A 57,671-nucleotide genomic window follows, 5' to 3' on the forward strand; every position below is an offset into this window, starting at 1 on the left:
CGTGTGCACCCCGTGGTACGAGCCGTTCGGCATCGTGCCGCTGGAGGCGATGGCCTGCGGAGTCCCGGTCGTGGCGGCGGCCGTCGGCGGGCTGTGCGACTCGGTCGTCGACGGCCGCACGGGGCTGCTCGTCCCGCCGCGTGACGTGCGGGGCCTGACGGCGGCCCTGCGGCGGCTCGCGGAAACCCCCGGGCTGGCCGAGGAGTTGGGGCGCGCGGGAGCCGCGCGAGCCAAGGCGAAGTACGGCTGGCCGCGCATCGCCAGGCAGACGGCCCAGATCTACCGCGAAGTCGTCGACCACGACCGGGCCGCCCGACGCGCGGTGGTGAGCGGATGACGACCCGAAGGAACCGCCGCACCGCTCCCCTGGGAGGGGCGGGCCGCCATGCGCTCACCGCGTACGAATGGGCGGCGTCACCGAACGGTTCGGGCGACGGGCAGCCGCGCGTGCTGCGCGCCGAACTGCTGGCCCGGCGGCACGTGGGCGAACTGATGACCGCACTGCGCGACCCCACCGGCGATCCGGCGCGCGCTGCCCGGTGGGGCGAGATATTGGCTCCTGAACTCCGCGCTGGGGCCCGGCTGTTGGTGGCGGGCAACGGGGGCAGCGCGGCGGAGGCCCAACATCTGACGGCAGAGTTGGTGGGCCGGTACCGCGACGAGCGGCAGCCGCTGTCGGCGCTGGCGCTGCACGCGGAGACGTCAAGTGTGACGGCGATCGTGAACGACTACGGTCCCGACGAGGTGTTCGCCCGGCAGATCGAGGCACACGGCCGTTCGGGTGACACCGTCCTGTTGCTGTCGACCAGCGGCACGAGCGCGAACGTCCTCGCGGCGGCGCGCCGGGCGCACGCCCTGGACCTGCGGGTGTGGGCGCTGACCGGCCGCGCGCCGAATCCGTTGGCGGAGCTGGCGGACGACGCGCTGCGCGTGGCCGCGCGAAGTACCAGCACGGTCCAGGAGGTTCATCTCATGGCGGTGCATCTTCTGTGCGAAGGGATCGACGCGACTCTGCGCGCGGATGCGAAGGCGGGCTCAGGCCGCGGCAGAGACGGCCGGGGTTCGGACCGTACGGGCGACCGGCATCGTTCGGACGAGCACCGGCGCGCCCGGCGTTCGGGGCGATCCGCACCGGCGCGGGGGGTGACGTGATGGCGACGGCCCCCGATTCCGTGGTCGTGGTCGGCGACGTCCTGCTCGACCGCGACCTCGACGGCACGGTCACCCGCTTGTGCCCCGACGCCCCGGTGCCGGTGCTGGACGACCCGACCGAATACCCCCGCCCCGGCGGCGCCGGGCTGGCCGCACTGTTGGCCGCCTGGGACGGCTTCGACGTGACGCTGGTGACCGCGCTGGGCAAGGGCCCGGTGGCCGAACGGCTCCGCGCGCTGCTGGCGCCGCACGTGCGCCTGGTCGAGCTGCCGCGCGACGGGGAACCCGCCGAGAAGACCCGTCTGCTCGCGGACGGGCGTGCGTTGCTGCGCGTGGACCGCCCGGGTCGCGGAGCGGTCGGCCCGGCAAGCAGTGGGGTGCGCGCGGCGTTCGCGCAGGCGGCGGCGATCCTCGTGTCCGACTACGGCGGCGGTGTGACCGGCACCCCGGCGGTGCGGGACGCGATCGCCCTGCGGGCGGGTCGTGTGCCGGTGGTGTGGGACCCGCATCCGCGCGGCTCCGAACCGGTGCCGGGGACGAGGGTCGTGACGCCCAATCTCGGCGAGGCCGCCAAAGCCGCGGGGGTGTCTCCCCCGTCCCGGGGACCGGGACTGCTGCGCGAGGTCGCACGGCTGGCCGGGGAGCTGCGCGAGCGGTGGGACGCGGGCGCGGTGTGCGTGACGCTCGGCGCGGGCGGCGCGGTGCTGTCGCGCGGCGCCGAGCCGTTCACCGTCCCGGCGCCTCCGGTGCGCACCGGCGATCCGTGCGGTGCCGGCGACCGGTTCGCGGCCTCGGTGTGCGGCCTGCTCGCGGCGGGCCGGACCATGCCCGAAGCCGTCGAGGGAGCGGTGCACGCCGCGGCGGATTTCCTTGCGGCAGGCGGCGTTTCGCGTGTCGGGCACCTGCTCGCCGAAGCCTGTGCAGCCGACGGGCCCCCGAGCGCGGCAGCACACGGGACCCGTCCCGCATCGGCCCGCCGACGCGGCCACGCCGACCCCGGCACCGCCGATTCGGCGAAGAGCGCGGGCCGCTCCCCCCGCAAGCCGGTGCGGTTCGACGCGGTGGCTCCGCGGGACCCGGCGCCCGGAAACAGCGGCAGAGACTCTCCCGGCCGACCGAGCACGCCGATTGCGGTGGGCACGGCCGGTCGCGGCCCGAACGCGGGGCGCCGTGCCGAGACGACCGCCTCCGTCGCTGCCGGGCCGACGGTCGACGCGTTGGAGCTCGTCCGCCGCGCCCGGGCGCGGGGCGGCACCATCGTCGCGACCGGCGGGTGCTTCGACCTGCTGCACGCGGGTCACATCCGTACGCTCCAGGCGGCCCGCGCACTGGGCGACTTCCTCGTGGTGTGCCTGAACTCGGACGCGTCGGTGCGGGCGCTCAAAGGCCCCCCGCGCCCGTTCCACTCGGCCGAGGACCGCGCCGAGGTGTTGCGGGCACTGGCCTGCGTGGACGCGGTCGCCGTCTTCGAGGAGGAGACCCCCGAACGCCTGATCGGCACCTTGCGCCCCCACGTGTGGGTCAAGGGCGGCGACTACGCGGCGGAGGCCCTGCCGGAGGCCGCACTCGTCGCCTCGCTCGGCGGGCAGGTGGTCACGGTGCCGTATCTCGCGGGCCGCTCGACGACGCGGATCGCGCGGGTTGCGGCGGACGGCGGCTGACGTGCCGCACGACGGGCCCGGCTCGGGAGACAGGTCGGGCAGCGACGCCGGGCGGTCCGGGGCCGGGCGCGCCGCCCGGTCGGACGACGCTGCCGGCACCGCCGCCCAACCCGCCCGGGCACACGACGCGCCCCGACCGTCCCGGCCCGTCGTGTTGGTGTCGCGGCCGCTCGGCCTCGGCGACTTCCTGACCGGCGTTCCCGCCTATCGGGCGCTGCGCGCGGCCTTTCCCGACCACGAGGTCGTGCTCGCCGCGAACGCGGCGTTCCGGGCGCTGGTCCCCCTGACGGGCGCGATCGACCGGTTGCTGCCGACGACGGAGTACGCCCCGGTGGCGTGGACCGGCCCGCGTCCGGACGTGGCCGTCGACCTGCACGGCCGGGGGCCGCAGAGCCATGACCGGCTCGCGGCGCTGCGACCGCGTCGGCTGATCGCCTTCGGCGGGCCGACCGGCGGGGGCTACGCCGGCCCGGTATGGCGGCAGGACGAGCACGAACGAGCGCGCTGGTGCCGCCTGTTGACGGAGTCGGGGATTCCCGCGGATCCGGACGACCTCGCGTTGCGGAGGCCTCCTGCGGGCAGTGCCTGGGACGCATGGGCCGGCGCGACGGTGGTCCACCCGGGAGCGGCGTCCGCGTCGCGCCGCTGGCCGACCGTACGGTTCGCCGGGCTGGTCGCGGAGCTGTCGGCGCGGGGGCATCGGGTCGTGGTCACCGGTGGCCCCGGCGAGTCGGCGCTGGTGGACGACGTGGCGGCGGCCGGCGCGCGCCGGGCGGAGACCGCCGCGCTCACCGACCTCGCCGCACTCGTGGCAGTGGCGAGGGTCGTCGTCTGCGGCGACACGGGTGTGGCGCATCTGGCCTCGGCGTACGACCGTCCGTCAGTGCTGTTGTTCGGCCCTACACCGCCCGCCGAGTGGGGTCCGCCCGCGCGGCCCCACAACAGGGTGCTGTGGCCGGCGCCGCCGGGCTACCGGGGAGACCCGCACGGCGACCGCGTCGACCCCGTCCTCGGCGCGATCCACGTGGACGCGGTTGTGGACGCGGTGGACGAAGTGCTCGCTTGCCCTGCGGCCCGGGGGTCACACGGCCCGACCGCCTGAGGGACGCACCCGTCGGGGCAGGAGGGCGCCGCGGCGCGGAACGGCGCAGGCCTGGTTGCCGGTACGGGGCCCCCGCCGGCCTGATGTTCGGCGTCACCGGCGGAAAGCTCGTCGACCGCTTCCCGCGCAAGGCCATCCCCGCGCCGAACCGGGCGGCACTCGGCTGCGTCGCGTTCGGCACGGCGACACTGATAGTGCCCGGGCTGCCCGGCGTGGGGATCTCCGGTCAACCGGGCATGCCGGGAGACCGGACGGGGCCTGCCGCGTCCGTTGGCGAGCCTCCGCCCCGAGCGGCTGCCTCACGCCATCGCCGGCGCCGGTTCGGCGACGCGGCGGCGGGCGGTCAGTTGCAGGCCGGCGGCGGTCGCGGCGGCGATGAACAGGCCGCCGGCGACGAGGCAGCCCCGGGCGCCCGCGGTTTCCATCAGCAGGCCGAGGAAGGGCGGCCCGATGAGTCCCCACCCCGTGCTCAGCGTGCTCCACACACCGAGGACACGGCCGCGCATGTGCTCGGGCGGGTCCGTCTGGAGGACCGTCGTGGCCGCGGTGTCCGCGACCGACTCCACGACGGACATGGGCACGATCAACACCGCGAGCAGCAGCAGGGTGGGCGCGAGTCCCGCGGTCGCCTGCAACAGGCCTCCGGCGCCGGCGAGTACGGCGACCAGGCGTACGGACGGTCGGCGCAGCCTGCCCGCGAGCACAGCGCCGAGCACTCCGCCGACCGCGAGGACCGTCGAGACGAGTCCGTACTCGGCTGCTCCCCCGGCGAGCGGTCCGGTGACCAGCACCGCGAGCGTCAGCGCGTAGTTGCGGCCGAGGACAGCGCTGACCGCGCAGACGGCGGCGAGCGCGACCAGGTGCGGCTGCCGCATGAAGTACGCGACACCCTCGCGTCCGGTTCCGCTCGGTCGCTTCGTAGGTGCCGAACGATCACCGTCCTGCTGCGGCGACACGGCGGCGATCCGCGAACGGCCGCGGATCGGTCGCAGGAAGAGGATCACCGCGGTGACGAATACGAACGACACGCCGTTGGCGGCGAACACCGACGCGATGCCGAGGAACCCGACCATGACCCCGGCCGAGGCGGCTCCGATCAGGCGCCCCACGCTGTGCACGACGGATCCGAGCGCGATCGCGGACGGCACGTCCTCCTCGGGCACCAGGTCGTTCCCCAGCAGCGCGCAGGCGGGGGCGTCGACGGTCGCGATGAGGCCGGTGACGGCCGCGAGGACCAGCAGCGCGGGCACGTTGAGCAGCCCTAGCACGATCAGCGCCGCCGTGCCGAACGCGACGCAGCCGAGTGCCGCCTGGCTCAGCGCGGCGATGGTCTTGCGCGGGAAGCGGTCGACGAGCTTTCCGCCGGTGACGCCGAACATCAGGCCGGCGGCGGCCTGCACCGACAGCGAGAGTCCGGTCACCGCGGCCGACCCGGTGATCTGGAAGACCAACAGATTCTGGACGGTCAGTTGCATCCACGTGCCGATGTTCGACACGGCGTTGGCGAGGGACCACCACCGCATGTCCCGGTGCCTCAGGCAGCGCCACGGCGACCGGTCGCCACGTGCCTCGCGGCGGCTGCGGGCGCCCGGCTCGACAAGGGCGTCGGCGGGGGGTCGGGGCGCCGGAAGGTCGGCGCGCGCGGGCACGTCGGGGAGTGAAACAGGCACAACTGGGCTTTCGCTGGCGTCGAGGAGCATGCGTACGACGCGGGCGCAGCCCGGTGGTGGAGTCCCGACCGGCCGTTGCGCCCCGGTCGGGATGCCCTGGTCTGTGATCGATCCGTGCGGCTCGACGCTGAGGCACGGCGGGGCGGGAAACGCCCTCGAAGAGTCTCACAGACGCGGGAGAAAAGTCGGCGCCACGAGGAAGCCGCCGGACACCTTACAAGCCAATAAACATGAGCAAAACGGACACATGGATGGGCTACGTGTTACTCAAATCACTCAAAACGCCCATGGCTCGACGTTTGAATAGCGGTTCCCCCCATCCCACTGCTTCGGCCCGGTCTGGATCCACCCGGCTCCGGAGCTCGCCCACCGGGCCGCCGACCCCGCTCACGCGGGCGGGCTCGGCGTGCGAGGGCACGTCGCCGGGCACACTCTCCGGGCCCGGAACCGCCCGCGGAGCACGTTTCCGCGCGGTCCGCCGAGGTAGCTGTTGCCGGCGGGCCGGGCCACGCAGGACGGGAGTCTCCGACATGAGCCGACACGGCACCTCCCCGGGCTTCGACACCGACGTTCTCGTCGTGGGCGCCGGACCGACCGGTCTCGCGCTGGGCACGGCGCTGGCGCGGGAGGGGCGTCGCGTCGTGGTCGTGGACAAAGAGGAGCGGACGCGGGACACATCGCGCGCGGTCGTGGTGCACGCGCGGACACTGGAGGTCCTCGACTGGCTGGGCGTGGCCGCGCGCCTGGTCGATCTCGGGATCAGGGTGCGGCGGTTCACGGTCCGCGACCGGGACCGGGTCCTCATGCCGATCATGTTCGACCGCGTCCCGTCCGCCTATCCGTACGCCCTGATGGTCCCGCAACACGTGACCGAGGCGGTCCTCACCGACCGCCTGGCCGCGTCCGGTGTCGAGGTGCTGCGGCCCTGGGAGCTGGCGTCGGTCACGCAGGACGACGACGGGGTGCTCGCGCGGTGCACGGCCGGGCGGACGATCCGCGCGTCGTTCGTCGTCGGGTGCGACGGCATGCACAGCACGGTCCGCGAGGAGGCCGGCATCGCGCTGGAAGGCGGCAAGTACGCCGAGGAGTTCGTGCTGGCCGACATCAAGGTCTCCGGCGGCGTGCCGAGGAGTCAGGCAGTCCTCTACCTCTCCCCCGCCGGCCTGCTCTTCGTGGCCCCGCTGCCGGCGGGCCTCCACCGTGTCGTCGGCAGCGCGTCGGACGCGCCGGGTGCCATCGACCGGGACTTCGTCCAACACCTGCTCGACGCGCGCGGCCCGCGCCGCGACCGCGCACGGGTCGAACGGGTCGACCGGAGCTCGCGCTTCCACATCCACCACCGGCTCGCCGCCCGGTACCACCAGGGCCGCCTCGTCGTGGCCGGCGACGCCGCGCACGTGCACAGCCCGGCGGGCGGACAGGGCATGAACGTCGGCATCGTCGACGCCGCCGCCCTCGCCGCCGTCCTCGACGCGATCCTGGACGGAGCTCCGCTCGGGCTCCTCGACGAGTACGAGGCCGCCCGGCGCCCGGTCGCCCGCCAGGTGATCGCGCTGACCGACCGCCTGACGAGGCTCGCGGTGGTCGACCCCCGCCTCCGCACGACCCGGAACGCCCTCATCGGGGCTGCCGCGCATGTGCCGATCATCCCGCGCCGCCTGGCCCGCCGACTGTCCGGCGTGGTCTACCGCGACACGCTCGCCACCGAGACCACGCCGGTCGGCGGCCCGGTGCGGTAGTGACCGCAGCGGGGTCTCGATCGGTCAAAGACCGAGCGGGGCCGGGAGGGCAGGAGGTCGCGCGGTAGCCCCCTCCGCGGGTCTGCCCGGGTCTCGCCGCGATCGTCGTGACCTACGAAATCCCTTTTTGGCCAAGGGTTTTCGTTTGCAACCAGGGGCTGTGCCGGCAGCCCGACGGCGGTAGCGTGGCCGTCGGCGATGGGGCGCACCGACGGGGGGCGGCATGGACCGCGAGCTTGTACGTGTGCCGCTGGAGGACGGCGGCGCGATCCTCTTCGAAACGGTCCAGTACGCGCACGACTTCGATGGGCCGGTGCGCGCGGGCCGGGTGGGTGACGCGGTGCGCGACCTGCCGCAGACCCTCCAGCAGGCGCTCGCACCGGTGGGGCAGACCGCGCGGGCCGTGCTCGCCCAGCTCCGCCGGGCCGAACCGGCGGAAGTGGAGATCGAGTTCGGCATCGACCTGTCCGCCTCGGCGGGTGTCGTCGTCACGAAGGCCGAGACGGCGTTCCACATCAAGGTCCGGGTGCTCTGGAACCGCGAGGCGGATCCCGCCCCCGACACGACGCCTGCCGGCGCCTGACCGTTCTTTCGAACAACGCCGCCGCGTGCCCCCATCGGATGAGGTGCCGACCGGGGAGTGCGCCGGAACGGCGTGGCACAGTAACGGAGTTCGTTCTTTCCTCAGCCCGTCGGACGGGCCAGCCCGGACTGGTAGGCGATGACCACCAACTGGGCCCGGTCCCGGGCGCTCAGTTTCGTCATCGCACGCTGGATGTGCGTGCGGACGGTCAGAGGGCTGACGACGAGCTCGTCCGCGATGTCTCTGTTGGACTTGCCTTCGGCGGCCATCGCCATGACTTCGCGTTCCCGGGTGGTCAAGGCGTCCAAGGCGACGGGCGCGGGTGCGGGGGCTTGCGGGGCCGCGATGAATTGGGCGATCAGCGCGCGCGTCGCCGTCGGCGACAGGAGCGCTTCCCCGGACGCGACCGTGCGGATGCCGTCCAGCAGAGCGTCCGCGGTGACGTCCTTGCCGAGGAAGCCGCTGGCACCCGCGCGCAGGGCCTGGGCGACATACTCGTCGGTCTCGAACGTGGTGAGGATGAGGACGCGGACGCCGGCGAGTTCCGGGTCCGCGCAGATGGCGGTGGTCGCCGCGAGACCGTCTGTGCCCGGCATGCGGATGTCCATGAGGACGATGTCGGGCCGGTGCGTACGCGTGAGTTCGACGGCCTGCCTTCCCTCGGCGGCCTCGCCGACCACCTCCATGTCGTCGCACGAGTCGATCAGGATGCGGAACGTGGTGCGCAGCAGAGCCTGGTCGTCGGCGAGCAGCACGCGGATGGGCATCGGGTCGGTGTTCCTTCCAACGGTCATGCGTTGACGGGGAGTTCGGCCACCACAGTGAAGCCGCCTTCCGGTCGGCGGTGCGTACGGAGGGTGCCGCCGACGGATTGGGCGCGTTCGTGCATGCCCATGACGCCGAATCCTCCGCCGGAGGCGGACGGGCCCGGGGGCGGCACGGTGGGTCCCGCGTCGTTGCGCACGGTGATGGTAACGAGGTTGCTGCGGTACGCGAGACGCACCTGCGCGCGGTCGACTCCCGCGTGCTTGGCGACGTTGGTGAGCGCCTCCTGCACGATCCGGAACGCGGTCAGGTCCACACCGGGCGAGAGCCGCCTCGCCTCACCCTCTACGGTGACCTCGACATCGAGTCCCGCGGTGCCGAACGCGGCGACCAGTTCGGGCAGTCGCGCCAGCCCGGGAGACGGCTCCAGGGGAGCCGCGGGGTCGTCGTGGCGGCGCAACAGGCCGACGGTGGCTTTGAGTTCGCGCAGCGCCGACGACGTGGTGCCGGCCAGGTCGTCCAGGATCTGCGCGGCCTGCTCAGGGCGGTTGCGCACGAGGTGGGCGGCCGTACCGGCCTGCGCGTTGGCGAGGGCGAGGTGGTGGGCGACCACGTCGTGGAGTTCGCGGGCGATGCGCACGCGTTCTGCCGCGACGCGGTTGCGGGCTTCCTCCTCGCGGGTGCGCTCGGCGTGTTCGGCGCGTGCGCGCACCGCTTCGAGGTAGGCGCGCCGTGTCTTGACCATCGCGCCGGTGAGTGCGGGGACCACGAGCCAGAACACGGGGCCCATCGTCTTGAGCGCCCACGGGTGGCCGTACTTGTCGGACAGCACGGCCGTGACGACGATCAGCGCGATGACTCCCGCGCAGTAGCCCTGCGTCGTGGTGCGGGACGCACGGACGGCCAGTTGGTACAGCGCGACCATGACCGGGGCCAGAAGCAAGGGGGTGATCAGATAGCCGACGCCGCCGGCGGCGCTGGCGCAGACCGCGGTGACCGCGACCACGGTGCGCGGATACCGGTGACGCCACAGCAGGGCGAGGCAGGCGACGGCCGCGGTGAGATACCCCGGGAACCAGTCCAACTCGCCGTACGAATCGCTCGCAACCTGGCTCGCGGGCCCGGCCGCAGCGAACAGCAGCATCAGGAACACCGCTTCGGTGCCCTTGGGGTGTCGCTGGACGTACCGCCGCCAAGTGGTGAGCATCGGTTCTCCGGTCGAAGTGGTCAGGCCCATTGTCGAGGACGCGGGCACGTGATCGGCGCGGGCGGCCGGTGTTCGGCCGGGCCGCCCGCGCGTGGGCCGGTCTCGCCGCCGGTCGGCCGGGTCAGACGTGTACCGGGTCGCGCTCGTCGCCGGAGCCGGACCCGGCCGCGCTGGGAGCGTGGTGGTTCAGCGCCTCGCCCTCGACGTCGACGCGCGGGACGACCCGGTCCAGCCATCGCGGCAGCCACCAGGCGCGGGCGCCGAGAAGGGCCAAGACAGCGGGGACGATCGCCATGCGCACGACGAAGGCGTCGAACAGGACCGCGATCGCGAGTGCGAACCCGATCATCTTGACCATGGACTCCTCGGCGGAGACGAAGCCGGAGAAGACCGCCATCATGATGAGCGCCGCCGCCGCGACGACTCGGGCGCTGGACCGGAAGCCGGTCACGACGGCCTGCCGGGGGGCTTCCCCCCGGACATACGCCTCGCGCATCCGGGAGACCAGGAACACCTCGTAATCCATGGCCAGCCCGAAGACGATGCCGACGAGGAAGATCGGCATCATGCTCATGACCGGCCCGGTCTGCTGGACGCCGAGGAACTCGGCGAACCAGCCCCACTGGAAGACGGCGACGACCGCGCCGAGCGAGGCGAGCACCGACAGCAGGAAGCCGAGGGCGGCCTTGAGGGGGACGAGCACGGATCGGAAGACCAGCAGCAGGAGCAGGAACGCGAGGCCGACCACGACCACGAGGTAGGGAACCAGCGCGTTCTGCATCTTCTGCGCGATGTCGATGTTCATCGCGGTGGTTCCGGTGACCTTGTAGGTTGCTCCCGTGGCCGCCTCGGTCGCGCCGCGTTCACCGCGGATGGCGTGGACGAGGTCCTTGGTCCGCTCGCTCGTGGGCGCGGTGGACGGTGTGACGGTGAGCACCGCGGTGTCGCCGGCGGTGTTGAACCTGGGTGCGGAGACGGTCACAACGCCCTCCGTGCGGGCGATCGTGCCGGAGATCGAGGACACCGCGGCCTGCGGGTCGGCGGCCGGGCGCGCGTCGACGACGACGGTCAGGGGGCCGTTGAAGCCGGGGCCGAAGCCGTCGGCGAGGGCGTCGTACGCGCGGCGCTCGGTGGTCGCGGTGGACTTGGCCTCGTCGCCCGGCATGCCCAGTTGCAGGTCCATGGCGGGCACGGCCAACGCGCCCAGGCCCGCGACGGCGACCAGCAGCACCGGGAGCGGGCGCCGCAACACGAACCGGGCCCACCGCGTTCCGGCGTTGTCCTTCCGCCGCGCAGGCTTGGCCCCCTTGCGTTCACTGCGCGCGAGCACCGCGCGCGGCCAGAATCCGAGCAGTGCCGGGACCAGTGTCAAGGCGATGAGCACGGCGACCACGACCGCGCCGGCGGCGGCCAGGCCCATCTTCGTCAGCATCGGGACGCCGACGACGGAAAGCCCGGCGAGGGCAATGACGACGGTGAGGCCGGCGAAGACCACGGCGGATCCGGCGGTTCCGACGGCGAGTCCGGCGGCTTCCTGGGCCGCATGCCCCTTGGCGCGTTCCTCGCGGTAGCGGGCGACGACGAAGACCGCGTAGTCGATGCCGACCGCGAGTCCGAGCATGGAGGCGAGCGTGCCGGTCGTTCCGGAGAGTCCGAAGGTACTGCCGAGCGCGATGATCGCGGCCATGCTGATGCCCACCCCGAGCACGGCGGTGAGCAGCGGGAGCCCGGCGGCGGCGAGCGATCCGAAGGTGATCACCAGCACCGCGGCGGCGATGAGCACGCCGATCGCCTCGGCGGCTCCGCCGGCGCCCGGGTTCTCCGCGATCGCGGAGCCGCCGGCCTCGACGGTCAGGCCCGCGTGCCGTGCCTGGTCGATGGCGTTCTCCAGGTCGGCCTTGCTCGTGTCGGTGAGGTCCTCCGCCTTGACCTGGTAGGTGACGGTGGCGTACGCCGTCCGCCCGTCCTGGCTCACCGCTCCGGCCTGGTCTCCGAACGGGCCGACGGCGCGCGCGACTTGGGGATCGTCCGCGATGTCGGCGACCGCCTGCTCGACGACCGTGCGGTGCGGGGCCGCGGTCACCTGCTGCCCGTCCGGCGCACGGAAGACGACGCGGGCGGTCGCGCCGTCGGCCTCGGTGCCGGGGAACCGCTCGTTCATCAGGTCGTACGCCTGCCCGGCTTCGATACCGGGCATCGACGACCCGTCGTCGGAGGCTTCGGACGAAGTGGCCGCGCCGAAGGCGACGGCGGCCAGCACCGCAAGCCACAGCAGGACGACGTAGAGCCGCCGGCGGAATGCCGCGCGGCCCAGTCGGTACAGGAAGGTCGCCATGGCGAAGAACCCCACATCTGATCTCGGCTGATCTCAGGAGGTCTTCAGGCTCTCCGGAACGCCCCTGTCCCGTCGTCGTGCAAGTGCCGTCACTCGGCGTACTGAAAATGCAGTACGCGCGGCCGTGCGTCGGTCCGATGCGGTCGGCCGGGTGGCTTCGGCCCACACCTCGATGTTGAATTGCCCCAGTTTGGTCTGGGACCGACGGGTCACGGCAGTCTCGGCACCCCGCGGCGTACGCGCACCATATGACTGCCAGATACCGAATGTTAAGAATGTCTACATGCCAGACGTTTTCCGGCGGTCCTCGCGGCGGGGCTCCCACGCGGCGCCTCGGGATCGGCGACAGGCTCCGACCGAGCGCCCCGAGCGCCCCGGGCGGAGCCGCGCGAGCCGTTGGGTCCGCCGTCTGGTTCCACGCAGCGTCGCCGGACAGGTGCTGTTGCTCCAGACACTCGTGGTCCTGCTTCTCGCGGCGGCCGCGGCCGTGGCACTGGTCCTCCAGACCGAGCGCGACAGCACCCGCGACGCCCGGAACCGGTCGACGGCTGCCGCGGAGACGTTCGCGCTCTCCCCGCTCACGGCGCAGGCGCTGACCGGCCCTGATCCGACGGCGGTACTCCAGCCGTGGGCCGAGGCGGCCCGCACGGCCGCCAATGTGGAGTTCATCGTCGTTGTCGACATGAACGGCACCTTCGTCACGCATCCCCTGGCCGAAGCGATCGGGGCCCCGGCACCGCCCCAGGTCAGGGACCTCATCAGCAGCGGCGAGTCGAAGACCACGATCATCGAGACACCCGAAAGCCGTGTCGTGAACGCCGCAGCACCGGTCCGGGCTCCTGACGGGCGAATCGTCGGCACGGTGCTTTCCGGTATCACCGCCGATTCGGTCGGCAACACGGTGGACCGCCAGATGCCCGTCATCCTGGGTGGCACGGCCGGCGCTCTCGCCGTGACGGCGTTGGGCACGGCCTTGGTGAACCGCCGCCTGCGGCGGCAGACGCACGGACTTGGTCCTGCCGAGATGACGCGGATGTACGAGCACCACGACGCGGTGCTGCACGCCGTGCGCGAAGGCGTGCTGATCGTCGCGGCCGACGGGCGCCTGCTGCTGGTCAACGACGAGGCCCGCCGGCTGCTGGACCTGCCCGCCGACGCCGAGTCGCACACGGTCCGCGACGTCGGGCTGTCCCCTGAGCTGACGGAGCTTCTGGCCTCGGAGCGACCGGCGAACGACGAGGTGTACGCCTCCGGGGACCGCCTCGTGTCGGTGAACAAACGTGCGACCGCGCCCGACGGCCGGCCGGCCGGCCATGTGGTGACGCTGCGGGACACCACCGAACTGCGGGCCCTGGCCGGCCGCGTCGACGTCGCCCGCGAGCGCTTGGGGCTGCTGTACGAGGCGGGTGTGCGCATCGGCACCACCTTGGACGTCGCACGGACCGCCGAGGAACTGGCCGACGTCGCCGTGCCCAGGTTCGCCGACCTGGCGACCGTCGACCTGCTCGACCCCGTCTTCCGGGGCGAGGAGGCGTCCGGCGGCCGTCTGCGGCGGGCCGCCGTCCGCAGCGTCCGCGCCGATCCGCCGGTGCTCGGGGCCGGGCAGGCGACAGAGGACGAGTCGGACTCCCCCGACACGGTTGCCGCGACAGGCCGGGCCGTGCTGCACGCCGACCTGGGCAGCGGCCGGGCCTGGGCGCGCGATCCGAAGCATGCCGACAGGCTCGCCGCGTACGGCATCCACTCGCTCGTGAGCGTCCCGCTGCGCGCCCGCGGCATCACGTTGGGGACGGCGAACTTCTGGCGTGCGGAGACCTCCCAGCCGTTCGACGAGGACGACCTCGCGATCGCCGAGGAGCTCGCCGCGCGCGCCGCGCTGTCGATCGACAACGCCCGCCGCTACACGCGCGAGCACACCGTCGCGGTGACCTTGCAGCGCAGCCTGCTGCCGCACGAGCTGCCGGCCCAGAACGCGCTGGATGTCGCGTACCGCTATCTGCCCGCGCACGCCGGGGTCGGCGGCGACTGGTTCGATGTGATCCCGCTGTCCGGAGCGCGGGTGGCCCTCATCGTCGGCGACGTCGTCGGCCACGGGCTGCACGCCGCCGCAACGATGGGCAGGCTGCGCACGGCCGCGCACAACTTCTCGACCCTGGACCTGTCGCCCGACGAACTGCTTGGCCGCATGGACGAGTTGGTGGCCCGCAGCGACCTGGAGCTCACCGACGACAGCGCGGCCATCACCGGGGCGACGTGCCTGTACGCGATCTACGACCCGGTCACCGGCCGGCTGGCCGTGGCACGGGCCGGCCACATGAATCCGGCCCTCGTGCTGCCGGACGGCCGAGTGGAGTTCCCCGACATCCCGGTGTCGCCGCCCCTGGGCCTGGCCGGCAGCCTGCCGATCGAGACCGCGGAGATGAACGTGCCCGAAGGCTCCCGCCTCGTGATGTTCACCGACGGGCTGGTGGAGCACCGTCGGCGCGACCTGGACGCGGGACTGCGGCGCCTGCACTCCTCGCTGGCCGCCGCGCACGAACTCACCCCGGACCAGATGTGCAGCGCGGTCCTGGACGACATGCTGCCCGCGCGTCCCATCGACGACGTCGCCCTCCTGATCGCCGGCACGCGGCGCCTCGACCCCGACCACGTCGCGGTGTGGACCGTGCGCCAGACTCCGGACGCCGTGGCGCCAGTACGGGCGGCCTGCGCCCGGCAGTTGGGCGCGTGGGGCTTCGAGGAGTTCGCGTTCAACACCGAGCTGATCCTCAGCGAGCTGATCACCAACGCGATCCGGTACGGCAGGCAGCCGATCCGGGTTCGCCTGCTCCTCGACCGCACGCTGACCTGCGAGGTCTCCGACGGCAGCAGCACCGCCCCCCACCTGCGGCGGGCCACGGCCACGGACGAGGGCGGACGCGGCCTGTTCCTCGTCGCCCAGTTCGCCGCCCGCTGGGGAACCCGGTACACCCCCGAGGGCAAGGTCATCTGGGCCGAACAGGACCTCGACATGCCCACGGCCCCCGTGGAGGCCCCGACCGAGGACGCCCTCCTCGACCAGTGGGACGACGCGGCCATGTGACACGGGCGGGCGGTCACGACGACAGATGGCGCTCGATCCAGTCGGCCGCGCGGGCTCGGAAGAGCCTTCGGTTGGCCGCGCGCTGGAAGTCGTGGCCTTCCTCGCGCAGCACCAGCAGTTCGGCGGGGATGCCGCGGTCGCGGGCGGCGCGCACGGCCTGCCGGGACTCGTCGGCCGGAACGTTGGTGTCGTGTTCCCCGTGGACGGCCAGGAACGGAACGCGCAGGGCGTCGAACCTCGTCAACGGGGACAACGCGTGCAGGAGTTCGCGGTCGTGTTCGGGATGGCCGTATTTGACGGCGGCCGATTCGGCGATCCACGGCTCGGTGCCGGCGAAGAACGTCGCGAACGACGACATCCCGCACACGGTGACGCCGGTCCGGAACACCTCCGGGTGCCAGACGAGCGACGCCAGGGTGAGGTAACCGCCGTACGAGTGACCCATGACGGCGAGCCCCGCCGGGTCCGCGAGGCCGCGCAGCACCACGTGGGCCGCGCAGTCCGCGACGTCGTCGATCGCGGCGAACCGGCCCGCGCCGAGGTCGGCGTCCACGAAGGACTTCCCGAAACCGGAGGAGCCGCGCACGTTGGGCGCGAAGACGTCGATGCCGCGCGCGAGCAGTTCGTGGTACATCGACGCGTAGACCGGGCGCTCCTGGGACTCGGGGCCGCCGTGCAGGTGGACGACGCACGGCCCGGGTCGGTCGTCGGCGCGTTCCGGCGCGCGGTGGTACCAGCCGCTCAGCGCGAGGCCGTCGCGGGCGGACAGTTCCAGGAGTTCGGGGCGGACGGGGCGGCTGCCGGGGCCGGCGAGCGCGTCGTCGCGTGCGGACCAGCCGGTGCGCACCGCCGTGCCTGCCGCCTGCACGCGCCAGACTCCCGGCGAACGCTGGGACCCGGACAGCCCGACCAGGTACGCACCCGGACCAGCCTCGGCGAGCCGGGTGACCACTTCGTGCGGCAACGACACCGGCAGCGGGGACGGCAGCGGGGACGGGCTCGGGGCCGCGGTGGGAGGCGGCACGTCGGGCTCGTCGCGGAGGACCGCGGGCCGGGCGGGCAGGCCGCCGTCGGGGGTGCGCAGTTCAAACCGCCTTGCTGCGGGCGCCTCTTCGCGTGGCGGGACCGCATCCGATGGCTCCGACCGGAGGGTGGCGAGCTCGAACTCGCTGCATCCGCGCACGTTCCACACCAGCGCGGCGGGGTTCTCGCCGTGCGGGACGTGGAGCAGTTCCAGTCCGGCCCCCTCACGGGCGATCACCGGCGTGAATTCCGCGCACGAGCCGTCCGGGCGCAGCCGCGCGGCGCACAGTGCGGCGAACTCCCGGTCGGCGTCGCTGCGCAGCCACACCACGCCGCCGTTGTCGGTGAAGCCGCCGATCCACGGGTCGCCGTCGGCGACGGGGAACACGCTCCTGGTCTCGCGCGACGCGGTCTCCAGCACGACGGCCTCGCGGCGCCCGCGCGGGCCGCGCCGGACGAGCGCGAGACGGCCGTCGGGTGTGAGGTCGCAGACGCGCAGCGACGAGGCGTGTGCCTCGGTGGTCAGCAGCGCGGCTGCGGCCAGGCCGTCCGGGTCGACGAGGTACGCGGTCAACCGGCGGCGCAGCGGATAGCCTTCGGCGCCGACGCCCTCGCGGGGCCAGGTGCGCGGGAGGCCGTCGACGACGGTATCCGGAGGCATCCGCCCGGTCGCACGCGCTCGCGCGGGGGGCGTGTCCTCGGTGTCGTTTCCCGTGGTGCCGCCGTTCCTGCCGGTCCCGCTGCGCGCGGCGATGCCGCCGTGGTTGCCCGCGCCGCTTTCGGTGACCGTGAGGGCCACCGCGCTGCCGTCCCTCGCCCATGCGCCCAGGTGGGCGGATTGGCCCGGGTCGGCACCCGCCAGAATGCGGCGGCCGGTTCCGTCGGGGCGTACGCACAGGACCCTGGTGTGCTCGCTGCCTCCGGGCGCGGTGGTGTACGCGATCCACCGGCCGTCGGGCGACCACGAGACCTCGCGCACCGGATCCGGTCCGGTGTCCAGCGCGCGGGGTGCCGTGTCGTCGGCGGACGCGGTCCACAGTTGCGGCACGCCTTCGCGGTCGCAGATGAAGGCGACGTGCGCGCCGGACGGCGACGCGGTCGGGTGCAGGCAGCTGTGTGCCGCGACGCGCGGCGCACGGGTGCCGTGGCCGGCCGCGTCGGGCAGCGGTGCCGCAACCGGCCCCGCGGGGGCGGGGGCGCCGGTCACCTGATCCGGTGCTCTTGCAGCCATATCTCCAACAAAGCCACTTGCCACAGGGCGTTCGCCCCTCGCTTGGTGCGGTGGGTGTCCGGTGCCGCCAACAGCGCGTCGACGCACTCGCGGCGGAACACCCCGCGGCGGCGGGCCTCGGGGGCCGCAAGGGCTTCGCGCACGCGTTCGAGGACGGGGCCGGCCATGTGCCGGATAGCGGGCACCGGGAAGTAGCCCTTGGGCCGGTCGACGACCTCGCGGGGCAGGACCACGCGTCCGGCGTCCTTGAGCACGCCCTTGCCGCCCTGTGTGAGCTTGAGTTCGGGCGGGCACGCGGCGGCGAGTTCGACCAGTTCGTGGTCCAGGAACGGGACCCGCGCCTCCAGACCCCAGTCGGACGTCATGTTGTCGACGCGCTTGACCGGGTCGTCGACCATCATCACGTGGGTGTCCAGGCGCAGCGCGGCGTCGAGGGCGGTGTCGGCGCCTGGCTCGGACATGTGCGTGTCGACCAGGTCGGCGGACGGGTCGTGGGCGGGCAACATATCGGGTTCGACGATCCGCGCGAGGTCGGCGTGCGGTCGGTCGAAGTAGACGTCGGCGTAGGCCGCGGGGGCTTCGGCGCGCGGTGCGCTGGCGAAGTCCGGATACCAGTGGTAGCCGGCGAAGACCTCGTCGGCGCCCTGGCCGCTCTGGACGACCTTGACGTGTTTGGCGACCTGCTCGGACAGCAGATGGAACGCGACGACGTCGTGGCTGGTCATCGGCTCGCTCATGGCCGCCACCGCGCGGTCGAGGGCGAGCGGGAGCCGGTCGGACGGCACGAGGATCTGGTGGTGGTCGGTGGCGAAGTGCCGGGCGACGAGGTTGGAGTACGCGAACTCGTCGCCCACTTCGCCGCCCTCGGTCTCGAACCCGACGCTGAACGTCGCCAGGTCCTCGTGCTGCTCCTCGGCGAGCAGCGCCACGATGAGGCTGGAGTCGAGGCCGCCGGACAGCAGGACGCCCACCGGCACGTCCGCGACCGCGCGGCGCCGCACGGAGGCGCGCAGGGCGGCGAGGACCGCGTCGCGCCAGTCGGCGGCGTCCATGTCCGCGTGTTCGGGGCGGCGGGTGTACTCGGGCTGCCAGTAGCGGTGGTCGGTGTGGCTGCCGTCGGGCTCGATGACGCGCACGGTGGCGGGGGGAAGTTTGCGTACGCCGCACAGGATCGTGCGCGGCGCGGCCACGGTCGCGTGGAGGGACAGGTATTGGTGCAGGGCGACGGGGTCGAGGGACGTGTCGACGCCGCCGCCCGCGAGCAGTGCCGGCAGGGACGAGGCGAAGCGGAGTCGGCCGGGCTGGTCGGCGAGGTAGAGCGGTTTGACGCCGAGCCGGTCGCGGCCCAGGACGACGCGTCCCTCGGCGTGCTCGACCATGACGAACGCGAACATGCCGTACAGCCGTTCGACGCAGGAGACGCCCCACTCGCGGTAGGCCGCCATGAGCACTTCTGTGTCGGACGTCGAGAAGAAGCGGTGCCCTCGGGACCGCAGGGTGGCGCGCAGCTCACGGTAGTTGTATATGCAGCCGTTGAAGACGGCGGTGAGGCCGGTGTGCGGGTCGGTCATCGGCTGTGTGCCGCGCTCCGACAGGTCGATGACTTCGAGGCGGCGGTGTCCGAGCGCGACCGCGCCCTGGGACCATACGCCCCGGCCGTCCGGTCCGCGCGCCGCGAGGCGGTCGGTCATGCGTTCGACCGCTGCGACGTCGGGCCGGTGCCCGTCGAAGCGAACCTCTCCGCTCAAGCCACACATGGTGGAACTCCTTCTTGGTTCGCGGCGGTCACGACGGAGGCGCGTACCGCCCGTCTGGTTCGCCACGGACGCCGGCGCACGGAAGTCGGGCCGGGACGGCGAAAACCGTGGAAGCGGCGGTGCCCTGACGGGCTGCCGCCGTGCGAGGACGCTGCCCGGATCGGCGGCATCTACTCGGAGCGGTTTCCCTGCACAGCTGCCGACACCAGGCGTGACCTGCCCCTTTGCCGTTGCGGTGCGGTAGCTGGGGCCTGCCGGCTCGGGTGGGGGGCGACCTTGTGCGCCGGCGTTGCCGGCGCGTGGCGGCTCGGCCGGCGAAAGGTTTCGCCACGTCCTCGTCAGGCGCAAGACGAGCCGTGTAGCCCGGCGTGTCCTGGGCAGCGCCGAAGGTGGACCCGAAACCAAAGGAGGTGCCCGTGCTCGGCCTGGAATTTCGGCGCGTACCCGGATCGGGACTGCTGGCGGCCGGTGTCACGACCGGGTTGCGCGGCGCGGTCGGCCTGGCCGAGGCGGCCGTCGGTCGGGGCAGGCGCGGTATCTGGTCGCGGCCGGGACGCTGCCACATCGAGGTCTACGGCGTACACGGCCCCGACGGCGGACGCCTCGCGCGCCGGATCGAACGTGCGTTGGAAGAGCACCCGGATGTCGCGTGGGCCCGGGTCAACGCGCCGAGTGCCCGGGTGATCGTCGCGCTGGAGTCAGCGGACACGCGGCGCGGCGAACTCGTCGACATTGTCGCGCGCGCCGAGGCGGAGGTCGGCGGCGAGGCACCGCCGGGCGCGGAGTGCGCCCACATGGTCGGCGAGCCGACCGACGAGTGGGGTGAGATTGCGCACCACCCGTGCGAGGGGCCCGGCACGCGGCGTTCCGTGGCCGCGTTCGCCGCGGACGGCGTGGGACTGTGGCTGTCGCTGGTCAACCGCATCGCGCCGTGGGCGCCGCTGCCGCGCGAAGTCGCCGCGACGGCCGCCGCGTTCCAGTTCCACCCGAAACTGCGCCGGTGGGCCACCGAGTCGCTGCCGCTGCACCCGGACACCGCACGGTCGGCGATGCCGATCGTGGGGGCGCTGCTCCAGGGCGTCGCGACGGGCGGCGAAGGGCTCGTCCTCGACGTGGTGCAGCGGGCCGCGGCGTGGCGTGAGGCTCGCGCGCATCGTGCGACGTGGACGGACGCCGAGGAGCGGCTCATCCTCGGGGCCGAGCACGCCGCAGCCGAGGCCGTCGTCACCGAACGCCCGCGCCCTGTCCCCCACAACGCCACCGACCGGTACGCGGAGCGCGCGCTGGGCTTCTCGTCCGCCGCCGGGCTGCTGGCGGCACCGCTCGCCGGTGTGCGTCGCGGTGCGGCGGTCGCGCTCACGGGCGTGGCCAAGGCGCCGGAGTCGGGACGCGAGGGGTTCGCGACATCGCTCGGCCGACTCCTCGCGCTGCGCGGGGTGATCGTGATGGACCGCGGCGTGTTGCGGCGGCTCGGGCACGTCGACACGGTCGTGATCGACGCCGCCGTGCTGCGCGGGCGCCGCGCCGAACTCGTGGACGTGGCGGCCCTGTCCGGCGCGCGGCCGGAGGAGGTCGCCGAACGGGCGTTCCGGATGTTCGACCCCGAGGCGGTCACCGAGACGCGCTCGGAGGACGGTTGGACACTCGGCCCGTTGGACGCGCTGGACCTGCGCGGCCGTACCGGCAGGCAGGCCGCCGCCCGCCTGCGCAAGGGCCACGCCGAGGACGTTCTGGGCCTCGCCGAGGGACAGCGCCTCCAGGCTGTGGTCGGCCTGGCCCGCCGCATGGCACCGGGTGCGGAGGCGATCGCGGCTGCGGCCCGGCGTTCCGGCGCGAAGATCGTCGTCGCGGCACACGATCCGGGCGACGAGGCCGCGACGGTGGCCGGGTCCGGGGCTGCGCACGGCACCGCGGGCGGAGCGGGCGGAGCGGGCGGAGCGGGCGGAGCGGGCGGAGCGGGCAGCGCAGGCGGCGCGGGCGGCGACGTTCGCCCGGGAATCCCGCCGCAAAAGGCCTCCGCCGGGGCCGGCAACGGCTCTTCCCGCGCGCATCCCTCCTCCCCCGATGACCCGCCGCCGGCCTGGGCGGACCGTGTCGTCCCCGGCGGACACCGCATCGTGTCGTCGATCCGCGCGCTCCAGGCGGACGGCGCCGTGGTGCTCGTCGTCTCCGGTCGGCGCCGTGCTCTGGGCGCGGCGGACTGCGGGGTGGGCGTGCACGATGACGGGGACCCCCCGCCGTGGGGCGCGCATCTGCTGGTCGGCTCCGACCTGGTCGGCGCGGCGCTGCTGGTGGACGCGGTCGGGGCCGCCGCCCGGGTGGACCACGACAGCGTGTTCCTGGCCGCCGGCGGCACCGGCGTGGGAGCCGTCGCCGCGCTTCAGGCGCCGCCCGCACGGGCCGCCGCGCGCGGCGCGCAGGCCGGCACCGCCTCGGCGGCGATGGCGTTCTGCCTCGGGGCGTGGCGGGCGCGGCAGTTGTCGGCGCAGCCGGCCGACACCCCGGCCGACGGCACCCCGTGGCATCTGATGCCGGTGGACGCGGTGATGTCGCGGCTGCGGACGTCCGCCGAAGGCCTCGGCGCGGAAGATGCGTCCGCCCGCGCCCGGGCCGCCGGGGAGCAGGACACCGACACCGACCCTCGGCCCGGACTGTGGTCGTCCTTCCTCGACGAACTCGCCAATCCGCTCACTCCCGTGCTCGCCGCCGGCGCGGCGTTGGCCGCCGCGGTCGGGTCCGGGACCGACGCGGCGCTCGTCGGTGCGATCACCGGCACGTCGGCTCTGGTCGGCGCGGTGCAGCGGGTGCGTACGGATCGGGCACTGGCCGAGTTGTTCGCGCGTTCCGCGGTGGGCGCCCGCGTGCGCCGGGACGGCGGCGAATCCGTCGTGACCGCAGGTGACTTGGTACGCGGTGACGTGATCCTCCTCGGACCGGGGGACGTCGTCCCCGCAGACGCGCGCCTGATGGAGGCCGACGGCTTGGAGATGGACGAGTCGTCCCTGACCGGCGAGTCGCTGCCCTCGCCCAAGGACCCCGCGCCGGTCATCGCCGCGCAGCTCGCCGACCGCCGGTCGATGGTGTACGAGGGCACCACGGTGGCCGCCGGCCGCGCCGTCGCGGTCGTCGTCGCCACCGGTGCGGGCACCGAGATCGGGCGCAGCCTGTCGACGGCCCGCCACGCCCCGCCCAGGGCCGGGGTGGAGGCGCGCCTGTCGTCGCTGACGAAGAACGGCATCCCGATCGCGCTCGGTTCCGCGGGCGCGGTCGTGGGCGCGGGGCTCCTGCACGGCCGGCCGTTGTCGACGACGCTCGGTGCCGCGGTCAACCTCGCGGTCGCGTCGGTGCCCGAGGGCCTGCCGTTCCTGGTCGGCGCGGCGCAACTGGCGGCGGCGCGAAGGCTGGCGGACGAAGGAGCGCTGGTGCGCAGGCCGCGCACGATCGAGGCTCTCGGGCGCGTGGACGTGCTGTGCTTCGACAAGACCGGCACGCTCACCGAAGGCGATCTGCGGCTCGCGGTCGTCTCGGACGGCGAGCGCTCTGCGCCGGTCGAGGAGATCGACGACGAACTCCGTGCGGTGCTGGGCGCGGCGATGCGCGCCACGCCGTCGGCGCGCTCGTCGGAGAAGCCCGCGCATCACACGGACCGGGCGGTGATCGAGGGGGCACGCCGCGCGCGGGCGACGTCGAAGTCGGGTGCCGGCGGCTGGCGTCGGTCCGACGCGCTGCCGTTCGAGCCGTCGCGGGCGTACCACGCGACCACCGGGCGCGTTCCCGGTGGCGGCAGGCTCCTGAGTGTCAAGGGCGCGCCCGAGACGGTGTTGGAGCGTTGTTCGCGGCGGCGTACGGCCGAGGGCGACGCCGCGCTCGACGCCCGTGCTCGGAAGCAAATGACCGCTGCCGCGGAGGAGTTGGCAGGCGCCGGGCGCCGCGTTCTGGCGATCGCCGAACGCACCATCAAGGCAGGCGAGTTGGACGACGACGCGGTGACCGACCTGACGTTCGTCGGGTTCGTCGGCTTGTCCGATCCCGTACGCGGGGGTGCGTCGGACGCCGTCGCGCGGCTGCGCGAGGCCGGCGTGCAGATCGTCATGCTGACCGGCGACCACCCGGCCACCGCGGACGCGATCTCCGCCACGATCAGCGAAGACGACGAGAAGCAAAAGCTGTGCACGGGCGCGGAGTTGGATGAACTCGACGACGACGCGCTGGACCGTCTGCTGCCGGAGGTCGACGTCATCGCGCGGTGCAGCCCGCGCCACAAGGTGCGCATCATCGAGGCGTACCAGCGCCTCGGCCGCGTGGTGGCGATGACGGGCGACGGCGCGAACGACGCTCCGGCGATCAGGCTCGCGGACGTCGGGATCGCCCTGGGTCGGCGCGGCACCCCGGCGGCGTCCGCGGCGGCCGATCTGATCGTGGGCGACGACCGGCTGGAGACCATCATCGCGGCGCTGGTCGAGGGCCGGGCGATGTGGTCGTCGGTGCGTACGGCGCTGGCGATCCTGGTCGGCGGGAACTTCGGTGAGATCGGATTCAGCGTGCTGGCCGCGGCGTTGACCGGCAGCTCGCCCCTGACGGCACGTCAGATCCTCTTGGTGAACCTGTTGACCGACCTCGCCCCGGCAGTCGCGATCGCGATGCGCGAACCCCGCGCGGACGCGATCGAACACCTCCTGCGCGAAGGGCCCGACAAGTCGCTGGGCACCGCGCTGACCCACGAGATGCTGCTGCGCGCCGCGACCACCACACTGGGCGCCGGATTGGCGTGGGGCGCCGCGCGACTGACCGGACGCCGGCGCCGCGCCGGCACGGTCGCCCTCGCCGCGCTGGTCGGCACGCAGCTCGGGCAGACGCTCACCACGGGATCGCTGGACCGCAACGTCCTTGTGGCGGGGGTGGGTTCGGCACTGCTGCTGGCGGCGGTGATCCAGACGCCGGGCGTCAGCAATTTCTTCGGCTGCACGCCGCTCGGCCCGGTGGGCTGGTCGATCGCGCTGTCCGCGACGACGACCGCGACACTGGCCAACGCGGCACTGACACCGATCATCCGACGCCTCGCCACCGGCGCCGACGAGAACGGAGACGCGGAAGCCGACGCACCGACCGAGTGACGTCCGTGCGGTCACCCCTCAGCGGCACTGACGCCGATCACCGACGTCTCGCCACCGGCGCCGGCGAGAGGGGAGCGCGGAAGCCGGCGTCCGCGCGAGTCACCCCTCAATCAGCGGTGCGGTGCGCGGCCCGTGTTCGCCCCCGACGCGACCGGGCCCGCGACCGGTTCTGGGACCGGCCCGCGGGCCCGGTGGCGTCGGCGTGCGCTCAACGCGTGACGACGTGCCGTTCGTCGGGAACGCAGTGCGTCATCGTGAGGCCGTTGACGTCCCGCGGCGGGTTGGCGCCCAGGTTCTCCAGCCGCTTGCGGTCCTCGTCCGTCAGCGTCTGGCCGGACAGGGGCTCCAGATGCGCGACGTCGGCCGCGCCGATGCCCAGCCCCGCCCCGACGCGCAGGCCCAGGTCGTTCTCGACCAGCAGGAAGTGCCAGACCATGCGCTCCTGCACGGCCCGGTCGCACTGCGAGAGCATGGTGGTGAGGTTGGCGACCAGGTCGTCGCGCTCCCAGTCCTCCATCAGCAGGTAGCGCTGCCCGGCCTGCATGTAGTCGTTGGTGCGGGGGATCCGCCTGCGCGTGAGCCGGCCGCGGATCTCCGGGCCCTGCTCGTCGGTCGTCGGGTGTTGCGCCTCGCGCAGGCCGCCGGTGATGGACGGCTCGTAGTTGACCTCGGGGTTGTCCCCCGCCTGGTCGACGTAGTGGGCCATGAAGCCGTCGCGCTGGTTGGTGCGCACCCGCGCGTTCTTGGCCTGGTTGACCGGGAGCTGTAGATAGTTGGGGCCGACCCGGTAGCGCTGCGTGTCGCTGTAGGAGAACGTCCGGCCGACGAGCATCTTGTCGTCGGAGAAGTCGAGCCCGTCGACCAGGACGCCCGTGCCGAACGCGATCTGCTCGTTCTCGGCGAAGTAGTTGTCCACCGTGCGGTCGAGCACCATGCGGCCGACCGGCTTGGGCGGGAAATCCTGTTCGGGCCAGGTCTTGGTGTCGTCGAGGGGGTCGAAGTCCAGCTCCGGGTGCTCGTGGTCGTCCATCATCTGGACGAGCAGCTCCCACTCGGGGTGATCGCCGCGCCGGATGGCCTCGTACAGGTCCTTCGTGGCGTGGCCGAGCTCGTCGGCCTGCACGTTGGCCGCGTCGCGCTCGGTCATGCTGCGCACGCCCTGTTTGGGCATCCAGTGGTACTTCACCAGCATCGTGCGGCCCTCGGCGTTCACCCACTTGTAGGTGTTGACGCCGAAGCCCTGCATGTGCCGGTAGTCGGCCGGGATGCCGCGCGGGCTGAAGAGGTTCACGAGCATGTGCATGCTCTCCGGCGTCTGCGACATGAAGTCGAAGATCCGCGCGGGCTTCTGCTCGTGGGAGACCGGGTCGGGCTTCAGGGCGTGGATCACGTCGGGGAACTTGACCGCGTCACGGATGAAGAAGACCCCCAGGTTGTTGCCCACCAGGTCCCAGTTGCCGTCCTCGGTGTAGAACTTCACCGCGAACCCGCGCGGGTCGCGCGCCGCCTCGGAGGAGTCGCGCCCGCCGATGACCGTCGAGAACCGCACGGCCACGTCCGTGCGCTTGCCGCGCTCCTGGAAGAGCTTGGCCCGCGTGTAGCGGCTGATCGGCTCGTCGCCCCAGGTCCCGTACGCCTCGAAGTAGCCGTACGTCGTGACACCGCGCGCGTGGACGACACGCTCGGGGATGCGCTCGCGGTCGAAGTGGCTGATCTTCTCCAGGAAGTGGTAGTTCTCCAGAGTCGCCGGGCCGCGAGCGCCGACCGTGCGCTGGTTCTGGTTGTCGTGGATCGGGTGTCCCTGCCGGTCGGTGAGTTCCGAGCGCCCGTCGCCGGCGGGCGATCCCATGCTCGATACGTCAGTCACGGCCATCGGCTCCTTCGGGGGTTTCCCCGAGCCGGGCAGGCGCTCGCGGCTCGGGGAGGCGTACAGCGGACCCGGGCATGAGTACCCAAACCGTGAATTCTCACCCCATACATGATGGACAGCTTGAAAGGCTGTCTTTCCCCACGGCGTGTCGCGGAGGCTGGAGGGCCGGGCCGCGCGGCTCAGGGCAGCAGGTCCAGTCCCTCCGCCGGGCGGGTGGGTGCGGGTGTCGGGCGGGGGCCGAAGACTCGGCGCAGGGCGGGTTCGGTGAAGCGGGCGGTGACGGGGCCGGCGATGACGAGGAGCAGGACGTACGCGGTGGCCAGCGGGCCGAGGCGCGAATCCGTGCCGTCGGCGACGGCGAGGCCGGCGATGACGATGGAGAACTCGCCGCGGGCGACGAGCGCGCCCCCGGCCCGGTAGCTGCCTGGCTTGGCGATCCCGGCGCGTCGGGCGGCCCAGTAGCCGGTGGCGATCTTGGTGACGGCGGTGACGACGGCGAGCGCGAGGGCCGGCAGCAGGACGGGCGGCAGGTCCGCGGGGTCGGTGGACAGGCCGAAGAAGACGAAGAAGACGGCGGCGAAGAGGTCGCGGAGCGGGGCGAGGAGTTGCTGGGCGTGTTCGGCGACCTCGTCCGAGATGGCGATGCCAACGAGGAACGCGCCGACCGCCGCGGAGACTTGGAGCTGGTTGGCGAGCCCGGCCACCAGGACTGTGAGCCCGAGTACCCCGAGCAGCAGGAACTCGGGCTCGTCGCTGGCGAGGGCCCTGGAGACGGTGCCGCCGTGCCGCAGCGCGACGGCGAGGACCACCGCGATCGCGGTGAGTGCGATGAGCACGGTCACGCTGCCGCCCAGGAAGCCGACCCCGGCGAGCAGCGCGGTGAGGATGGGCAGGTAGACCGCCATCGCGAGGTCTTCGATGACCAGGACGCTCAGCACCGTCGGCGTTTCCCGGTTGCCCAGGCGCCCGAGGTCGCCGAGGACCTTGGCGATGACGCCGGACGACGAGATCCAGGTGACACCGGCGAGCGCGATGCAGCCGACGAGTTCGAAGCCGAGCAGGAGCCCGGCGACGAACCCGGGGATGGCGTTGAGGACGAAGTCGAGCGCGCCGGCGGGGGCTCCGGACCGGAGGTTGGAGACGAGTTCGCCGGCGTTGTATTCCAGCCCGAGCATCAGCAGCAGCAGGATCACGCCGATCTCGGCACCGGCCGACACGAAGTCGTCGCTGGCCGAAAGGGACACGAGCCCGCCGTGACCGAACGCGAGACCGGCGAGGAGGTAGACGGGGATCGGGGACATCCCCATCCGTGCGGCGAGTCGGCCGAGCAGGCTGAGGCCCAGGAGCATGGCGCCGAGCTGGATGAGGAGGGCGGTGGTGTCGTGCATCGGTCGGCGCGGCTCCGGTTCCGGTGGGTTCCCGCAAGTTCCGGTGCGGTTCCGGTCGGGTACGGGGTCGGCTACTCGCCGGTCAGGAGCTCGGCCAGGGCGGCGGCCTCGGCTTGCGTGAGGCGTACGCCGGGGCCGCAGGCGTCTGGGTCGTCGATCTCGAAGATCGCGAGGCTGCGCCGACCGTCGCGGGCGGCCACGACGCTCAGGGCGCGTCCGCCGGCGGTCTTCAGGATGAACTGGGTGCCGATGCCCGGGAGGGGTGTCGAGGTGATCGGGACCTGGTTGGTCATGGCTGCGGCTCCGGCGGGTCGGGTGGCTGATCCTGGGTCAGGGTAATGCGCTTATCGGCGACCGGGGAGCTCCCGGTGCGACCCCGGCGGAGCACTCTCGAACACACGTTCGCACACGCTCTCGCCCTGTGCTCCCCGGTGCTGCGCCGGCTGACCGCGCTTGTGTCCCCTTGCCGCGGCGGCGGCCCGGTGTCGCGATCCGTACGGTGTGTGCCCGGGGCCGAGGGGTATGCGATTCGGGTGGGGGGACGCCCGTTCGTGCGAGGAGGTTGTTGTGACCCATCCGCCGAGTCCGCCGGCTCCCCCGGGTCCGCCCGGGCCGTTTCCGCCCGACCCGTTCCCGCCGGGTCCGAAGCCGAATCCGGAGCCGGGCCCGGAGCCTGACCCCCTGCCCGACCCCTTCCCGGACCCGCTCCCGCCCGATCCCGGGCCCGAGCCGAAGCCGGAACCGGTGCCCCCGGGCTGAGACGCCGCCGGCCCGACGGCCCGGCGTCGCCCTCGCGCGGTGTCGGGCCGTTCGCGCGTCCGGGCCGTCAGCGGATGGGGACGCCGCTGACGGCCCGGGCGATGACGAGGCGCTGGATCTCGCTGGTGCCTTCGAACACGGTGTAGACGGCGCTGTCGCGATGCATGCGTTCGACGGGGTATTCGCGGGTGAAGCCGTTGCCGCCGAGGATCTGCATGGCCTGGGCGGTGACCCATTTCGCGGTCTCGCCGGCGTACAGCTTCGACATCGACCCCTCGGCGGCGCCGAACGCCTGTCCGGTCGCGGCCATCCACGACGCGCGCCAGACGAGGAGGCGGGCGGCGTCGATGCGGGTGCGCATGTCGGCAAGGGTGAACGCGATGCCCTGGTTGTCGATGATGGGCCGGCCGAACTGCTCGCGTGTGGTCGCGTAGTCGAGCGCGTACTCGTAGGCGGCGCGGGCGATGCCGACGGCTTGCGCGCCGACGGCCGGCCGGGAGGACTCGAAGGTGGCCATGGCGGCGTTGCCGCGGCCGGAACCGGCCCCTTCGCGGGCGCGTGCCAGGCGCGTGTCGAGCGCATCCTTGCCCCCGAGCAGGCAGTCGCCGGGGACGCGGACGTTCTCCAACACGACCTCGGCCGTGTGCGACGCACGGATGCCGTGTTTCCGGAACTTCTGCCCCTGACTGAGACCGGGCGTGCCCGGCGGTACGACGAAACTCGCGTGCCCGCGCGCGCCCAGGGCGGGGTCGACGGTGGCGACGACAAGGTGGACGTGGGCGATTCCGCCGTTGGTCGCCCAGGTCTTCACCCCATCGAGAACCCAGTCGCCGGTGGCCGCGTCGTACGTGGCCCGGGTGCGCATCGCGGCGACGTCGGACCCGGCGTCGGGCTCACTGGAGCAGAACGCGGCGACTTTGACGTCGTCGGGCGTGCCGAACATCAAGGGCGCCCAGGTGGCGACCTGATCGGCACTGCCGTTGGCGACCAGGCCGGCCGCCGCGAGGGTGGTGCCGGTGATGGCGAGCCCGAGGCCTGCGTCGCCCCAGAACAACTCCTCCATCGTGAGGGGGATGCCGAGGCCGGTGGGATCGAACGCCTGGGCGGAGAAGAAGTCGAGGGAGTAAAGGCCGACTTTGGCCGCCTCCTGGAGGATCGGCCAGGGGGTCTCCTCGCGTTCGTCCCACTCTGCGGCGGCCGGGCGCAGGACGTCCGCGGCGAAGGCGTGCACCCAGTCCCGGACGGTGCGCTGGTCGTCGCTGAGGTGGAGGGAGAAGGCGGTCATGAAATCTGGCTCCCCTGCGGTGGACGGCGGATGTCGCAGTCTGTTACCCCTGGTAACATCCGGTCAAGATTCCCTGACGCACAATCAGAAACCCTTCGGCCCGGTCCCCCAAGCCCCTGCGTCGCGCGGGCGTCGCGGATGCCGGAGACTGCGATGGGTACGGCGCGGGCGTCGCGGCGGACGACCGAGCCCCGGCGCATGCGCACCGGCACGAGCACACGGACAGGCACGGGAGCACGGGACGGGTACGGGACATGAAGGTACGGCAAAGAGTCGTATGACGCACGACGAAGCCACCACCGGTGCCTCCGCCCCGGTATCGGCGGCCCAGCCGGGCCGCCGCTCGGCGCGGCGGAGGCGCGAACTGCTCGACGCCGCCGACCGCGTCGTCATGCGCGACGGCCCCGACGCGTCGATGAACACCATCGCCGCCGAGGCCGGCATCACCAAACCGATCCTGTACCGGCACTTCGGCGACAAGGACGGCCTGTACCGGGCGCTCGCCGAACGCCACACCGAGGAGCTCGCGCTGGCCATCCGGGCGGCCGTGCACCCGGGGCGGACCACGACTCCCCGCGACCGGATCCAGGCGACGATCGACACATATCTCGCGCACATCGAGGCGAACCCGCAGGTGTACCGGTTTCTCCTGCACCGCGCGGGCGCGGAGTCGGCGGACGTGCACGGCCACGTGACCGCGTACCAGCGCCGCGTGGGCGAGGAACTCGCCCGTTCCTTCGACCCGTTGGGCACGACCGGCGTCCTGGCCCGGGCCTGGGCACACGGCATCGTCGGCATGGTCCAGGCGTCCGGCGACTGGTGGCTCGACGAACGCCCTTGCCGGCGCCCCGAACTGACGGCTCATCTGACCGAACTCCTATGGGGCGCCCTGCCGACCGCGCTGGCAACATCGACGGAAGGCACCGCCGACCGAACCACGGACAGCACGGCGGCAAGCACGGCGGCAAGCGCAGCGGACAGCGCGCCGGAGACATCGGCTCAGCCCGCAGGCGGGATTCCTCCGAAAGCGGGCTGATCCGGTCCCGCCCCGCCGCAAACGTGCATAACCCGATCGCTCGCGGGCCAAAAGACGGTCATGGACGTCCTGAGCAGCCGCATCCTTCTGCGGCCCACCGATCTCGAACGCAGCCGCGCTTTCTACCGCGACGTCCTGGGACTCGCGATCCATCGAGAATTCGGCGCCGGCGACCACCGGGGCACGGTCTTCTTCCTCGGGGGCGGCTTCCTGGAGGTCTCCGCGGGCGCGGACATCGCTCCGACCGCCGCGACCCAGCTGTGGATGCAGGTCCGCGACCTGCCCACCACGCACAAGGAACTCGCCGAGCGCGGCGTGGAGATCCTCCGCGAGCCGCGTCGTGAGCCGTGGGGCCTCGACGAAATGTGGATCGCCGACCCGGACGGCCTGCGCATCTGCGTCGTGCAGATCCCCGACGACCACCCGATCCGCTACCGGCCCTGAGCCCCGCGCGCGAACCCCTCTCGGGACTTGCCGACACCACGATCAACAGCGCCGACCGAGTCCCGCGCGCGCAAACCCCTCTGCGCCCCGGCGGGTTCGCCGGGACACCCCACCACCGCCCACTTCCGGCCACACAGTTCGCCGCCGACCGCCCGGCATCCCCATGTCCCCTCGGACGGTTCGCCCGACCGCCTCCCGCACCGCGGCGAGTCCCCGTCGGCGCGTGCCCGCGCGACCGGGACGTTACGCTGCCGTGAGTCCCGCGGCGGTCCGTGCCGCGGAGTGAGGGAGTGGGCGTGGGGTACGACCGGGTGGCCGGTTCGATGTTCGGACTCGCATACGGTGACGCGCTCGGCGCCCCGACCGAGTTCTTGTCGTACGCGGAGATCATGCGCCGCCACGATGTCCCCGGCCCGCGCGACCTGCCGGTTCACGGCGGCGTGGCCTTGGTGACCGACGACACGCAGATGGCCCTGGCGGTGGCCGACGCCCTTGTCGCCGCGACCGCGGACGGTCCCCTGGCTCCCGAACCGTTCGCGGCGCATCTGCGTGACCGCTTCCTGGCCTGGTACGCCTCCCCCGACAACAACCGCGCCCCCGGCAACACATGCCTGCGCGCCTGCGAGGCGCTGGCCGACGTCGCGTCGTGGGTGGACGCGACCGTGCGCGGCTCCAAGGGCTGCGGCGCCAATATGCGGGTCTCGCCCGTCGCACTGCTCGACGGCATCAGCGAGGAGCAGCGCTGCGCGGCGGCGCAGTTGCAGTCGGCGCTCACCCACGGGCACCCGACCGCGTTGGCCGCGTCGGACCTGACCGCGGCGGCGGTGCACGCCCTGCGCGCCGGCGTGGCCCCGCACGAGCTCCCCGGCCGTCTGCGCGAACACGCCCGGGCGCAGCGCGAGGTCTACCACGGCGACTGGTTGGGCGACCGGCTGTGGCGCGGACCGTTCGGGACGACGCCGGAGGCGTTCATCGCCCGCGGCTGGGACGAGTGCCTGGCCGTTCTCGACCGCCTCGACACCGCCGTGGCCCTCGCCGACCGGCGCGGCGATCCGTGCCAGGTGACCGGGGCCGGCTGGATCGCGGAAGAGGCCTTGGCGACCGGCTTGCTGTGCGTGTTGTTGTACGAGGGCGAGCCCGTCGACGCGCTGGCCCGCGCGGCGGCGTCGTCGGGCGACTCCGACTCGATCGCGGCTTTGGCGGGTGCGTTCGCGGGTGCCGCGTACGGCATGGCAGCGTGGCCGAAGGCGTGGGAGCCGGTGATCGAATACCGCGCGGATTTGGCGCGGCTGTCCGGGGCACTCGCCCGATGAGGCGGACGACGCCGGCGTGGGACAGGCCCGGCACGGGTTCGGCCGCGGCAGCCGTGATCGCGGTCGGGGTGACCGCGGCGGCGGCCCGGGCGATCATGGGCAGGGCGGCGGCCGACCCTGGCGTTCGCCGCCAGTCGGCGGAATGGCGCGACTGGGCCGGGCACTGGCTCGGCACCCAGGCGGGCCTGGGCAAACAGGCGGGATCCACGGCGAGGCTGGTCACTCGGGCCGGGAAGGGCACAGGCGACGGTAACGGCATGGCGAAAGCGTCGGGCGGCTGGAGCGGTTTGAGCGGCGTGGGGGGATGGAACGGGACCGCGGCGGTCACAGCCTGGCGGCGTGCCGCCGCGGATTCGGTCGGCAGCCGGGTGACCGGCCTGGCCGCCGGCATCGCGGGCGCGCTGGGAGTGGCCAGCGCGGCCGGCGCGGCGCCGACGCGCGTACCCGGCGCCCCGGGATCGCGGCCGGGCATGCTGGGCCGCATCCACCGCGCCGACCAGGCGGCTTTCGCCTGGGTCGCGTCGCACCACGTACCGTGGGCGAACCGAGCACTCCCGGCCCTGTCCCGGTCCGCGAACCGGTCGCGGCTGTGGATGGTGACGGCTGCGTCGATGGCGTTGTCGGGCGGCCGGTCCGGGCGGCGGGCGGCGCTGCGCGGGCTCGGCTCGGTGGCGTTGGCGTCGACGGTGACGAACGTCTTCCTGAAGAACTGGACGCGGCGCCCGCGCCCGGTCCTCGATCTCGTGCCGCACGTGCGCCGGCTGGCGCGTCAGCCCTGGACGACGTCGTTCCCGTCGGGGCACGCGGCCTCCGCCGCGGCGTTCGCGACGGGTGTGGCGCTGGAGTCGCGCTCGCTCGGTGCGGCGGCCGGTGTGCTGGCGGGCGGTGTCGCGTTCTCGCGCGTCTACACCGGCGTGCACTACCCCGGAGACGTGCTGGCGGGTGCGGCGCTGGGTGCGGGTGTCGCGGTGCTCACGCTGCGCTGGTGGCCGAGGCGTCCGATGGTGGCGGCCTTCGCGCCGCAGCCCCGGGTCCGGGTCCCGGCGCTGCCCGGCGGCGAGGGCCTGGTGGTGGTCGTCAACGCGTCGGCGGGCCCGGACGGCGAGGTGGCGCCGCGGCTGCGCGAGCTGCTGCCGCTGGCCACCGTGATCGAACGCGGGGCGCCCGACACCGACCCGGAAGCCCAGTCGGGCGCGACGGCCTACGACGAGAACACCGCCGCCGAAAGCGACGGCTCGGACCTGGTCGAACTGCTGCGCAGCGCCGCGTCCGAGGCCGTGGTCCTCGGGGTGGCGGGCGGCGACGGCTCGATCAACGCGGCGGCGAAGGTCGCGCTCGACTTCGGCCGCCCGCTCGCGGTCTTCCCCGCCGGGACGCTCAACCACTTCGCCGCCGACCTGGGCCTGCAACGGTTCGAGGACACCGCGCGGGCGGTCCGCGCGGGCGAGGCGGTGCTCGTCGACGTCGCGGAGATCGCCCGGGACCGCACGTACGACTTCGGCCCGCTCAGCGGCACCGAACCCGAGGTCTTCCTCAACACGTTCTCCGTCGGGGTGTACCCGGATCTCGTGCGGGCGCGGGAGTCGCTGGAGGGCCGGATCGGCAAGTGGCCCGCGATGCTGGTCGGCCTGGTGGAAGTGCTGAAGGAGGCCCGGCCGGTCAAACTGCGCGTCAACGGCCGCGCCCGGTCGGTGTGGCTCCTGTTCCTCGGCAACGGCGTCTACGCCCCACCGGGCTTCGCCCCGACCTACCGTCCGAACCTCCACGACGGCCTCCTCGACGTCCGCCTCGTCGACGCGGCCCGCCCCGCGGCCCGCATCCGCCTGGTCGCCGCGGTCCTGTCGGGCACGCTGGCCCGGTCGAGGGTGTACGAGGCCTCCACCGCACGAGCCGTGCGCCTCACCGAGATCCAGGAAGGCGCCCCGCTGGCCGTGGACGGCGAAGTCCGCCCGGGCGCCTCCCAACTGCGCATCGCCAAGGGCCGCCGCCTGGTCGTCTACCGCCCGTTGGGGGCGCGCAGGGCCTGACGGCTCGTGCGGGCATTCCCCCGGTGAGCGGGACGGGGTCTTTCTCGCCTCGCCGTCGCTGATTTCCGCGTCGACGGTCACTGCACGGCGATACCGGCTTCCGGTACCGGCGATGTCGTCCGGGCGCCGCAGACGGGCGTGACGCCATGCATACCGTGGCGGTCCTGGCGCTGGAGTGCGTGGTGGTGGCGGACATGGCCACCTCGATCGAGGTGGTTCGGCAAGCCCGGCTCGCGGACGACCGTCCCGGCGCCCGTGGTCTGCACGCGGCAACGCGTCCGCTACGAGCCCGCGGTGTCCTCGTCCGCGCCGCCCAGCGCGACCGCGACGGCCGCGTCCGCGACGGTGAGGGCGCCGAGGAGCAGCATCCAGGTTTTCTCGCGGCGGTCCAGGGTGCGCCAGCGGCCGACCGTGCCGGCGCTGTCGGAAAGATCGGAGGCGACCTGGAGCCAGGCCCACTCGGCTGCGCCGCGGCCTCGGTCGAGGGCATGCCACCAACCGACGCCCACGACGGTGTCGCGGACGCCGAGGCCGCGTGCGAGGGCGGATTCGTCGCCGGCGCCGGCCGGACGGGCGGGCAGCAGGCGGTCGGCGGCGTTCGGGGCGACGGCCTGGACGACGCCGACCGCGAGGCGCCCGACGGCCAGTGCGCGGGCGGCGCCGAGGGCGACGCGCGGGATGGGCCGCGAGCGGGCCGCGCGTACCGCCGTCACCGCCCGCGGCACGACCCCACCGGTGTTTCCGCCCCCCATGTCGAACCCGCCCTCCTGCTTTTGCGCCCCGTGCCGCCCACTGTGCCGAACAACGGGGCTCCGGTATATCCGGATTCCCCTCGGTGTCGAAGAGTGCCCCCGCGGATACCGGATGCGGCACGGCGTGCCGCCCCATGATTGTTCAGGATCACCGCCGCGGACACGCCCGAAGGGCGCGAGGGTGCCGCGTGCGGTGACGTTTGCCCCGTTCTCCGCCCGCGACCGGCGTATTCGGCGAGTGCCGCGGCCACTGCACGGGTCCGATCTCGGTAGGCTGACGCGACGTATACGGATCCCCGCCTGACGGCCGGTCCGGGTACGGGCCCCGAAAGCGTGTCAGGTGCCGTACGGCGCAAGGCGGTTCGTCGCGGGTTCCGGGTCCGGTGTGGCCGTCGGGTCGTCCTGCGCGAGGGGGGTTCGAGGGAACGGCCGCCGGCCTGGTCGCGCGGTGGCACGGCGAGACCGCTGGAGGATACGCATCCGATGACAGGAACTTCCGTTCCGGGCCAGGGCACCGGGGCCGTGCGCGGACCGGGCGCGCTGCCGCCGCGGTCCAAACTGGCGGTGACCGCGAACCGCGTCACCGCGGCGATCTCGCGGCGGGCGGGCAAGGGCAGCGGTTCGGTGATCGGCGGCAAGATCGCGCTGCGCATCGCCCCCGACCTGCTGGCCCAACTCGCCGACCACCTCCAGGTCGTACTGGTCTCCGGCACCAACGGCAAGACCACGACCACCCGCCTGATCGCGGAGGCCATGCGCGCCGCCGGCCCGGTGGTCTCCAACGCGCTCGGCGCGAACATGCCCGCCGGGATCACGTCCGCCCTCGCCGGTGCGAAGGACGCCCAGTACGGCGTGATCGAGGTCGACGAGAAGTACCTGTCGGGCGTCGCACGCGATGCCGACCCGCTCGCGATCGTGTTGCTGAACCTCTCGCGCGACCAGCTCGACCGGGCCGCGGAGACGCGGATGCTCGCCGAGAAGTGGCGCGAGGGGCTGCGCGGCACCGAGGCGATCCTGGTCGCGAACGCGGACGACCCGCTGGTGGTGTGGGCGGCCTCGTCGGCCAAGGACGTGGTGTGGGTCGCGGCCGGCCAGATGTGGCAGGAGGACTCCTGGTCCTGCCCGGCGTGCGGCGGCGTCATGCACCGTCCGGGCGAGGACTGGTACTGCGGCGAGTGCGACTTCCGGCGCCCGCAGGTGACGTGGTCGCTGGTCGGCGAGCAGATGGTCGACCCTGACGGCCGGGTCTGGCCGCTCGACCTGCAACTGCCGGGGCGGGCGAACCGCGCGAACGCCACGACGGCCGCGGCGGTCGCGTCGGTGTTCGGGGTGGAGACCTCGGCGGCGCTGGCCCGGATGAAGAACGTGACGGCGGTCGCGGGACGCTACGACGTCGTGCCGTACCAGGGCCGTCACCTGCGGCTGCTGCTCGCGAAGAACCCGGCGGGCTGGCTGGAGACGTTCTCGCTGATCGACGCCCCGCCCGCGCCGGTGATCCTGGCCGTGAACGCGCTCGACGCGGACGGCAAGGACACCTCGTGGCTGTGGGACGTCGACTACACCAAGCTCGCCGGACGCCCGCTGTTCGTGCTCGGCCAGCGGCGCCTCGACCTCGCCGTACGCCTCGACGTGGCGGGGCTGACGTTCAGCGTGCACGAAAACCTCGCGGGTGCGGTGTCGGCCTGCCCGCCGGGACAGATCGAGGTCATCGCGAACTACACGGCGTTCCAGCGGCTGCGCCGCACGATCAAGGAGGCGCAGGCGTGATCGGCATGAGCAAACTGCGGCTGGTGTGGATCTACCCGGACCTGCTGAGCACGTACGGCGATCAGGGCAACGTGCTGATTGTCGAGCGCCGCGCCCTGATGCGCGGCATCGAGGTGGAGCGGGTCGACGTGCGTTCCGACCAGCCGGTGCCGACGTCGGGTGACATCTACCTGATCGGCGGCGGCGAGGACCGGCCGCAGCGGCTCGCGGCCGAGCGGCTGCGCAAGGACCCGGGTCTGGGGCAGGCCGTCGCGCGGGGCGCGACGTTGCTGGCGGTGTGTGCGGGCTACCAGATCATCGGCCACGAGTTCGTCGACGACCTGGACCGCGTCGAGCCGGGCCTCGGGCTGCTGGACGTGAAGTCCGGGCGCGGACCGGCCGGGCGGCGGTGTGTGGGCGAGGTCCTCGCGGATGTCGATCCGGAGCTGGCGCTGCCCCCGTTGTCCGGATTCGAGAACCATCAGGGCGTGACACACATCGGCCCCGGCGCGAAGGCGCTCGGGCGGGTGACCGCCGGGTTCGGGAACGGCACCGACGACGGTACCGAAGGGGCGTACGCGGGACGGGTGTTGGGCACGTACCTGCACGGTCCGGTGATGTCCCGCAACCCCGCGCTGGCGGATCTGCTGCTGACGTGGGCGACGGGTGTTCCGCTCACGCCGTTGGAAGACCGCTGGCACGAGCAGTTGCGTGCGGAACGCCTGCGCGCGGCCCGGTCGGCGGCGAGCTGAGTCGGGCGAACTCGATCGGGAAGACACGACCGAGGGGGGAGAAGCGCCGTTTTCCGGGCGCTTCTCGCCCCTCGGTCGTGGTCGCTCAGGTGTGCCCGTGTCCCGTCCCCAGCCCCAATTCGGCGGCGAGTTCCTGCACGTTCGCATAGCGGCGATCGTCGTCCGGGAGGCTTCGGGCAAGGTCCATCACGTCGTTGTGGGCGGCGTCCCCGCGCAGGTGGTCGAGGATCCGCCCGCGGTCGGCGGGGAAGACGTCCGCTCGGAGATGGTGCGCCAGTTCGGTACGCAGATGCACGTCCCGGGGTGTCAGCCCGGCTGCCGTCCTGCCGCCCGCCGCCCGGGCACCGTCGCCGCGGTCTGTCTCGTGTCGGGGTGTCATCAGCACTCACCCTTTCCCGGGCTCGTCCGCCCGGCCGCTCGCCCTCGGCTGCCGCCACTCCCTCCGCGCGCACGGCGCATCGCAGTCCTGTCCGGGCTCTGCGGCTACCCGGAAACCCCGGCACTACGCAACTCGGGGCGCTCCAGGCGTCAGAAGACGCGCCAGGCGTCGTCGCGCACGATGGTGGCCATGCTGTGCTCCGCGAGGGCGGCGATGGTCATGGACGGGTTGCAGGCGCCGGTGGAACCGGGGATGCGGGCGCCGTCCAGGACGTACAGGCCACGGTGCCCCAGCACGCGGCCGGCGAGGTCGACGGCGTCGCCCGTCGGCACGCCGCCGAGCGGGTGCCACGTGGAGGGCCTGCCCGCGTTGGTGTCCATCATCATGCCGCCGCCCGCGGCCGCGATCGCCTGCATGCGCGCGGTGATCAGCTTCTGCAGCGCGGCGTCCCCGTCGGTCGGCCAGGTCAGGACCGCGTCGTCCTTGGCGGCGTCGTAGGTCCAGGTGCCCACACCGTCGACGACACCGAAGCCGACGACGGTCAGCGCGGTGGCCCCGGGCTGCTGGACGGGCGACCCGGCGTGGACGACGGTGAACGGGATCGGGCTGGTCGGATCGGTGCCGCCGACGCACGCCGGGCCACCCTGCACGGTTCCGGCGTCGCCGTTGGGGTTGATCCACGCCCAGATCCGGTCGCCGTTGTTGCCCCAGCGGCTGCCGATGGCGTCCGGCAGGTCCGGGATGAGGCCCTTGGCGCGCGACTTGACCAGCAGGCGGGTGGTGCCGAGGGAGCCGGCGTTGAGGAAGACGGCGTCGGCGGTGACGCGGATGCGTTCCAGCACGTTGCCGCCGGTGTCGATGCGGTCGACGGACAGCACCCAGCGGCGGTTGGCGTCCAACGCGAGGTCGCGTACGACGTGGAGGGGCGCCACTTCGACCCGTCCGGTGGCCTCGGCCTGGGCGAGATAGGTGACGTCGATGGACTGCTTGCCGCCGTTGTTGACGCCGAAGGCGATGTCGCTGGTGGTGTACGTGGGCTGGTAGCGACCCTCCAACTCACCGCGCGCGTAACGCCAGTCGATGGGCAGCGGGACCCGAAATGTGTTCAGGCCCGCCCGCGGCGCGACGTCCTGGAACAGGCGCGAGGACTTGTACGGGTCGGCTGCCAACAGGTCGTCGGGGAGCGGGGAGACGCCCAGCTTCCGGGCCACCGCGGGGTACGCCCACCGGTTCAACTCGTCGTAGAGGTGGGCGGCCTCGGGCATGGACGCGGCGAATGCCGCCTTCGTCGGTTGCAGCGTCATGCCGTGGTACGGGATCGAACCGCCCCCGACCGCCGCTCCGCACATCGCCGTCATACCGTTGCCGTCGACCGCCTCCAGGACGCCCGTGTACGGCGTCCACGTATGCGGGGTGCCGACCACGCTGTGGTCGGTCAGCCACGCGGATCGGTTGTCCATGGTCGCGAAGCGGCAGAACGTCGTGGCGTTCGGTCCGGTGCGCCAGCGCCTGCCGCGCTCCAGGACCAGACTGGGCACTCCGGCGAGCGCCAGCCGCAGCGCGGTCACACCGCCGCCGAAGCCGCTGCCCACGATCACGGCCCGTTCCCGCCGTTCCGTCACGGCGGCAGAAGTGGTCGAGGTATTCGAGGTGTTCGAGGACGTCAGCGCCTGCACCTTGCCTGCGCCGGCAAGGGAGCCGCCCAGCGCTGCCGCGCCGAGTGCGGCGCCGAGCACGCGGCGACGGGTGGGGCCGGAACCGGAAGAAGTACGGGGATACGCATTATCGGACATGAGACTCCCGTCGAGGGGCCGGTCGTGGCTGGTGGACTCACGAAGCCGAACTGGGGGTGCGCTCATACGTGACCGAATTGCTGTCGCGTTCCACCGCCGCGGATGCACATCGCGGCGGCAGCGCCTGATTCCGGGGGGCGCCGATGCGCCCCTGTGGCATCGGCGCGCCCAAGCGGAATCAGCGCGCCCGACACCGTAGCACCGCAATGTCGCATCGTGCCACAAAGTCGCAGTGCGACATCGATTAAGATCAACCGGGTCCGTGGGGGCCAGGAGGGGCGCGTCGTGGGGGTAACCGTGGGGGGAACCGTGGCGAGTACCGGAAGACCGCCGTTGACCGAGCGGCACCGCCGGGCGACGCGTATGGAGATCGCCGACCAGGCGGTCCGCCTGTTCGTCACCCGAGGCGTGGCGGCGACCACCGCGGAGGAGATCGCGTCCGCCGCCGGGGTGTCCACACGCACCCTGTGGCGCTACTTCCGCTCCAAGGAGGACTGCGCGCGTCCCCTGCTGACCGCGGGCCTCGACCTGATCACCGAGCACCTTCGCGACTACTGGGGCGGCGGCAGTTCGCTCACCCAGGCGATGCCGCGCGCCGAGGACCCCGACCTGGTGGCCGCGCAGCGCCTGGACGCCCTGCGCGACCTCGTCCGGCTGACCCGCGAGGAGCCCGGGCTCCGGGCCATCTGGCTGGAGACGCATTTCGACGCCGAAGCCGTGTTCGCGGGGCTGATCGCCGAGGGCACCGACAGGTCGGCGGACGATCTCGCGGTCCGGCTGGAAGCGGGCATGCTCAACGCGGCGCTGCGCATCGTGGTGGAGGACTGGGCCCTGGAACCCGACGAGCCGACCGGTCCGTCACTCGGCGAGGCTCTGGCACGCGCCCTGGAGATCATGACGCGGCTCTTCGAATGCGAGAGTGTTTCGGGCTCCGGCCGGAGGCAGTGAGGACCCGCGGCACCACAGCGGACCCGGCGGCCCGCGTTCGTTCTGAGACCCGGCGACCCGCGCGTTCTGCCGGTGCCGGGCCATGTCCTGGGCGGCCCGTCTGCCTCGGCCCCGACTCCCGTGACACCTACGCGCGTTGTGGCCGCCGGTCCACGGCCGGAGCTCGACCGGAACGAGACCCTGCGGACGCACTATCCGGCACGTGACCGGCCCGGCGTCGCCGGCTGCACGCCTCCGGCGCGATGCCCTCGCCGACCGGGAGGGCGAAGGCCGCGACGAACCGGGCGCACGGTCCTCGTCCCGTACGTCACCGGTCCGTCGTCTGGCGAGGGTCGACGCAATGGGCCGACGGCGGTGCGGCCGCGCCGTCTCCGCCCGGTGCCGCGGCGATCGTCCACACGCTGGGTACGACGTGGTCGACCTGGAGCGTGGTGTGCGCTATCTCCCAGCGCTCGCGCAGCAGTTGCGCGAGCCTGTCGCGTACCGCATGGCAGTCGTGTTCCGCGTCGACGAGCACGTGCGCGGACAGGGCGGGGAATCCCGACGTGATGGTCCAGATGTGCAGGTCGTGGACCTCGGCGACGCCGTCCTGACGGGCCAGTTCCGCGCCGATGTGGTCGGGTTCCAGGCCGGCGGGCGCGGCTTCGAGGAGGATCTTCCACGACTCGCGGACCAGCGCGACACCGGCTTTGAGCATCAGCGCTGCGACGACCAGCGAGGCGACCGCGTCCGCGCGGGCGAAGCCCGTGGTCATCACGATCACACCGGACACGGTCGTGATGATGAACGCCCACATGTCGTTGAGGATGTGCTGGTACGCGCCCTCGACGTTCAGACTCGACCGGTTCGCACGGCTGATCAGCCACGCCGCGGCGACGTTGACCACGATCCCGGCGACCGCGGTGGCGACCACCAGACCGCCTTCGACGTCGGGCGGGTCGACGAGCCGGTGGATTGCCTCGTAGGTGAACCACACCACGAGAAGGAGAAAGGTGATCCCGTTGATCTGCGCGGACAGGATCTCAGCGCGCTTGAGCCCGTACGTCCACCGCCCGCTCGCCGGCCGCGCCGCCAGCCGCATGGCGATCAGCGCGAGAACGATCGAGAACGCGTCGGTGAGCATGTGCCCGGCATCGGTGATCAGCGCGAGCGACTGCGCGATGACGCCGACCACGACCTCGACGACCATGTACGCGCCGATCAGCACGAGCGCGGCTGTCAGGTAGCGACGATCGGCATCGGGCGACACGCCGTGGGAATGGCTTCCGTGGCCGTGCCCGTCGTGCGAGCCGTGGCCGTGCCCATGCGCGTCGCCGTGCGCATGCACGTGGTGCTCCCCAGGGGTCTTCTCCGGACCGGTCGCGGACGTCACGACGCAGCCCTTTCCGATGCCGCGGTCGACTCCACCGCCCGCGCCGTGCCCGGCTCGCCGTGGTCGAGGTGGGCCAAGGTCACGTCCAGCAGCAGCCGCACGTGCGCGTCCGCAAGCCGGTAGTACGCCATGCGCCCGGACCTGCGCGCGGTGACCACCCGGTGCGCGCGCAGCAACCGCAACTGATGCGACACCGCCGACTCGCCCTGACCGCAGGCCGCCGCGAGGTCGCACACGCACATCTCGCCTTCGAGCAGCGCGACGAGCAACTTCAGCCGGCCGGGGTCGCCGAGCAACGAGAACACCTCGGACGCCTCGGCGACCCGCTCCTCCTCCGGCAACGCCGAACGCACCACCGCGACCCGATCGGCGTCGACCACCCGTATCCCGCACCCGGCGTCCGCGTCCGCGGGATGCATCGCGGTCACCGGACGACTCCCACCAGCTCATCTGAACAAGTCTTCATACGTCAAACCGTACGACCCGGCCCCGCTCCCCGCAACCACCGGCCCCGAGCACCGCAGGGGGTTCGCGCACGAAGGCCGGCGCAGCACACGCCGACAGGATGCACGCGCAGGGACGCGCCGGCCGGGACGCCCGCGCATGAAGCTCGCTCGCACGCGGCAGACCGGCGCCCGGCCCCCCGCGCGTCATCAGCCGGCCGCCCCCGTCCCTGCGGCGGTGTCGGCGACACCTGCGTACGCCGGGCCTACAGCATCTCGACGACCGTGACCACGGCGAGCACGGCCATCACGATGCCCCCGGCCCGGCGTACCAGTCGCATGGGCACGTACTTCAGCAGCGTGCGCCCGGCCGCGATGCCGAGTGCCGAGACGGTCAGGAGGGCGAGACCCGAGCCGATCGCGACCGAGACGGGGTCGTACTTCGCCGCCAGGTTGGCGGTGCCGATCTGGGTGATGTCCCCCCACTCGCTGAGGAAGATCAGCCCGAAGCTGGTCGCGACGGTGCCGGTGAAGCCCAGTGCCTTGCGGCCCGCGGCACCGCTCGTGGCGGCGTCGGCCTCGTCGTCCTCGTCGTCCTTGCCGAACAGCAGCACGCCCGCGCCGATCGCGAACAGCACGGCCACGACCGACTTCACGACCGTGTCGGGAGCAAGCTTCAGCAGCCCGCCCGCGGTCACCGCGATCACCACGTGGACGAGGAACGCCAGCGAGACCCCCAGCCACACCCACAGGGGACGCAGCCGCGTGCCGAGCATCAGCGACGCCAGCATCGTCTTGTCCGGCAGTTCGGCCAGGAAGATCACCACGAAGGCGGTCGCCGCGGCGGTCAGACTCATCGAAAAACCCTCTGCCTCTCGGTCCACCGGGCCGAGAGCACACGCGGGAGGCGGGGTGCCTTCGACCCGGGTGTGCGTCGATACCGCGCGGCCAGGCCGCGCAACGCACACCTCAACGGTCGAAGGTCTCGTCCACCCGGCCCCGCAGCGCGGGTCACGGGCTCGATGGCCGGGCACCGAGGCGGCGCCAGTATGTCGACCAACCGACAAAAGCGGGACTACTCCCCTTCGCGGGCAACTGTACAGGCCGCCCGGCACGGCCCTGGGACCGGGCCCGGTTCAGCGCCACCACGGCACCTCGTCGGCCGGCCGAGACCAACGCGGGACACCGGGACCGATCCACCGCTGCCACGGCATCCCGCCGACCGGCCGAGATCACTCGCCACGCGCTCGCGGCGGTTCTCGCCGACCACGCGGCCCACCACCCGTGCCTCCGCACCAAGAGCCGTGCGGCGCCGTGGGATTCGGCCGGGCTCAGACGGGCTGGAGACACGAACCAACGGACAGCGCATTCGCGACTTTCGTCGAATCGAGGGCCGACGTTCGGAAGTTTCCCGCGGACCGGCTCGCGGCGGACGATCGGGGCATGCGGAAGATCTTCGAGACCGGCGGCTTCCTCCTCGCCGCGCTGGGGCTGGCCGGGATCTGCCGGGAGTACATCGGCTGGGCACCGTTTCGGGTGGTCGCACGGCTCGTGCCCTACAGCGACGGCGTCCTGTGGATCAACATCGCCCTGATCGTGGTCGGCGGCCTCGCCATGGTGGCTCCCGACGTCGTCAGGGACGCGCGCAGATAGCCGTCCGATCGGCACCGGCGATCCGGTTCAGCCCGAGCACGCCCCGCGCTGCGACTCCTGCCACTCGCACACCGGGCACAACGTCACCCCGGGCTGTGTCGCGGCGTATTCGGTCGGTCGGCCGCAGTACACGCAGTCCGCGTACGGCGGCCCGGCCGGTTGCGTCTGCTCCGTCCTCGCCCCGGGAGCCGCGCAGTACGAACCGTCCTCCGCATCGCCGCGTCCGGTGGCGTCGGAGCCGGAGACGGCGGTCGGCTTCTGCGGGAGATCCATACGCCGACTGTACTGCGACCGCTTTGACGCGTTGCTTCGTCCCGTCTCGACGGGTCCGCGACTTACGGCCGTCCCCGACCGCGCGGCAGGTGGTCGCTGTCGTCCAAGGCACTGTGGACGGCGGCGATGGTCAGCACGACGACGAGCACCGACGCGATGATGATCTCGGCGAGCGGGTCCTCTCCGTAGCCCGTCACCCACACGAGCGTTCCCGCGCCGACCCCCAGCGCCGCCACCGCCACCGCCAAGGCCGGCCGCCACCGCGGACGTTCGTACACCGCGCTCACCCCCGTCCGACCCGGCGTTGCGCATTTTGCGTACCTCTCCACCATCAGGCTCCGGCCGCCGATGCGGAAGTCCCAACCTGCCCCGGCCTGCCCGGTCCTGCATCAGTCCCGGAGCCGCCGTGCCAGTTCCTCCGTGCGCTCAGCCGCAGCGTCTGCGGCCGAACGGGCCTCGCGCGCGGTTCGTTCGGCGAATCTGAGGCGGTCGCGGGCGCGTTTTGCGGCCTCTTCGGCCTCGTCACGCTCGCCTTCCGCGTCCCGGAGCCGGTCGGCGAGGTCGGTGACCTGGTGTCGGGCCCGTTCCCGGCGTTCCTCGGCGTGGGACAGCGCCCTCTCACCCGAAGCGCGTTCCTTCTCCGCATCGCGCTTGGCCCGGTCTGCGTCCTCGGCCTCGCGGCGCGCCTGCCGGAGTTCGGCTTCGAGACGTGCGCGAGCCTCCCGGGCGGCCTGTTCCCGGGCTCGCTTCTCGTCGGCTTTTTGGGCCTTGTCCGTCGTCCGCTCGGCGGCGGCCGTGCTCGGTTCTTTCTTCCCGGCCGGTTTCCGCGCCGCCGGCTTCCTGTCAGGGGAGATCGCGGCCGGCGCAGTGCCGGCCGCCGGGAACCCGGAGGCGGAGATGTTCCGGGACAGTCGGCCACGCGCCCATTCGTCACCGGCCTCCGGGTCGGCGAGTGCCGCGTGCAGGATGCCCTGGACTTCGTGGACGACCTGGTCAGTGACCGCGTGACCTTCCCGGCGGGCGAGCGCCTGCGCCTGCCGGGCGAGTGCGGCGGTCAATTGGCGCTGCTGCGCGGACAGTCTCCGCAGCAGATCGGGGGCGACGTCCTGGTGTGCCTGGCGCAGCGCGCGGCCGAGTTCGAGGAGTGCCTGCGCCTCGTCCGGCTGCGCGCGGACGAGGAGGTTGCTCGCCCACGCGGCGAGCGGCGGTTTCCGGAGCGCGCGGATTCGCTTGGCCAGCGCCTTGTCACCCGCCTTGACCGCCGCCGACGCGAACTTCTCCCGCGCGGCGGTGAATTCGTCGGGCGGCAGCGCGTACAAATCGTCGGCGACGCGGTCCCAGTCCACAGTCGGACCTCCCAGCCCTCACCTGCCCGGCCCTCACGTGCGGGGGCCCCGCGAGGCACGGACGCACCTCGCGGGGCTCGTGGCGTGGCCGAACGGGTTCCCCGGTTTTCCCGCCGCCCGGATGCCGCCCGGCCCCGACGGGCACCGAGCGCCCCGCGGCGAGTCAGCCCGTCAGGGCCGGGCGTGACGGGAACCGGCAACTCCTCCCGCCCGCAGCACTCGTGCCGTTGGCGGGTCAGGACGCCGTGCCACGGAATGCGGGCGCGGAGGAAACGCCCGCCGCGCGGTGCGCGGCGCCCGCCGGGGATCGGCCGAGCGCGTGTGCGCCGGGTCGGGTCACTCGTCGAAGTCGATGTTCGCGCAGGAGTTGCCGAACGTCGGGTTCAGGATGCCGACGACGTCCACGGTGTTGCCGCACAGGTTGACCGGCACGTGCAGCGGGATCTGGACCTGGTTGCCGGACACCACGCCGGGCGAGCCGACGGCCGTACCCTCGGCCTCGGACTCGGCGTGGGCCGCACCCGCGCCGGCGAGCAACAGCGCGGCACCGCCGACCGCGAGGACAGAAGCCTTCTTGAACGTGATCACTGCTTCTCCGTTTCCAACCGCCGCGACGCCGGACGGCGACGCGTGCCCTGGGAAACGACGAAGGCCGGGATCGGCAACCGGAGGTGGCGTGTATTCACTCGAACGCAGTCCGAATACCCGGTTGTTCGCCCGCACGGTCTCTCATATAGCCCATATAGGTCATCAACGGGCACTACACGCACAACTGACGAAACGCCAGATGTCGATGTCGATCAATTCGCGGCTTCCTATCCCGGAGACGGCCGCGGTGCCGTTAGCTTGGCATGACGGGATCGGGTTGGTTGGAGGTAGCGATGGCCACCGGCATCGACTTCAGTTTCTCCCGTGTCCCCGCCCACGTCGCGGCACGGAACGGGCATGCGTTCGCCGTCAGTTACCTCACCGACCAGGACTCGGCCCACCGGGTCAAGCAGTGGAGACCCGAAGAGATCGCCGCGTACCGGGCCGCGGGGCTCGGCGTGGCGGCGGTCTGGCAGGGCGGGTTCGACGACCGCACCGTCGCGTGGCGCGGCGGCCACGCGCGCGGCCGTGCGGACGCAACGAAGGCGGCAATCGAATCAGGTCGGCTCGGGCGTCCGGAGGGCGCGCAAGGGCGGCCGGTGTACTTCGCCGTGGACCACGACGTGTCCGATGCGGAACTCGGTTTGGTTTCCGCCTACTTCGACGGCGTGGCGAGCGTTTTCGACGTCGCGAACATCGGGGTGTACGGCGGACGCCGCGTGATCGAGTGGGCCATGGCGTCGGGCAAGGCCCGCTGGTTCTGGCAGACCAAGGCGTGGTCGGGAGGCCACCAGGTGCCGGGAATCCACCTGTTCCAGCGGCTGCACAACGTGAAACTGGAGGGGTACGACGTCGATGTCAACGACGCGCACAACGCCGACTACGGGCAGTGGTTCGACGTGACGCCGACGGACGGCTGGTACCCGCGCGCCACCCGCCTGGAGTTGCCCGAGGCACGCACCCAACCGGCCATCCGCCCCACGCAGTTCATCATGCACTCGATCGCCGCGCCGTGGGACGTACAACGGTTGTTCGAGTACTGGCGCGACCAGGCCGGCGAGGAGTCGCACTTCGGCCTCGCCTACGACGGCTCGCTGGGCCAGTACATGCCGACGACGCGGCGTGCCGACGCCAACTACTCGGCGAACCGGCGCTCGGACGGGACCGGCGCCGTATCGATCGAGACGGCGAGCCGCCCCCAGAGCGACGATCCGTGGACCGACGCGCAGGTGCGGGTCCTCATCGAAGTCGGCGCGTGGCTGCACCGCGTACACGGCATTCCGCTGCGGGTCTGCCGCTCCTGGGACGACCCGGGTTTCGGCTACCACAACCTGTTTCCGCAGTGGTCCACCGGCGGCGCCACCGCGTGTCCGGGGCCGCTGCGCATCCGCCAGTTCTCCGACGTCGTCTTCCCCGGCATCGTCCGGGCCGCGCAAAGCCCGCCCGGGACCTCGTTCCCGACACCCGACCTGGAGGAAGAGATGAAGGTTCTCGGCGGCGAACTCCGTGCCGGGTTCGATCCGATCGGCAACCTGGTGATACCCCCGGCGGTGCCGAACGGACGCAGCATGTTCGTCAACATCGGCGCGGACATGGGACGCGTACGCGGTCGCGTCGACATCTACGTCACCGGCCAAGGCTGGCGCAGACTCGGCGAGTTCACCATCGACCAGAACACCGACCTGGCCTTCTATCCGCTGCCGCAGGGCACGCGGAAGGTCAACATCAAACGCCTGCCCGGCGACGGCATCCACCCCGACACCCCGGCCGCGTGGAACGTCGAGATCATCTGACCCGCACCGCCCGTGCCAACGCCGGCTTCGGGAAGGCTCGGTGCCCGTGACCGCCGCAAGTTCCCTAGGTGCCCGGCGCATCGCGTTCCGCAAGCCCAGGCTCCGGGGTCGGCCGCCACCGAGACCGCGGGACCGCGCACGTGAAAGACGCTCGGCTGGGAAACCCAGCCGAGCGTCTTGGCGAACAATCGGCGACAGCCTCATCCGTGCGGCCCGTCCCCGTCACCGCGCGGGCTCACGTGAAGAGACCCGCCGGATGACGCGGTCAGCGCGGCAGGGCCGCCACGGCGTCGTCCGGCGTGGCGTGCCACCAGGTGGTGATCGGGTCGTACACGGCGATGCCCGTCTCCGGCGCCTCGATTTCGTCCGCGGTGAAGACCGTACCGAGGTGGGCCGGGTCCGCGGCGACGTTGAGGGCGGGCACGTACCTCGCGTTGCCGCTGCGGTCGTCGGTGCTCACGGCGGCGAAGGCCTCGCCGTCCGGGACGAGCACGTACGGGGCGCTCGACGCGGGCGGTTCCGGCATCGCGGAGCCGTCAAGGCCGAAGAAGGTGACGGTCGGGAAACGGTCGATCGTGCAGGACTCCTCCGCGTCGCTGGTGACGCGGACGAGAATCACGGCGGCGGCGACCGGCGGCAGTTGCCGGGCCTCGACGACGACGTCCTCCTCCGCGCAGGACGGCAGCAGGACATCGGCGGCCTGGGCGGCGCTGCCCGACGCGGCGTGCGCGGTCGGCAGCGCGGCGAGGGCCAGCAGCGGGAGCAGGGCGAGAGCAGTGGTTTTGCGCATGGCCAAGGGCTTTCCACCCGCCTGTTGCGCCATGCCTGGCTTCACCCGTGAGGCGTACGGCTCACCGCTCGACGTGCGGAGCGGGACGAAGGAACCGCCGGTCGCGGCCGGCTGTTGCGCCGAGCGGACCCGCGGCACGCAGCACCACGTCCAGCACCGCGTCGTCGTCGCACGCGTAACTCCCCGACGCCCACGCCGCGTTGGCCTCCACGACCGCCCACCCGCGCCCGTCCACCCGGCCCACGTCGACGACCGCCGCACTGGGCAGGGTGTCCCGGGTCGCGGCGCACATGTCGCGGGCGAACGCGGCGACCTCCCGGTGTTCGGCGCACGCCGCCAAGGGCGCCACGGCCAAGTCGCCTTCGACGGCGTACCGCGACGCCCCGCACACCTCGCCGTCGAGGACGAACAACCGGAACTCGGCGGTGAACCGGACCACTTCGCAGACCAGCACGGGCTTGTCCGGGTCCGCCCTGTCCGGTCCGGGCAGTTCCGAACCGTCCTGGTAGACCCGGGCCGGAAACGTCTTGTCGGTCGGCGGCTTGACGAAGGCCGAGCCGCGCAGCCGCCGCGCCTGCGCCAACGTGGTGGCCACGACACGACGCGCGGTCAGGTCACGCGGCAGGCCGGCAAGCCAGTCGTCGGGGATCTCCAACAGCGCCAGCGCGAGCGCCCGGGACACGCTGTCGGCGAACAACGGCCCGCCGTACACATGCGCCCGCCCGGCATGCACACCCTCCGGCACCGCCCACGCCCGCGCGCGCTCGACCCGCAACCCGCGCCGATACGCGGCCACCGCGAGCCGCCGGTCGGTGTCGGTGCTGCGCGGTGCAAGGACGAGGACCCGGTCCTCCCGGGCGGTCGAGGAACCCACGCCCGCGAGCATGCCGCACGGCCCACGGGACGGGGAGTGGTTTTCCGGCAACTGCCCTCGCCGCGACGCACCCACCACGCGCGTCCGGTCGTGCGACGGCGACTAGGCTGATCGCGTGCTCCCCCTGGTCCAAGCCATCCGTTACGTCACCCCGCTGCGCGAGGGCGGCTCGCTGCCCGGCATCATCGAAGCCGACGATCTCGGAACGTACGTCGTCAAGTTCCGCGGCGCCGGCCAAGGTCCGAAAGTACTGGTCGCCGAGGTGGTCGTCGGCGAACTCGCGCGGCGGCTCGGGCTGCGCGTCCCCGATCTCGCCGTCGTCGAAATCGACCCGGTCATCGGGCGCAGCGAGCCCGACGAGGAGGTCCAGGACCTGCTGCACGCCTCGGGCGGACTCAACCTGGGGCTGGATTTCCTGCCCGGGTCGGTCGGCTTCGACCCGGTCGCGTGGCTGCCCGACCCCGACACCGCCGCGCGGGTGTTGTGGCTCGACGCGTTCACCAGCAACGTCGACCGGAGTTGGCGGAACCCGAATCTGCTGGTGTGGCACGGCAAGCTCTGGCTCATCGACCACGGCGCCGCATTGTGGTTCCACCACGCGTGGTCGGCGGCCAAGGCCGCGGCGAGCCGTCCGTACGACGCCTCCGACCACGTCCTCGCCCCCACCGCTGCCGGTCATCTCGGCGACGCCGACAAGGCACTCGCACCCCGGGTGACCAGGGAGCTCCTGGAGGACGTCACGGCACTCGTCCCCGACGAGTGGCTGGCACCGAACGAATCCGAGGCCGCTCTCGGACTCGACTCGCCCGACGCCCTGCGCGCCGCGTACGTCGACCACTTGCTCGACCGCCTCGCACACCGCGACGCCTGGCTTCCGGGGGTGGACGCGGCATGAGCACCTTCCGACACGATCCGCCGGCCGCCGGGCGCGCCCTGCCCGAGACCGTCCCGGCCACGATGCCCGCCGACGACCCGCTGACCGCCGAAGTGCCGCCGCGTCACCGGGAGTTCTTCGAGTACGCACTGATCCGCGTCATGCCGCGCGTCGACCGCGGCGAGTGCATCAACGCCGGAGTGGTGCTCTACAGCCAGGCGTTCGCGTTCCTCGGTGCGCGCACCCACCTCGACGTGCCGCGACTGCGTGCGCTCGATCCCCGGGCGGACACCGTGCAGACGCGCGCCGCGCTGTCCGCGTGGGAGATGGTGTGCGCGGGCGCGCCGGGCGCGGGCCCGGCCGGCGGCGAACCGCTCGGCCGCAGGTTCCGCTGGCTCACCGCACCGCGCAGCGCGGTCGTGCAGCCGGGCCCGGTGCACGGCGGGCTCACCGCGAACCCTGCCGCCGAACTCGACCGATTGTTCGACTTGTTGGTGCTGTGACGCGGTCGCCCGCGTCATCGGCCGACTGCATCCGCCACGGCAGGCAGGCGCAGGTTGCGACCAGCAGGACGACCGCGACCGTGATCGCCGAACGCGGTGCCGTCAGCGTGGCGAGGACCCCGAAAGCGAGCGTGCAGGTGGCGCGCGCCGCGTTGTTGCTGATCGTCCACGAGGTGAGCACGCGCGCCACCTTGTCGTGCGGCGTCTTCTCCAGCCGGCACGTCGCGAAAATCGGAGTGAAAAGACTGGTGAAGAACACGGTGCCGCTGTGGATCGCGGTGACCGCGGCCAGACCGAGCGGACCGGCACCCACGAGCGGCAGCCAGGGCAGCCACAGCACACGCGCCACCCCGGCGACCAGCAGCACCGTACGGTTGCCCCACCGCGCCGCGCACGGCCGGCTGAGCCGCGCGCCGATGACGCCCGCGATACAGGGGATGCCGATCGACAGCCCGTACGCGAACGGGCTGAAGTGCAGGTCGCGCAGCATGATGACAGCCCAGATCGGCGCGATCGCGATGATCAGGGAACTGACGACGACGGTGTTGGCGAACAGCAGCCGCAGGACCGCGTCGGTCCAGATGTGCCGCCAGCCCGCGCCGAGGCCCTGCCACCACCGGCGGTCGGCGGTTCGGGGCGGCGGCGCGGGTTCCGGGGCGGCGATCGCGCGTATGCCCAGCGCGGACAGCAGGTAGCTTCCGGCATCGGCGAGGATCGTCGCGGCCGGCCCGAACAACGCAACGGACAGGCCGCCGACCGGGGGGCCCACTGCCGAGGACGTCCACAACACGCTCTCGAAGCGCCCGTTCGCCGCGGTGAGGTGTTCGCGGGGCACGAGGCCCTTGAGATGCGACGTGGAAGCGGCGACGAAGACGATCTGGCCCACCGCCGTCAGTACGCACACCACGACCAGATGCGGGTACGTCAGCGCGTCGACGGCATACGCGAGCGGCAGCGTCAGCAGCGCGCAGCAGCGCATCACGTCGGCGCCGATCATCACCGGCCGCTTGTGCCGGAACTCGATCCACGGGCCCAGCGGCAGCGCGACGAGTGCGCCGACCGCCCCGCCGATCGCCGCGAGCAGGGACACCTGGAACGCGCTGCCGGACAACACCAGCACTGCGGTCAGCGCGAAGGCGTCGGTGGCGATCGCGCTGCCGACCGCACTGACCGTGTACGCCCCCCACAAACGGGTGAAGTCCGGTCCGAGGCCGTCGCGGCGCAATCCCCACCTCCCGCATCGCCGACCTGCCTGATCAGCGTCGGCCGGCTCAGGAAAGCGCAGGGCCGCAGCGCGCGGCAAGCAACCGCAGGGCGTACGCCGACAACGCACGGTTGTGCGGGACGCCGACCGCTTCATCGAACGGACGTTTCACGACTTCACGTCACCCGTATGCCTGATTGCGTTCCGGCGCGCTAATCTGCAAGTCAGGGACAACATCGACGCCGTCGCCCCGGGAGGGCCTATGTCCGGTGTCACCCCGAGCTCGACGAGCCGTGGTCTGGTGATCTGCACCCTCGTCTATCTCGGCATTGCCGCGATGTACTCCGCGACGTTCGACGCACCCGCCTGGATGTGGTTCGGGTGGTGCGTGCTGGCGATCGCCACCGCCGTCCTCGTCGTGACGGACCGCTGACGAGTTTGCTCGGTCACGCCGGCCGTGCTGCGGGAAAGTCGCGGGCAGGCGGGTCCGAGCCACGGTTTTGCGGCGATGTGGCGTGTCGTTGACGCGGCAAACGGCTTCGCGCGCCCGGCGTGCGGCTTTTCGGCGACGTGGCATGTCATTGATGCGGCAGACCGTTTCGCATGCCCGCGCGTGCGGCTTTCGGCAGCATGGCGGCTATTGGACGCCCCGACGGTTTCGCACGCCCGGCCTGCGTTTGCCGCGTGCGGGCGTGCGTCGTCGGCGTCGAAACGCAGGGGCCTGCTATCAAAGCCTGCTCTCACCTCCCGCTACAGCTCCGGGTAATGCAGCGTCGCGTCGAGGCGGGCCTGTGGGTGGCTGAGACGCTTGACGCTGATCACGCGCGTCCGGGCCGGCTCGGCGAGCTCCAGCCAGGTCGCCTCGCCGTTGCCGACCGCGCGCTCCTGATTGAACTGGAGCCACGTGCCGGCGCCGTCGGAGACGTCGATGCGGACGGTGGCCTTCTCCCCCGGCGGCACGTAGTCCGCCGAGATGTTGATCCAGGCGCGGCCGGGCACCGCGGTGAACACGGTGGCCGAGTCGTCGCCGACGACGCTCGGGACGGTTTTCGCGACGAGTGCCATCTTCTTGCCCCTCCGCGGGTGCGCTGGGTCGAGTGCGTTGGCCGGGGTGACCCGCCCGGAGTTGTCGACGCGGGCTCCGCCGCGGTAGTCGTGCGGGTCGGCGGTCGGCGGGCAGCCGTCCGGGAAGTTCGGCGCGAAGTAGCCGGTGACGCGCGGGTCGGTGCGGCGGTACGTGTGCGCGTAGACGCCGCGCCCCTGTCCGCCGTCGCCGCCTTCGGGCAGGGTGTTGCCGCCCTTGGTGGTGACCGTGGTGGCGGTGAACCCCACGACGATCTCGGTGTGTTGGCCGTTCTGCCAGTTCATCCACGCGCCGAGGCTGGGGTATTCGGACCACTGGCCGCGTTGCCTGGCCCAATTGCTGAAAGCGGTGACGTTGTTGGTCTTCGGCACGATGTGTGCGAGGCCCGCGTCCTGGTACATGCACCACTCGAAGATGACGCACCAGGCGACGCCGTCCTCGCCGTACTGGCGTCCCCAGCGCGTGAGGTTGTCCCAGCCCGTACGGCTGTTCCACTTCTCGTAGTCGCCCTCCGGGATCGACAGGACGTGCGCGACGAGCCGCTCCCAGGCGGGCCGGGACCGCTCGGCCGCGCGGGTCTCGGCGGGGACGACCGTCGCGGTCGACCGGCTCGTCCGCACCGCATCGTGGCCCGGGACGTCGGCGGGCGGCGCTCCGACCCACGTGCGCAGGGCCTCGGCGGTGCCGCCGAACACGTTGGTGTCCAAAGGCCGGTCGGTGAACTGGTGGAAGCGCCATGCCGCCTGGATGCGCGGGGTGCCGGGCGGAGCCTGGTAGTCGGCAATCCACAGGAAGTCGCCGCATTCGTCGTCGGTGCGGAACCACCAGTCGCGGTTGGCGTACATCCCGACCTTGTGACGCGGGTAGCGCGCCTTGACCGCCGCGAGCCAGGCGTTTTTGCGCGCGGTGCACGTCGCGTCCGACACGCCCTGGTTGTAGGGCTCGAAGTCGAGGACCAGCAGCTCGTTTTCGGGGAGCGCGCCGAGGGCGTCGCAGAAGTGCGCCACCTCGCCTTCGACGTCGTTCTCGGCGTGCAGAAAGTGGTAGTACCCGACGACGATCCCGCGTCGCCGTGCCTCCGCCTGTTTCTCACGCCAGTGGTTCTGCCGTGTGCGGGCGCCTTCGCTCACCTTGATGAAGACGAACGTGGCGTCCGAAGGGATCTCTGACTGGTAGTCGGAAACGTCGTAACCTTTGGCGTACTCCATCGAGGCCCCCGGCCGACTGCTCGGCGAACGCGTGGACAAGCCACCGGACATCCCACCCGAGATCCAGTGTCCGCGTTGCCGGGCGCTGTGGTCGGCGGTCTGCCGAGATCCCCCCGAATGGAGCAGCGCATGGGGGCGCACACAGGGCGTACGCGAGACGCGTCGCGCCGGGACCTACTTCTCGCAGGCGACGCCGTCCCTGTCGCGGTCCAGGCGCAGTGAGTAGCCGGGGTCGCCGCGGTGCAGGGGCGCCGCGCCGGCAGCCTTCGCCTCGTCGCAGTTGCGGAAGAACACCAGGCCGGTCGGGAGGGTCGGGACCGGGCCGGGGGGTGTCGTGGTCGGTGCGGGCTTCGTCGGTGCGGGGGTCGTCGGCGGCCGGGTGCTCGGAGCCGCCGAGGTGGGTGGGGCGGACTGCGAGTACGACGGCATGGCGGTCGGGTAGAGGGTGCAGTTCTCCTTCGTCGGCACCGCTCCGAACTCCACGCGCTCCTTGGGGTTCGTGGGCCCGGGGGCCGGCGTCTGGTCGCAGACCTTCCAGTTCTTGTCGGCAACCGGCTTGCGGCCCTTGCCGCCGGCGTCGCGGTACACGATGTCGGTGAAGCCGAGCCCCTTCACCGTCTCGGTCGCCGTCCCCAGGTCCTTGTCCACGAGGTCGGGTATGTCCACGGTGGGCACCGAGACGCCCTGCTCCGGCTCACCGGGCGAGGACGGTCTGGCGTCCTTGGCCGTGTCCTTCTTTCCGGACCCGCTGCTGCACCCGGTCAGAGCGAGGCTGGCGGTGACGAACAGGGCCATCGTCGTACGAGCGGCATGGTCGCGCATGGTCGGCATCTCCCGGAGCATTCGGCTCCCGGAACCCTAGCGACGCGCGTACCGCAAGCACATTCGAACCTCCGAAACCCGCACCGAGGAGGCCTTCGACGGCACATCAAACCCCGCCAATTCCCTACAGAATTTTGCGTGTTCGCGTCGCAGACGTCGTCGCCGCCCGCACGGCCGGGGACGGACGCAAGCCGCACGCGGCGCTTGTGCGGCATCCCGGATCACCGTCCGCTCCGGAGCCCTCACCGGTCGGTCGCGCGCTGTCCGGATCCTCCGCTGGATCGCGATCGCCCGGCGCCGAAGCGGACAGGATCCGCACACGCACCGCGCCCGGCGTACGGCCCGGCCGCCGGGTCCCCGCTTTTGTGTCCGAAGCTGTGCCCCGGGGAGGAAGGGCGCTCGACAGCTCCCTCCTCCCCGGGCCGTGGCCTCCGTCGGGCGTTTCGAAGCGGTCAGCCCGTGTAGTTCACTTTGAGTTCCTTGATGCCATTGATCCATGCATGACGCAGTCGGCGGGGCTCCGCGGCTTTGGCGATGTTCGGCATGGCGTCGGCTATGGCGTTGAACATCAGGTTGATCTCCATCCGCGCGAGCGACGCGCCGAGGCAGAAGTGCGGGCCGCCGCCACCGAAGCCGAGGTGCGGGTTGGGGTCGCGGGTGATGTCGAATTTCTCGGGGCTGTCGAAGACCTCGGGATCGAAGTTCGCGGAGCTGTAGAAGATGCCGACCCGCTGCCCTTCCTTGATCTCCTGGCCGCCGAGCACGGTGTCGGTGGTGGCGGTGCGCTGGAACGACATGACCGGCGACGAGTAACGGATGATCTCGTCGGCGGCGGTCTCCGGACGCGTCGCCTTGTAGAGGTCCCACTGGTCGGGGTTGTCGAAGAACGCCAGCATGCCGTGCGTGATGGCGTTGCGGGTCGTCTCGTTGCCCGCGACCGCGAGCAGCAGGACAAAGTAGCCGAACTCGTCCGATCCGAGCGAGCCTTCGGACTCGGCGGCGACGAGTTTGGAGACGATGTCGCTCGCGGGGCAGGCCTTGCGCTCCTCGGCCATGCCCATGGCGTACATCATGACCTCGGCGGCGGCCTGCTGGCCGACGGACTGGTCCACGGCGTAGTCGGGGTCGTCGTAGCCCATCATCTGGTTGGACCACTCGAAGATGCGGACGCGGTCCTTCTGGGGGATGCCGATGAGTTCGGCGATGGCCTGCAGCGGTAGTTCGCAGGCGATCTCGGTGACGAAGTCGCCGCTGCCCTTCTTGCGGAAGTCGTGGACGATGCGGGCCGCCCGCTCGGTCAGGGTGTCCTTGAGGGCGTTGACGGCGCGCGGGGTGAAGCCGCGCTGGACGATGGACCGCAGGCGGGTGTGTTCCGGCGGGTCCATGTTGACCATCATGACCTTGACGCCGTCGATGGCGGCGGGGTCCATGTCCTCCGCGAAGCGGATGATGACGTTGTTGCGGTGCGCGGAGTACAGCTCCGGCCTGGTGGAGACCTCTTTGACGTCGGCGTGCCGGGTGACCAGCCAGTAGCCGTCGTCGCCGAAGTTGGAGACGGTCGGCGTCTGCGGGATCCACTTGACCGGTGCGGTCCGGCGCAGCTCGGCGAGTTCCTCCAGGGGCAGCCGCTTGGTGTAGAGATCCGGGTCGGTCGGGTCGAAGTCCGCCGGGAGAACCGGACACGTCATGGAAGCCTCCTCGTGCAGGGAATCGGGCATTGCGGGGTCGGCGTCCGGCGTGGGACTCGGCAGCCGCGCGTTCGCCGGTACGTTTCTTCGTGTCAAATCCGAACTGACCGATTTTTTCGGTCATTTGTTGCGCATCGCCACGCAGGCGAGGCGCCCTACGCCGCGTCCGGCGCGGCCGGCCTGCCGCGTCGTGACGCGCGCGCGGGCAGCAGCCGCCGCACGATGTCCAGGAGCACGGCGCGC

Annotated in this window: 46 protein-coding genes and 1 pseudogene (1 of these 47 only partly in view); 20 read left to right on the forward strand and 27 right to left on the reverse strand. The window is 72.5% G+C overall.

Translation table 11 applies throughout. The annotated features are described in order from the left end of the window. The 4 genes from ACRX5W_RS17615 to ACRX5W_RS17630 form a co-directional block, all read left to right on the forward strand. Positions 1-337 (forward strand): glycosyltransferase (locus ACRX5W_RS17615; RefSeq protein WP_436789119.1); only part of this gene is annotated, 337 nt, incomplete at its 5' end. Beyond that, positions 334-1,152, forward strand: coding sequence for a D-sedoheptulose-7-phosphate isomerase (locus tag ACRX5W_RS17620; RefSeq protein ID WP_436789120.1), 819 nt, complete (start codon positions 334-336; stop codon positions 1,150-1,152). The genes ACRX5W_RS17615 and ACRX5W_RS17620, both read left to right, overlap by 4 nt. Next, the gene (gene rfaE2 / locus ACRX5W_RS17625) at positions 1,152-2,813 is read left to right on the forward strand and encodes a D-glycero-beta-D-manno-heptose 1-phosphate adenylyltransferase (RefSeq protein ID WP_436789121.1); all 1,662 of its coding nucleotides are present in this window, start codon (positions 1,152-1,154) and stop codon (positions 2,811-2,813) included. Before ACRX5W_RS17620 ends, rfaE2 begins: the two co-directional genes overlap by 1 nt. A gap of 157 nt (positions 2,814-2,970) precedes the next feature. Then, positions 2,971-3,915, forward strand: coding sequence for a glycosyltransferase family 9 protein (locus tag ACRX5W_RS17630; protein ID WP_436789122.1), 945 nt, complete (start codon positions 2,971-2,973; stop codon positions 3,913-3,915). A gap of 299 nt (positions 3,916-4,214) precedes the next feature. On the opposite strand, the gene ACRX5W_RS17635 is transcribed toward ACRX5W_RS17630, so the two are convergent. Further along, on the reverse strand, positions 4,215-5,438 hold the full coding sequence (locus ACRX5W_RS17635; RefSeq protein WP_436789167.1) for an MFS transporter: 1,224 nt from the start codon (positions 5,436-5,438) through the stop codon (positions 4,215-4,217). A gap of 677 nt (positions 5,439-6,115) precedes the next feature. Here ACRX5W_RS17635 and ACRX5W_RS17640 point away from each other — a divergent pair. After that, the gene (locus ACRX5W_RS17640) at positions 6,116-7,324 is read left to right on the forward strand and encodes an FAD-dependent oxidoreductase (protein ID WP_436789123.1); all 1,209 of its coding nucleotides are present in this window, start codon (positions 6,116-6,118) and stop codon (positions 7,322-7,324) included. A gap of 223 nt (positions 7,325-7,547) precedes the next feature. Continuing rightward, on the forward strand, positions 7,548-7,907 hold the full coding sequence (locus ACRX5W_RS17645; protein ID WP_436789124.1) for a CU044_2847 family protein: 360 nt from the start codon (positions 7,548-7,550) through the stop codon (positions 7,905-7,907). Positions 7,908-8,008: 101 nt separating this feature from the next. Here the strand turns inward: ACRX5W_RS17645 and ACRX5W_RS17650 are convergent, their stop codons facing one another. The 3 genes from ACRX5W_RS17650 to ACRX5W_RS17660 form a co-directional block, all read right to left on the reverse strand. Then, entirely contained in the window at positions 8,009-8,674 is a 666-nt protein-coding gene (locus ACRX5W_RS17650) for a response regulator (protein WP_436789168.1), read from the reverse strand. A 23-nt stretch (positions 8,675-8,697) separates the two neighbouring features. Beyond that, complete coding sequence (locus ACRX5W_RS17655; RefSeq protein WP_436789125.1) at positions 8,698-9,879, reverse strand: sensor histidine kinase; 1,182 nt, start codon at positions 9,877-9,879, stop codon at positions 8,698-8,700. 121 nt (positions 9,880-10,000) lie between these two features. Then, a complete protein-coding gene (locus ACRX5W_RS17660) occupies positions 10,001-12,214 on the reverse strand; it encodes an MMPL family transporter (RefSeq protein ID WP_436789126.1) in 2,214 nt (737 codons plus the stop codon). Between the two features lie 283 nt (positions 12,215-12,497). Between ACRX5W_RS17660 and ACRX5W_RS17665 the strand changes: the two genes are divergently transcribed. Next, positions 12,498-15,296 carry a SpoIIE family protein phosphatase gene (locus ACRX5W_RS17665; RefSeq protein WP_436789127.1) on the forward strand — a complete coding sequence of 933 codons (2,799 nt, stop codon included), beginning with the start codon at positions 12,498-12,500 and terminating at the stop codon, positions 15,294-15,296. 13 nt (positions 15,297-15,309) lie between these two features. Here the strand turns inward: ACRX5W_RS17665 and ACRX5W_RS17670 are convergent, their stop codons facing one another. Then, the gene (locus tag ACRX5W_RS17670) at positions 15,310-17,550 is read right to left on the reverse strand and encodes a S9 family peptidase (protein ID WP_436789128.1); all 2,241 of its coding nucleotides are present in this window, start codon (positions 17,548-17,550) and stop codon (positions 15,310-15,312) included. Further along, positions 17,523-19,307: an N-acetylglutaminylglutamine amidotransferase gene (locus ACRX5W_RS17675; RefSeq protein ID WP_436789129.1), complete on the reverse strand. Its 1,785-nt coding sequence runs from the start codon at positions 19,305-19,307 to the stop codon at positions 17,523-17,525. The genes ACRX5W_RS17670 and ACRX5W_RS17675 overlap by 28 nt, the downstream gene beginning before the upstream one ends. Before the next feature lie 416 nt (positions 19,308-19,723). On the opposite strand from ACRX5W_RS17675, the gene ACRX5W_RS17680 reads away from it, so the two are divergent. After that, entirely contained in the window at positions 19,724-24,421 is a 4,698-nt protein-coding gene (locus tag ACRX5W_RS17680; protein WP_436789130.1) for an HAD-IC family P-type ATPase, read from the forward strand. Positions 24,422-24,629: 208 nt separating this feature from the next. Here ACRX5W_RS17680 and ACRX5W_RS17685 read toward each other — a convergent pair whose 3' ends face one another. From ACRX5W_RS17685 to ACRX5W_RS17700, 4 genes are all read right to left on the reverse strand, one after another. Then, positions 24,630-26,288, reverse strand: coding sequence for a catalase (locus tag ACRX5W_RS17685; RefSeq protein ID WP_436789131.1), 1,659 nt, complete (start codon positions 26,286-26,288; stop codon positions 24,630-24,632). Positions 26,289-26,470: 182 nt separating this feature from the next. Beyond that, the gene (locus ACRX5W_RS17690) at positions 26,471-27,679 is read right to left on the reverse strand and encodes a cation:proton antiporter (RefSeq protein ID WP_436789132.1); all 1,209 of its coding nucleotides are present in this window, start codon (positions 27,677-27,679) and stop codon (positions 26,471-26,473) included. A gap of 71 nt (positions 27,680-27,750) precedes the next feature. Further along, entirely contained in the window at positions 27,751-27,972 is a 222-nt protein-coding gene (locus tag ACRX5W_RS17695; protein WP_436789133.1) for a hypothetical protein, read from the reverse strand. 533 nt (positions 27,973-28,505) lie between these two features. Further along, positions 28,506-29,723, reverse strand: coding sequence for an acyl-CoA dehydrogenase family protein (locus ACRX5W_RS17700; protein ID WP_436789134.1), 1,218 nt, complete (start codon positions 29,721-29,723; stop codon positions 28,506-28,508). Positions 29,724-30,000: 277 nt separating this feature from the next. Between ACRX5W_RS17700 and ACRX5W_RS17705 the strand changes: the two are divergent. The 4 genes and pseudogenes from ACRX5W_RS17705 to ACRX5W_RS17720 form a co-directional block, all read left to right on the forward strand. Continuing rightward, positions 30,001-30,624: pseudogene (locus ACRX5W_RS17705) on the forward strand (TetR family transcriptional regulator); the annotation flags it as partial. A 195-nt stretch (positions 30,625-30,819) separates the two neighbouring features. Then, positions 30,820-31,203, forward strand: a complete 384-nt coding sequence (locus tag ACRX5W_RS17710) for a VOC family protein (protein ID WP_436789135.1) — start codon at positions 30,820-30,822, stop codon at positions 31,201-31,203. 323 nt (positions 31,204-31,526) lie between these two features. Continuing rightward, on the forward strand, positions 31,527-32,516 hold the full coding sequence (locus ACRX5W_RS17715; RefSeq protein WP_436789169.1) for an ADP-ribosylglycohydrolase family protein: 990 nt from the start codon (positions 31,527-31,529) through the stop codon (positions 32,514-32,516). Further along, a complete protein-coding gene (locus ACRX5W_RS17720) occupies positions 32,513-34,543 on the forward strand; it encodes a phosphatase PAP2 family protein (protein WP_436789136.1) in 2,031 nt (676 codons plus the stop codon). The genes ACRX5W_RS17715 and ACRX5W_RS17720 overlap by 4 nt, the downstream gene beginning before the upstream one ends. Before the next feature lie 281 nt (positions 34,544-34,824). Here ACRX5W_RS17720 and ACRX5W_RS17725 read toward each other — a convergent pair whose 3' ends face one another. Next, positions 34,825-35,295: a hypothetical protein gene (locus tag ACRX5W_RS17725; protein ID WP_436789137.1), complete on the reverse strand. Its 471-nt coding sequence runs from the start codon at positions 35,293-35,295 to the stop codon at positions 34,825-34,827. Between the two features lie 483 nt (positions 35,296-35,778). On the opposite strand from ACRX5W_RS17725, the gene ACRX5W_RS17730 reads away from it, so the two are divergent. After that, positions 35,779-37,062, forward strand: coding sequence for a MurT ligase domain-containing protein (locus ACRX5W_RS17730; RefSeq protein WP_436789138.1), 1,284 nt, complete (start codon positions 35,779-35,781; stop codon positions 37,060-37,062). After that, on the forward strand, positions 37,062-37,793 hold the full coding sequence (locus ACRX5W_RS17735) for a type 1 glutamine amidotransferase (protein ID WP_436789170.1): 732 nt from the start codon (positions 37,062-37,064) through the stop codon (positions 37,791-37,793). The genes ACRX5W_RS17730 and ACRX5W_RS17735 overlap by 1 nt, the downstream gene beginning before the upstream one ends. A gap of 85 nt (positions 37,794-37,878) precedes the next feature. Here the strand turns inward: ACRX5W_RS17735 and ACRX5W_RS17740 are convergent, their stop codons facing one another. After that, complete coding sequence (locus tag ACRX5W_RS17740) at positions 37,879-38,172, reverse strand: DUF2795 domain-containing protein (RefSeq protein WP_436789139.1); 294 nt, start codon at positions 38,170-38,172, stop codon at positions 37,879-37,881. A 149-nt stretch (positions 38,173-38,321) separates the two neighbouring features. Next, a complete protein-coding gene (locus tag ACRX5W_RS17745; protein WP_436789140.1) occupies positions 38,322-39,965 on the reverse strand; it encodes a GMC oxidoreductase in 1,644 nt (547 codons plus the stop codon). Positions 39,966-40,328: 363 nt separating this feature from the next. Between ACRX5W_RS17745 and ACRX5W_RS17750 the strand changes: the two genes are divergently transcribed. Further along, positions 40,329-40,913 carry a TetR/AcrR family transcriptional regulator gene (locus ACRX5W_RS17750; protein ID WP_436789171.1) on the forward strand — a complete coding sequence of 195 codons (585 nt, stop codon included), beginning with the start codon at positions 40,329-40,331 and terminating at the stop codon, positions 40,911-40,913. Between the two features lie 307 nt (positions 40,914-41,220). Here ACRX5W_RS17750 and ACRX5W_RS17755 read toward each other — a convergent pair whose 3' ends face one another. The 3 genes from ACRX5W_RS17755 to ACRX5W_RS17765 form a co-directional block, all read right to left on the reverse strand. Then, positions 41,221-42,285, reverse strand: coding sequence for a cation diffusion facilitator family transporter (locus tag ACRX5W_RS17755; protein WP_436789141.1), 1,065 nt, complete (start codon positions 42,283-42,285; stop codon positions 41,221-41,223). Then, positions 42,282-42,704, reverse strand: coding sequence for an ArsR/SmtB family transcription factor (locus ACRX5W_RS17760; RefSeq protein WP_436789172.1), 423 nt, complete (start codon positions 42,702-42,704; stop codon positions 42,282-42,284). The genes ACRX5W_RS17755 and ACRX5W_RS17760 overlap by 4 nt, the downstream gene beginning before the upstream one ends. A gap of 290 nt (positions 42,705-42,994) precedes the next feature. Then, a complete protein-coding gene (locus ACRX5W_RS17765; protein WP_436789142.1) occupies positions 42,995-43,585 on the reverse strand; it encodes a TMEM165/GDT1 family protein in 591 nt (196 codons plus the stop codon). Between the two features lie 586 nt (positions 43,586-44,171). Between ACRX5W_RS17765 and ACRX5W_RS17770 the strand changes: the two genes are divergently transcribed. Further along, a complete protein-coding gene (locus ACRX5W_RS17770) occupies positions 44,172-44,381 on the forward strand; it encodes a hypothetical protein (RefSeq protein ID WP_436789143.1) in 210 nt (69 codons plus the stop codon). Between the two features lie 27 nt (positions 44,382-44,408). On the opposite strand, the gene ACRX5W_RS17775 is transcribed toward ACRX5W_RS17770, so the two are convergent. From ACRX5W_RS17775 to ACRX5W_RS17790, 4 genes are all read right to left on the reverse strand, one after another. Then, a complete protein-coding gene (locus ACRX5W_RS17775) occupies positions 44,409-44,654 on the reverse strand; it encodes a hypothetical protein (protein WP_436789144.1) in 246 nt (81 codons plus the stop codon). A gap of 62 nt (positions 44,655-44,716) precedes the next feature. Then, complete coding sequence (locus tag ACRX5W_RS17780; RefSeq protein WP_436789145.1) at positions 44,717-44,932, reverse strand: hypothetical protein; 216 nt, start codon at positions 44,930-44,932, stop codon at positions 44,717-44,719. 111 nt (positions 44,933-45,043) lie between these two features. Then, positions 45,044-46,000, reverse strand: a complete 957-nt coding sequence (locus ACRX5W_RS17785; protein ID WP_436789146.1) for a hypothetical protein — start codon at positions 45,998-46,000, stop codon at positions 45,044-45,046. A gap of 336 nt (positions 46,001-46,336) precedes the next feature. Continuing rightward, on the reverse strand, positions 46,337-46,588 hold the full coding sequence (locus tag ACRX5W_RS17790; RefSeq protein WP_436789147.1) for a chaplin: 252 nt from the start codon (positions 46,586-46,588) through the stop codon (positions 46,337-46,339). A 293-nt stretch (positions 46,589-46,881) separates the two neighbouring features. On the opposite strand from ACRX5W_RS17790, the gene ACRX5W_RS17795 reads away from it, so the two are divergent. Then, positions 46,882-48,381 carry a glycoside hydrolase domain-containing protein gene (locus tag ACRX5W_RS17795; protein ID WP_436789148.1) on the forward strand — a complete coding sequence of 500 codons (1,500 nt, stop codon included), beginning with the start codon at positions 46,882-46,884 and terminating at the stop codon, positions 48,379-48,381. A gap of 265 nt (positions 48,382-48,646) precedes the next feature. On the opposite strand, the gene ACRX5W_RS17800 is transcribed toward ACRX5W_RS17795, so the two are convergent. After that, positions 48,647-49,171, reverse strand: a complete 525-nt coding sequence (locus ACRX5W_RS17800) for a DUF4232 domain-containing protein (protein ID WP_436789149.1) — start codon at positions 49,169-49,171, stop codon at positions 48,647-48,649. A gap of 61 nt (positions 49,172-49,232) precedes the next feature. Further along, entirely contained in the window at positions 49,233-50,045 is an 813-nt protein-coding gene (locus ACRX5W_RS17805; protein ID WP_436789150.1) for an ATP-grasp domain-containing protein, read from the reverse strand. Between the two features lie 115 nt (positions 50,046-50,160). Between ACRX5W_RS17805 and ACRX5W_RS17810 the strand changes: the two genes are divergently transcribed. Next, a complete protein-coding gene (locus tag ACRX5W_RS17810; RefSeq protein ID WP_436789151.1) occupies positions 50,161-50,940 on the forward strand; it encodes a HipA family kinase in 780 nt (259 codons plus the stop codon). Positions 50,941-51,002: 62 nt separating this feature from the next. Further along, the gene (locus ACRX5W_RS17815; protein WP_436789173.1) at positions 51,003-51,422 is read left to right on the forward strand and encodes a DUF3037 domain-containing protein; all 420 of its coding nucleotides are present in this window, start codon (positions 51,003-51,005) and stop codon (positions 51,420-51,422) included. Here the strand turns inward: ACRX5W_RS17815 and ACRX5W_RS17820 are convergent. Next, positions 51,367-52,647: an MFS transporter gene (locus tag ACRX5W_RS17820; protein WP_436789152.1), complete on the reverse strand. Its 1,281-nt coding sequence runs from the start codon at positions 52,645-52,647 to the stop codon at positions 51,367-51,369. The two genes, ACRX5W_RS17815 and ACRX5W_RS17820, sit on opposite strands and share 56 nt — an antisense overlap. Before the next feature lie 241 nt (positions 52,648-52,888). On the opposite strand from ACRX5W_RS17820, the gene ACRX5W_RS17825 reads away from it, so the two are divergent. Then, complete coding sequence (locus ACRX5W_RS17825) at positions 52,889-53,059, forward strand: hypothetical protein (protein WP_436789153.1); 171 nt, start codon at positions 52,889-52,891, stop codon at positions 53,057-53,059. Between the two features lie 317 nt (positions 53,060-53,376). On the opposite strand, the gene ACRX5W_RS17830 is transcribed toward ACRX5W_RS17825, so the two are convergent. The 4 genes from ACRX5W_RS17830 to ACRX5W_RS17845 form a co-directional block, all read right to left on the reverse strand. Continuing rightward, positions 53,377-54,918 carry a glycoside hydrolase family 25 protein gene (locus tag ACRX5W_RS17830; RefSeq protein WP_436789154.1) on the reverse strand — a complete coding sequence of 514 codons (1,542 nt, stop codon included), beginning with the start codon at positions 54,916-54,918 and terminating at the stop codon, positions 53,377-53,379. Between the two features lie 174 nt (positions 54,919-55,092). Further along, complete coding sequence (locus tag ACRX5W_RS17835; RefSeq protein ID WP_436789155.1) at positions 55,093-55,740, reverse strand: excalibur calcium-binding domain-containing protein; 648 nt, start codon at positions 55,738-55,740, stop codon at positions 55,093-55,095. A 452-nt stretch (positions 55,741-56,192) separates the two neighbouring features. After that, positions 56,193-57,428, reverse strand: coding sequence for a cytochrome P450 (locus ACRX5W_RS17840; RefSeq protein ID WP_436789156.1), 1,236 nt, complete (start codon positions 57,426-57,428; stop codon positions 56,193-56,195). 155 nt (positions 57,429-57,583) lie between these two features. Next, positions 57,584-57,671: the final stretch of a TetR/AcrR family transcriptional regulator gene (locus tag ACRX5W_RS17845; protein WP_436789157.1), read on the reverse strand. The gene runs 500 nt beyond the window's last position; 88 of the gene's 588 nt are visible here — the last part of the coding sequence; its start codon lies beyond the right edge, outside the window; it ends in the stop codon at positions 57,584-57,586.

The organism is Yinghuangia sp. YIM S10712 (assembly GCF_051388935.1).
Classification (GTDB): domain Bacteria; phylum Actinomycetota; class Actinomycetes; order Streptomycetales; family Streptomycetaceae; genus Yinghuangia.

Excerpts from the sequence above, each read along its gene's own strand:
- ACRX5W_RS17760 (WP_436789172.1), bottom strand. The coding sequence starts at position 42,704 with ATGCATCCCGCGGACGCGGACGCCGGGTGCGGGATACGGGTGGTCGAC.
- ACRX5W_RS17695 (WP_436789133.1), bottom strand. The coding sequence starts at position 27,972 with ATGACCAACCAGGTCCCGATCACCTCGACACCCCTCCCGGGCATCGGC.
- ACRX5W_RS17655 (WP_436789125.1), bottom strand. The coding sequence starts at position 9,879 with ATGCTCACCACTTGGCGGCGGTACGTCCAGCGACACCCCAAGGGCACC.
- ACRX5W_RS17775 (WP_436789144.1), bottom strand. The coding sequence starts at position 44,654 with ATGGATCTCCCGCAGAAGCCGACCGCCGTCTCCGGCTCCGACGCCACC.
- ACRX5W_RS17670 (WP_436789128.1), bottom strand. The coding sequence starts at position 17,550 with ATGGCTGCAAGAGCACCGGATCAGGTGACCGGCGCCCCCGCCCCCGCG.
- ACRX5W_RS17710 (WP_436789135.1), top strand. The coding sequence starts at position 30,820 with ATGGACGTCCTGAGCAGCCGCATCCTTCTGCGGCCCACCGATCTCGAA.
- ACRX5W_RS17620 (WP_436789120.1), top strand. The coding sequence starts at position 334 with ATGACGACCCGAAGGAACCGCCGCACCGCTCCCCTGGGAGGGGCGGGC.
- ACRX5W_RS17730 (WP_436789138.1), top strand. The coding sequence starts at position 35,779 with ATGACAGGAACTTCCGTTCCGGGCCAGGGCACCGGGGCCGTGCGCGGA.
- ACRX5W_RS17750 (WP_436789171.1), top strand. The coding sequence starts at position 40,329 with ATGGAGATCGCCGACCAGGCGGTCCGCCTGTTCGTCACCCGAGGCGTG.
- ACRX5W_RS17715 (WP_436789169.1), top strand. The coding sequence starts at position 31,527 with ATGTTCGGACTCGCATACGGTGACGCGCTCGGCGCCCCGACCGAGTTC.
- ACRX5W_RS17770 (WP_436789143.1), top strand. The coding sequence starts at position 44,172 with ATGCGGAAGATCTTCGAGACCGGCGGCTTCCTCCTCGCCGCGCTGGGG.
- ACRX5W_RS17740 (WP_436789139.1), bottom strand. The coding sequence starts at position 38,172 with ATGACACCCCGACACGAGACAGACCGCGGCGACGGTGCCCGGGCGGCG.
- ACRX5W_RS17795 (WP_436789148.1), top strand. The coding sequence starts at position 46,882 with ATGGCCACCGGCATCGACTTCAGTTTCTCCCGTGTCCCCGCCCACGTC.
- ACRX5W_RS17835 (WP_436789155.1), bottom strand. The coding sequence starts at position 55,740 with ATGCGCGACCATGCCGCTCGTACGACGATGGCCCTGTTCGTCACCGCC.
- ACRX5W_RS17840 (WP_436789156.1), bottom strand. The coding sequence starts at position 57,428 with ATGACGTGTCCGGTTCTCCCGGCGGACTTCGACCCGACCGACCCGGAT.
- ACRX5W_RS17635 (WP_436789167.1), bottom strand. The coding sequence starts at position 5,438 with ATGCGGTGGTGGTCCCTCGCCAACGCCGTGTCGAACATCGGCACGTGG.
- ACRX5W_RS17720 (WP_436789136.1), top strand. The coding sequence starts at position 32,513 with ATGAGGCGGACGACGCCGGCGTGGGACAGGCCCGGCACGGGTTCGGCC.
- ACRX5W_RS17690 (WP_436789132.1), bottom strand. The coding sequence starts at position 27,679 with ATGCACGACACCACCGCCCTCCTCATCCAGCTCGGCGCCATGCTCCTG.
- ACRX5W_RS17830 (WP_436789154.1), bottom strand. The coding sequence starts at position 54,918 with ATGGAGTACGCCAAAGGTTACGACGTTTCCGACTACCAGTCAGAGATC.
- ACRX5W_RS17660 (WP_436789126.1), bottom strand. The coding sequence starts at position 12,214 with ATGGCGACCTTCCTGTACCGACTGGGCCGCGCGGCATTCCGCCGGCGG.
- ACRX5W_RS17700 (WP_436789134.1), bottom strand. The coding sequence starts at position 29,723 with ATGACCGCCTTCTCCCTCCACCTCAGCGACGACCAGCGCACCGTCCGG.
- ACRX5W_RS17640 (WP_436789123.1), top strand. The coding sequence starts at position 6,116 with ATGAGCCGACACGGCACCTCCCCGGGCTTCGACACCGACGTTCTCGTC.
- ACRX5W_RS17650 (WP_436789168.1), bottom strand. The coding sequence starts at position 8,674 with ATGCCCATCCGCGTGCTGCTCGCCGACGACCAGGCTCTGCTGCGCACC.
- ACRX5W_RS17725 (WP_436789137.1), bottom strand. The coding sequence starts at position 35,295 with ATGGGGGGCGGAAACACCGGTGGGGTCGTGCCGCGGGCGGTGACGGCG.
- ACRX5W_RS17825 (WP_436789153.1), top strand. The coding sequence starts at position 52,889 with ATGTCCGGTGTCACCCCGAGCTCGACGAGCCGTGGTCTGGTGATCTGC.
- ACRX5W_RS17765 (WP_436789142.1), bottom strand. The coding sequence starts at position 43,585 with ATGAGTCTGACCGCCGCGGCGACCGCCTTCGTGGTGATCTTCCTGGCC.
- ACRX5W_RS17800 (WP_436789149.1), bottom strand. The coding sequence starts at position 49,171 with ATGCGCAAAACCACTGCTCTCGCCCTGCTCCCGCTGCTGGCCCTCGCC.
- ACRX5W_RS17665 (WP_436789127.1), top strand. The coding sequence starts at position 12,498 with ATGCCAGACGTTTTCCGGCGGTCCTCGCGGCGGGGCTCCCACGCGGCG.
- ACRX5W_RS17645 (WP_436789124.1), top strand. The coding sequence starts at position 7,548 with ATGGACCGCGAGCTTGTACGTGTGCCGCTGGAGGACGGCGGCGCGATC.
- ACRX5W_RS17815 (WP_436789173.1), top strand. The coding sequence starts at position 51,003 with ATGCCCGCCGACGACCCGCTGACCGCCGAAGTGCCGCCGCGTCACCGG.
- ACRX5W_RS17745 (WP_436789140.1), bottom strand. The coding sequence starts at position 39,965 with ATGTCCGATAATGCGTATCCCCGTACTTCTTCCGGTTCCGGCCCCACC.
- rfaE2 (WP_436789121.1), top strand. The coding sequence starts at position 1,152 with ATGGCGACGGCCCCCGATTCCGTGGTCGTGGTCGGCGACGTCCTGCTC.
- ACRX5W_RS17675 (WP_436789129.1), bottom strand. The coding sequence starts at position 19,307 with ATGTGTGGCTTGAGCGGAGAGGTTCGCTTCGACGGGCACCGGCCCGAC.